The following is a 57,671-nucleotide window of genomic DNA, read 5'->3' as shown; positions in this document are numbered from 1 at the left end:
TTTCTTTTACACAGGGAGCAGGTCATGGCGGTTCGCACCCACATTTGGTGCATGAATTCGTTAATGCCTTGGTCACCGGAAAGGCACCTTACCCAAATGCAAAACAATCTGCAAATATGACGTGTGTTGGCATATTGGCGCATGAATCTGCCCAAAAAGGAGGAGAACTTGTTAAATTGCCTGAATTCACTTTTGAAGATTAGTCATCGTATAAACCATAAGTTTACCATTCCAATCTAGTATTTTTGGTTTTGGCTTTCATAATTTTTTTATCTTCCGTGCTGCTATGGAATTTCACTTGGAGGACAGTTTGAAATATATGTTTTAAATTTCCTTTCAATCGGGTGAAAGTAGTAGCTATGACCAACTAAATCTTTATGAAATGAATTTATTGAAAAACTGTGCTTATGGTTTTTTACTGCTGAGTTTGACATTGGCTAACCTTCAGTGTAAAAATGAAAAAAATAATAATGTTCAAGTTGCTGAAATTGAAGTGGCTCCCGAAAAGAAAACGGTGGGTATAACAAAAAATATATTTGGTATTACCCCAGATGGGGAAAAGGTTGAACGGTATACGCTCAGAAACGATAGCGGTGTTGAAGTAGATATCATTACTTATGGCGGAATTATTACTTCATTGAAGGCACCTGATAAAAATGGAGTTGCCGAAGATGTTGTTTTAGGATATAATAGATTCAACCAATATCTTGATAAGAGTCCTTATTTTGGATCGATTATCGGAAGATATGGTAACCGTATCGCCAAAGGAAAATTCACGATCGGCGATAAAGAATATAACTTGGCGCAAAATAATGGTGAAAACCATTTACACGGGGGACTAAAGGGGTTTGATAAAGTAATATGGGAACCCTCTGTAGAAAAAGGTACTGATTTTGTCTCCTTAAAACTGTCATATTTGAGCAAGGATATGGAAGAAGGTTTTCCTGGAAACCTGAACGTTACGGTAACCTATATTTTAACCAGTGATAGCAGCTTGAAGATGTTGTACGAGGCTACTACGGATAAGACGACCATTGTGAACCTCACTAATCATTCTTATTTTAATCTTTCGGCCGATTTTTCGCAAACTGTTTTAGATCATGAAGTAACTCTAAATGCTGATAGGTATCTGCCCGTTGATGAAACGCTAATTCCCACAGGTGAGTTGGCCAGCGTGGAAGGTACTCCCTTTGATTTTCGGGAACCAAAAACCATTCGGGAAGATATCGGAAAGCAAAACGATCAATTGACAATTGGCGGTGGCTTTGACCATTGTTGGGTTATAAATGACCAAGATTCAGGGGTTCGTCTTGCAGCTACTGTTTACCATCCGGCCAGCGGGCGCGTACTCGAAGTACTGACCGATGAACCTGGGGTTCAATTTTATTCCGGTAATTTTTTAGATGGAACACTACCTGCCAAAAACGGAGGTACATACGGCCAAAGAAGTGGATTTTGTCTTGAAACCGAACATTATCCAGATTCACCGAATCAGTCCGATTTTCCTTCTGTCCTATTGAATCCGGGCGAGACCTATAATTCGCAGACTGTATATAGGTTCTCGACAAAGTAATAGTCTTATGAAAACACTTGATACTTTAGATTGGCTCAGCATTTCCGTTTACTTCCTAGTGCTAATGGGTATTGCCATTTGGGTTATCAAGAAAAGACAAGACAATACTGAAGATTATTTCTTGGCAGGAAGAAATGTTGGGTGGTTTGTAGTCGGGGCTTCGATTTTTGCTTCTAACATCGGTTCTGAACATGTGGTCGGCCTTGCTGGAGCTGGAGCTAGTAATAAATTGCCCATGCTTATTTATGAAATACATGCATGGATCGTTCTCATCCTGGGATGGGTATTTCTTCCGTTTTATGCGCGTAGCGGAGTCTTTACAATGCCTGAATTTCTTGAAAAACGTTTTGATGCCCGATCCCGTTGGATTTTATCGGTATTCTCTATAATTGCCTACATACTCACAAAAATTTCCGTAACTATTTATGCGGGTGGGGTAGTGGTATCCGCTCTTTTAGGTATTGATTTTTGGACAGGGGCAATAGCCACCGTCATTCTAACCGGGCTTTATACTGTTCTTGGTGGTATGCGTGCCGTTGTATATACCGAGGCATTACAGGCAGTTATCCTTATTGTAGGCGCAGCGGCCTTGACCTTTATCGGATTGGAGCATGTTGGTGGTTGGTCAAGTATGGCAGAAACGGTTACCCCCGAATACTTAAATATGTGGCGCTCCTCGTCCGACCCTGATTTTCCATGGCCGGCTTTGGTGATAACCAGTACTATAGTTGGGGTGTGGTATTGGTGTACAGACCAATATATCGTACAGCGAGCGTTGACTGCAAAAAATATCAAAGAAGGTAGACGGGGTACTATTTTTGGGGCATTATTAAAATTAATGCCCGTATTTTTATTTTTGATTCCTGGTGTAATCGCCTTAACCCTTAAAATGCGCGGCGAGCTTCATTATGATTCTCCTGATCAAGCCTTTCCCATTTTAATGAGTAATTTGTTGCCCTCGGGTCTTCGGGGATTGGTGGCAGCTGGATTGTTGGCGGCTCTGATGAGCTCCTTGGCATCGGTGTTCAATTCATGTTCTACTTTGTTCACGGTCGACATTTATAAGAAGTTAAAACCTGATGCTCCGGAAGAAAAATTAGTCCGTACAGGTCAAATCGCCACGGTCATCGTTGTAATTATTGGTATTATTTGGATTCCTATTATGGCCAATATTTCGGGTGTTTTATATGAATACCTGCAGAAAGTACAGTCATATATAGCTCCACCGATAACCGCTGTTTTTCTATTGGGTATTTTTCATAAGCGTATTAACGCCCAAGGCGCCTTTGTAACATTGGTTGTTGGTTTTATCGTCGGAGCGTTGCGAATTGTTTTGGAATTGGTAAAAGAGTCTTTAGACCCCAATGGAACGCTTTACATGCTGGGCGATATGAACTTCCTTACTTTCGGTGCGTGGTTCTTTTTATTTTGTATCATACTGGCGATAGCAGTCAGCCTACTAACGGAAGCACCGTCTTTAGAGAAAGTGACGAATCTGACGTTTGGTACAATTTCCGAAGCAGAAAAACTAAAGAATAAAAGTAGCTACAATTGGGTAGATATTGTCGTTTCGGTTCTAGTTGTGGCAATTGTTATTGGTATTATGTTTTTTTTTAATGGTAAATAGACGCATAAATTCGTAATAGCTTAAAAGTACTGGGCGGGCTGTGATGATTGACAGTCAATCAAGGTGCTTATCTTATTTCGATATATGAGGTTGTACCACAGTAACTTGCAAAACCAAAATCCTATTGGGTCAAGGTATTCTGAAGAATACCGCAACATATACATCGAAGCCGTTTCAAAAAAATCTAAGGGAATTCCAGAACATTTATCGGAGTTGAAATTTATTTGGGGAAATTTCACCTAATTAAATATCCTTTTTACTTTTAACAGTATTATTGTGGAAGCTATAAATACGGTTTAAAATATATGGATACAAGAAGGGATTTTTTGAAAAAAGCCGGTCTGTTGGCTGGAGGAATGGGATTAACATCGGGTATGCCGACTTCAATTCAAAGGGCATTGGAGATAACCCCCGAAAAGGGAAGCACGTTTTATGATGCGGAACACGTTGTTTTTCTAATGCAAGAAAACCGTTCTTTTGATCATTGTTATGGTACCTTACAGGGTGTTCGAGGCTATAATGACCCTAGGGCAATTTCTTTGCCTAATAAAATTCCGGTATGGTTGCAAAGCAATAAGAAGGGAGATACCTATGTTCCTTTTCGATTGAATATAAAGGATACGCAAGCCACTTGGATGGGTGACTTACCACATTCTTGGGAAAATCAGGTAGATGCCAGAAATGACGGTAAATATGATCAATGGTTGAATGCTAAAAAAATGGGTAAGGAATATGGTGATTTTCCCCTTACGATGGGGCACTATACCCGTGAGGATCTACCGTTCTATTATGCTTTTGCCGATGCTTTTACCGTTTTTGATCAGCATTTCTGCTCGGCTTTAACCGGCACCACAACAAATAGGAATTTTTTCTGGACCGGTAAGTCTTGGGATAGTGAACGTACAAGACCGTGTGTGCGCAATGGCGAAGTTACTTATAATAGCGAGGCAAATTGGAAAACTTTTCCCGAGCGACTCGAGGAAAACGGAATTTCATGGCGCGTATACCAAAATGAAATAAGCTTGCCTACCAACGTGGAGGACTCATCGTTGCTGGCCAATTTTACCGACAATAACTTAGAGTGGTTTTCGCAATACAATGTGCGCTATAGTGAAGGCTTTCAGGCATATCTCAAGAAAAGATTGACCGAACTACCATCGGAAATCAAGAATTTGGAAAATGAGGTGGCCCGACTGCCCAAGGAGCGAGTACAGCAATTGGAAAAGGACCTGGGAGAGAAAAAGGTGCAATTGGCACAAGTAAAAGAGGTATTAAAAACATGGGATTTGAAAAACTTTGAAAAACTTCCGGAGTTTCAACAAAATTTACATAAAAAAGCATTTACCACCAATTCCGGTGACCCAAATTATCATAAGACCAAAACTTTGACGTATGATGACAATGGTACCACACGCTCAATTAAAGTGCCCAAAGGTGATATCTTACACCAATTTAGAAAAGATGTAGACCAAGGAAAATTGCCTACAGTTTCATGGTTGGCAGCTCCCCAGAAGTTTTCTGACCATCCGAGTGCCCCATGGTACGGAGCTTGGTACGTATCTGAGGTACTTGATATTCTTACCAAAAATCCTGAGGTATGGAAAAAGACCATCTTTGTACTGACTTATGATGAAAACGATGGGTATTTTGATCATGTGCCTCCTTTTGTGGCACCTAATCCTAAAGATAAAAAAGCTTTTTCCGAAGGATTGGATACTTCTGAAGAATTTGCAACGCGGGAACAAGAATTGGCAAAAGAAGGTATGGACGAAGAAGATGCCCGAGAGAGCCCTGTCGGGCTAGGGTATCGGGTTCCTATGGTCATAGCTTCGCCTTGGAGCAAAGGTGGTTGGGTAAATTCGGAAGTGTGCGATATCACATCTACCCTGATGTTTCTTGAAGAATTTTTAAATAAAAAAACGGGAAAAACGATTAAGGAAACAAACATTAGTAGCTGGCGCAGAACGGTTAGTGGTAATCTTACCTCCGGTTTTCGGCCCTATAACGGTGAAGAGATTAGCCTACCGGAATCCGTAGACCGTAACGAATTTATGCAACAAGTCTATAATGCCAGCTTTAAAGGCCTTCCGCAGAACTCTGGTCCACTTTCCGCTTCCGAAATAGCCCAAGCAAAAGAAGATATTTATAAGGCTCCTTTTATGTCTCGTCAAGAACCGGGAGTAAGGGATTCTTGTGCTTTAGCCTATGAACTGTATGCAGATGGCCGTGTCAATACCAATGAAAATTCCTTCGAAATTACATTTGCGGCCGACGATAAAATTTTCGGTGAGTCGGCCTTGGGAGCTCCATTTAATATCTATGCCCCTGCTAACTATTTACAGGAAACCCCCAGTGGTGAAAAGAAATTTTTACCTGTGAAAACGTGGCCGCTTGCGGTAAAAAAAGGAGATGCCTTAACCTATCATTGGCCTTTGGAACATTTTGAGGGAAACAGCTATCATTTAAAGGTTTACGGTCCCAACGGTTTTTATAGAGGATTTATGGGAAGTACTGCAGACTCAGATTTAAAAGTCTTATGCGGGTACCAACAAAAGCAGGGGTTTATAAAAAAACCATCTGGCAATGTCGAGGTCCAAATTTCAAATACTTCTAAAAGCAAGGATTTTAATATCGTAATAGAAGATCAAGCCTATGGAAATAATGCACAAACGATAACAATTGGAAAAGGGAGCATGGAAACTTTGCTTGTCAATACCAAAGAAAGCTACGGGTGGTATGATTTTACTGTTCGGGTTCAGGAAATGTCTGATTTTGAACAGCGCTATGCAGGGCGTGCAGAAACTGGAAAACCTTCCAAAAGCGATCCTTTTATGGGAAGGGTCATTTCTTAAGTTGGAATAATAATCTTTAAAACAATTCTTGGGTTGATTTAAAGCTTTTTGAAAAACTGTTTGTATTCCGAGTTTGATTGAAACCGAATTTGAATTAATTAGTGAAAATTACTCAAATGAAAAGACTAAAGCCATCTTTTGCATTTTTCGTTCTAACCTATTTTGCATTTCAAGTAACAGCCTATACCCAAGAGTTGGGGGGTGCCCAGAAAAACGAAGCCCCTAATATTTTAGTATTCATAGCCGATGATGTTAGTTGGAACGATTTTGGCTGTTACGGAAATACGTTTGTTGACACCCCGAATATCGATGCATTGGCAGCAAATGGAATGAGGTTCGACAATGCGATTTTGACCGCAAGTTCATGTAGTCCCAGTCGAATAAGCATTATGACGGGGCGTTACCCGCATAATACAGGGGCAGCGGAGCTTCATACCGAGCCAAAAGTGGATTTTGGGTCGATTGCCTCCAGCTTAAAAGCTAATGGCTATTATACAGGTCAAGCGGGCAAGTGGCATATGGGTAATTTATTGCGCAAAGGATTCGATAAAATTTATGAAAAGCGGCAAGTAAATGGGGATGGAGGAGAAGACATGTGGATTCCTTCTATTGAAGAAAGAGATAAAAATAAGCCCTTTTTCTTTTGGTTTGCCGCTTATGATGCCCATAGGACTTGGGGAGAGAACAATTTCTCCAATACCCACAAAATTGGACAAATAGATGTTCCTCCAACCTTGATCGATAACGACAGTACGCGTACTGATTTGGCGCAGTATTATGATGAAATCAAGCGATTCGATCATCATATCGGTAAGGTCGTTGAATCTTTAAAGGCACAAGGTGTTTATGAAAATACGCTGATAATTATAATGGCCGATAACGGTCGCCCATTTCCTAGAGACAAGACGAGAATGTATGACTCGGGCATGAAGACGCCCTTTATAGCCCATTGGCCCAAGGGTTTGGTAAAGGGTACCAGTAAAGGCTTGATCAGTAGTGTTGATCTGGCGCCCACAATTTTAGATGCCTGTAACGTGGCCATACCCGAAAGTTTTCAAGGTAAAAGTTTTAAAAAGCTGTTTTCAGATCCATCTAAAAATTTTAGAAATTATGCTTTTGCCGAGCACAATTGGCACGACCATGAGGCCCATGAACGCATGGCCAGAACCAAAGACTTTATATACATCCTCAATTCCAGACCGCAATTTCAGAACCAAGGTCCTGCCGATGCACTTAATAGCTCTTCCTTCAGATCGTTACAAAGACAAAATAAGAATAACGGTTTAACAAGGGCGCAATACGATGTGTTTTTAGCACCTAGGCCTTCCGAAGAACTATACTTTGTTAAGAAAGATTCGTTGCAACTCGACAATGTTATCAACTATAAAGAATATAATGCGGTTCAAAATAAACTCAAAAACGAATTACAAAAATGGATGGAGGAAACTGGTGATGGTATCCCAGAACACCTCACAAAGGATTGGTATACCAGGGACGGGGGGAAAAAAATAGAACAGAATTTGAACGTGAGAGGCGAAATGCCGGGTAATCGAACGGGGGCGGAGCACTTAAATGCAAGAAGTGGTTTTGACGATTGATTAGCGAATACAATTAAAGAGTCTTAGGCCGCCAGTGCATGTTTCTTCTAAAAGGGTTAAAGTATGTGAAAAATTATTAGTTCGCCCTCTTTGGCCCATAGCTGTTTAATGGGGCTTGCTAACATTTTGTGTAATGAAGGCTTCCCTGTTTTTAAAAAGTCCGGTCTAACGGGAGGAGGTCACAATCGAAGAGTCCCAATAACCGGCCTATTTACAAGATTAGTAGAAGTCACACAGAATTTATTTGACCCAGTCCCATTTCCCGTCTTTTTTAATAGTCTCATAGAGTAATTTTTTATGAGACTCCATAAGACCAAATTGGCAGGTTGTTTTATACTGCAATGTTCATCTCTAATTCAGGAATCAAATTCGCAGCTTCCTTCATTTTCTTATCAATGATTTTGGTATAGCTTTCCGTAGTACGAGTTTCTCAAGGCCCAAGTCGCTTTGATACGTCTCGTTTAATCAAGAGAGTTTACGAGTGAAATAATAAAAGTAAGGGAATTAGAATAAAAAGGAAAAGAAAAGGTAATTTTTATAAATATTTGATTTATAGCTATTTGAATACAAATGAAATCAAGTAAAATTAAAATCTACTTCCCAATACAAAAAGTAAAGTAGTACTGTATATCAGTTAGTTATGGTTATTGGGCAACAAATAGGCAACAATAAACTATAAATAAGAGATAATAAAAGCAAGTAAATGTAGGGAGATTAGAACGAATTGATAAGCGAATATAAACCTTTTTTCTTTGTTTTAGCCCTCAAATTAAGTGCTTGGTACTTTGGTAACTCTTCGCAGAATACATTGTTGTATGGCTTTGCATAACCTCTTCTGACCATTATTTCATTAAGCGTTTTGCCATTTGGCAAAATTATATAAGCTAATGTTCTTCCAAAAGCATCTGTAAGATTTGATTGTTCTTGAATTATAGTAACGCTTGTTTGTGGTTTGGCTTTTTTTAGTAAAAACTTCATTGACTTGTAACCCAGTTCAATTAAATATGTGCCTGAGATATTCACTTCTCTTTCATCTTGCTTTAATTTTCTGCATAGTTTAATCTCTGGAGCATCAATACCTAATAGCCTAACTTCTTCTTCATCATTTGTGAAAATATTTTTTACGATTAGTCCGTCTCCATCCAAAACTTTAACCACTTCATAGTGTGTTCTTATCCTTGTTTGTTTATTAGCACTTGTTTGCATTTGTTTACGTTTATTAACGAATTGATATTCAATATGTTAGGTTTATCTTTGTAATAGTAAGAATTATTATTAACATTTAAAAATTTAAAGAAATGGCAAGACAGAAAGGTCCCCTAAAATATGTCGGTACTCTTGGAGATATTAGACATTTTAAAATTAAAGGAAATGAAGGTTATTTTGCAGGTTTGACTGGTGGTCCAACTGCTGAACAAATTGCAACTGATCCCGCATTCCAAAGAACTCGTGAAAATATGAACGAATTTGGTGGTTGTGCTATGGCAGGTAAATCCGTTAGAGTTGGATTAGCAAGTCTAATGAAAAATATGGCAGATAGTCAAGTGACTGGAAGATTGACTGCTATAATGAAGAAAATCAATTTAGAAGATGGTTCAGAAGCCAGAGGTAAACGAGCTGTGTTGATTTCGACAGTGCCAAACTATTTGAAAGGATTTGACTTTAACAGATTCACTTCTTTCAATGGTGCTTTTAATGCTCCGTTCACAATTACTCCTGCTGGTTCTCGTGATAGTTCAACTTTGGATGTTCCCGCATTCAATCCGTTGAATTACTTAAACATACCAGCCGGTGCAACTCATTTTAGAATTATCAATGCTATTTCAGTATTGTCTGATTATGAGTTTAACACTACTACAAAGGTTTATGAGCCTAAAGAAGCAAGTTTGAACGAATTAAAAGATGTTCAGTATTCTGCCTATTTACCTGTTGATTCAGTTACTGCATTAATTTCATTGGTTGCTACATTACCAGGTTCTCCAACTATGACAACTGATGTAAGTGTTTTAAACTCTATCGGTATTGAGTTTTATCAAGAAGTAGGTTCAAACTACTATGTGTTTGCACAAGGTAACGCCTTAAAGATTTCCGAAATATTCTAAGATGCCATTTTAGAGATTTATGGAATTAGAAGAAAGCCTGCTCATTTGAGTAGGCTTTTCTTTTTGGCACTTTGTAGGGTTTGCATTTTTTTATTAAGACGGTGCAATCTTATTGGGCTAAAATATGCCTTATACAGTACTCAAATATGAGTAGCCCTAGGAATACCTCTTTTTAGAAATATAGCGATAGAAAACCGCCCTACGTGCATCATCAATTAGTTTTAGGTTGAGTTTATAAACCTTTTCTTGTTCTTCTAAAAGTTGTAAGGCTTTGACTGACTTTTTGAAAATAGAAATATCATTATTTGCCTGTTCAAATCCGTTCAAAATGCCTTGTTTAAGGTCATTTTTTGTGATGAACGGAATAACTGAACCTTTTAAATAGTAATGAAAGGATTTTGCACGCCATAGCCCAAAACATAGCCAATATAACTGCTCTTTAGCTTCCTCTGTGGGTGCTATCAAAATAAAGCAATTCGGGCAAGGTTGTTTAAGTGGCTTTCCGCTGTTCATCCCTTTGTTCAAAATGTAGAAATGTGGCTTTTCAGTTTCGGCTGCTGGTCTGTAAGTTTTGAGAGTGAATTTTGTCATTTTCCGAGAATTTTAGTTGGCTTCCGAAATCCCCTTCACAAAATTTTTTGACAAAGAAAAAAACGAAAAAAAAAGAAAGCCATCTCATCAGGTGGTGGAGATTGGACAAGCAAGTTTTTTGGGAAAAATACTACCCGATAGGGTGGAGATTTTTTTCAAAACCCGTAGGGCTTGAACTTGAAGGGCCAATTGTAACCACCTACATTTGCTATCTTTTTTATTCTTTTGGCATAACATTTTTTACTTACTCTCTTATTTGTAAAATGCTTATTTGGTTGTTCAATTCCTTTGGGGAAATATGACCAGAAAAAAAATAAACTATACCTATTCTAAAAGCGTGGGCTGGTGTGTGGCAAGTGTAGCGATTGAAAGAAACGGAACTAAATGCGGTGGGATGGAATGAAGTAATACTGTATGCATTGCAGGGTTGCAGACTTTGCAAACTTTACAATTTACTGCAAAGTTGTTGTGCGGTGGGCTTGCATACGGATTGCGTAATGGAATAGTGTGTCGCTTAGTGGAGTGTAGAGAATGAGCTACTCTTGCTTGCATTATTAGGTGTTAGTGGGTATATGCAATGAAAGAATGTAGGCACGAAATGAGAGAATGAAATGTACCTACTATAAACCGACATTAACTCATAGTTTATTTTTTTTCTGACCGCTGAAAAGGGTGGTTGGGGAATTGTGGTCTTTCGGTTGGTGAAGTAGGTTTAAAGCGTTGGCAATGAGCGGATACTTAACATAATGTTATTATAGGACATAGGCTTTAGCCCGTAATGCAATGAAGCCCTTGTGGTATGTACTATAATGCCACATTATGTTAATGTAGCTTTGGGTTGTTATTTTCTGGCACAAGTTGCACAGAGCGGTACTTTGGAGTGCATACGCCTTTTTGCTTTTGTGTGGTGGCATAGCTCTTTACTACCGAAGGAACGAGGATATTAATGGGCTATAATTAGCGTTGGATTGCAAAAAGTGTGACAGAAAATAACAACTGTAGCGTTGGAAGAGCGGAAGCCTATAAAAAGACAGAGGAGTTATGAGGCACGAATAACGTTGGATTTTTATAGGCTGGGGAAAGAAACCTACGGAACCAACCGTTATTAAAGTCGTGCCTGTGGCACACCTTATTATTTATCCGTAATAAAAACCAAAGATTATTTTTACCGAAGTCAGGTAGTTTATCACCTTCAAAATGAGGAAATATTTGAGCTACCTTTTCAAGGTATTTTATGGCTACTGGTAAGTTTTGTTGCTTTACGGATTTCCAATACATTCTGCTGAATTAACATATTTGGCTAATGAGTTTACTTACATTATTGGTATTATCATTTGACTTTATTAACTAACAAATGTTATTACCTATATACTTTTGAAAATTGAAATGTCATTAACTATACACAAAGATAATAAATGTTAGGCAAATTAAATAAAGGACTACTCTTCCTGAGTGTTGCAGGAAGTGGGTGATTGTAGTAAGTAAGGTACGAGCGAACGAAAAGAACCTACTGGAAGCAAATGGGGAGTTATGACAATGAATTAATTATTTCTTTTGCTGTAATTTTTGCAGTTTTACCAACGCCATAAATGGTTGCTGAAGCAAAACCTGTCCAATTACCATAACCCACTAGCCATAAATTTGACTCTTTAACTGCTCGCGTATTTTTTGTTATTACTTTATCATTTTCAATAATATTTAATTTTTTTAAATGGTTCAAATAAGGTCTAAAACCAGTACACCATATAATGGCATCAAAAGCTTCTTTTTTTCCATCTTGCCAAATTACACCGTTTTTATAAAATGAGGAAAATGGACGATGATCTTTAAATACGTTACGTGCTAATCCATCTTTCACACTTTCAACTTGTACAATATCACTCAAAGAAACTTGTAAAGTATTTGAAGTATTCTTTTTCTTAAGATACTTTTCATTAGCTTGATTAAACAAGTAACGACCGTCAATTTCTTCTGGTAGAAACGTAGGTTTATCTAGTGTTACCCACTTTGTATAAGCTACTTTAGAAACTTCTGCTAAAATTTGAGCACCAGAATTACCCCCACCAACAACAACTACTCTTTTGTTTCTGAAAGGTGAACTATTTTTATAAGCACTAGAGTGTATTTGCATACCTAAAAATTCATCAATTTTAGGATATATAGGAATAAAAGGTGAACGAGCTGTACCTGTAGCACTTACAACAGTTTTACTAATAAATACTCCTTGATTGGTTTTTAATTTAAATAATTCTCCTTCTTTAACAACTTCTTCAACAAATGTACTTCGTTGTATTGGGAAATTATATCGTTTTTCGTAATTGGACAAATAACTCAAATATTCTTCCTTTGTAGGATATTCTTGTTTAGTTGTAGGCATTTGCCAACCAGAAAGTGAGCTATATTGAGAAGGTGAAAATAATTTTAAACTATCCCAAGTATGTAACCAAGAACCACCGGAATTACCTTCTGCATCTAGAATTAAATAATTTAGTTTACTTCTTTTTAAAAAATAAGCAACGGACAAGCCTGCCTGCCCGCCACCTATTATTATACAATCAAATATTTTATTAGGTATTGCCATAATAAGCCCTTACTTAATTTCTTTAATTACTTTATAAGGGGTTTTGTTAATGGCTTCTTTTACTTCTTTATCGGTAGATTATGTACTATCGTACCAAACGGTTATTTGACCTTTTTTAGTGTTAGAAACAGCTTTAATAAAACCTTTAACGTTTTTCTTTAATGAATATTCTACAATTCCTGTACAACAAGATTGGGTGAATTTTTCTAATTGATACGTTTTTTTAACAGTATCAGAGATAACAATGTTTCCTTCAATTTTCTGATGAATATTTGTATCGTTATTATGGGTAAAAGCTAAAATATTTGTAGCAAATACTAGTGTTAATATAAGAGATGTTATTGATTTCATAATTATTAAATTTTTAAATATATGGTAGAATTAATATGATTAATGTTATAATGGCAACGCACCATAAAAACGTTTTTGATTGTAGAAATGATAATGATTTCTTTTGTTTAGTATCTAGTTTACTTATTGTCTCTTGACTTTCTATGGTGCAGCAAGCTTGTTCTTTTTTAGGAAAATATGCTCTATATAAATTGTAAGAAACTGCTATTAAACTGAATGCTATAAGATACGGTTTTATTGTTGCTAGCCATACCAATTGAGAAACAATTGCTCCTAACATTCCTGCAAAAGCCATTAATGGACCAACACAACAAGTGCAAGCGACTAATGCTACAAATACAGCACTTATGATGATAAAATTGATTTCATAAATTAAAATATTAAATTAAAAACATAACCTGAGATAATCATTCCTATTCCGATGACTGAAAAGAAAGCAATGATTAGTTTTTTTTGCATCACTTTTTTCAAGAGTAAAGCTTCAGGAAGTGATAAGCCAATAGACCCCATCATAAAGGCAATAGCCGTACCTAATGGTACTCCTTTGTCAACCAAGGTTTCTACGACTGGTAAGACACCTACAGCATCAATATAAAGTGGTATTCCCATAATAACAGCAATAGGAACAGCAAAAGGATTGGATTTAGAAATGTATGTCTCAAAAAAGGATTGAGGCACATAACCGTGAATAAAAGAACCTATTCCAATACCAATAAAGATGTATGGCACTAATTTTTTTAATGTACTTAAGGCTTCTTTATGTATTTCTGGAAACTTCTGTTTTAAAGACCTTTTATCTTCAATAGTTTTTTCAGTTTTAGAATGCAATTGTTTTAACCATTCTGCAATATGAGCTGACATTCCCATTTTATCAAGAATAATCCCACCTATAACACCTAAAACAATACCAGATAAAATATAAATTACAGTAACCTTCCAACCATAAGACACCCAAAATAATACAATAGCTATTTCGTTTACTAAAGGTGAGGTTATTAAGAAAGATAATGCAATACCCAATGGAATTCTAGCTTGCATCATTCCTACAAATAATGGAATTGATGAGCACGAACAAAAAGGGGTAATAGCTCCCAACAAAGAGGCTAATATGTTTCCTAAACCTGATTTTTTATTGCGTTCTAAATAGTCACGTATTTTATCCATTGGTAAATAACTGGTGATGATACCCATAACGTAGGTTACTATCACAACCAAAAAAGCTATTAAAATAAACGTGGCAATAAAGTATTGAAGGGCTGTTGCAAACAGCCCTGATTGGTCTAAACCTAATAATTCAAACACTATATAGTCTGAAAAACTAGATAATAATTCTGTCAACTTCTCCATATTATGCTGCTTTTAGTGCTGCAAGAAGTTCTGCATCAGAATTAAATGATTTATAAGCGTGAACCTTACCGTTAATTACTAATGAAGGAAAAGACATTGTACCATAGACCATAGTGTCTTGCATTTCTGACAGTTCCTCAATAGTAATTGACAGATTGTTTTCTTGTGCTAATTTTTCTAATTGTTCCTTAATAGGGGAACCTTTTGCACAACAAGAAGAGTGTAAAATTTTAACTTCAGTGTTCATAATAAATGTTTTTAATGATTAAACTTTATTACGAAGTCTGAAATCTTTTAAAAAAGACACATTTTTAGGAACAAAAAAAAGTATTTTTTTGAGAGGTTACTTATAACCAACTATGTATCAATGGTTAATTAGTTATTTTTTTTTCTATTTCTTGTAATGGTGTACAGTGAGGTTTTATTGTGCACGACGAAAAATTACCTGATTTGTCATATTGAATATCACAACATTCTATAAATAGGGTCTTTAATTTTTCTCTACCTCGCTGGATTCTCATTTTTGTTGCGGATAAACCAAGGTTAAGTTGTATAGCAATCTCTTTTTGAGCAATATTTTCAATATCGCTTAGAAGTAATGGCTTCGCATATTTTTCGGGTAGCAAACCAATCATAGGGATGATAAAATCAGACTCTAAAATGGAAGAAACTGTATCACTAGAAATACTATTTTCTTTCCATTCTTCATCAAAATTAAATTCAATCTTGTTTTTATTGTAATAATCTGCAATGGTATTACGAGTTACTTGAAACAACCAAGCTTTGATATTATTAACTTCTATGTTTTTTTTATGAGCCTCTACCAATTTGAGCATCACCTCTTGAACAATATCTTCAGCAAGGTTTATATCGTTTGTTTTCTTTATGATATAAGCTTTCAAGAATTCATAAAATTCTTGTACTACCTCATTGATATTACAACATTCCTTATTTTTTGTTTTAAGTGAATCCATATATTCTATATCAAAGATAAAAAATATCCTATAAGTGAACCACCAATTACAATAAAAGCACTATTTATTTTCTTAAAGACGAAAACAGCTATTAGACTTATAGCGGCAATCAGAATTGTTCTCCAATCAGTCAACGTTTCTTTTCCCATTTCTACACAAACTGCTACGATAACAGCAACTGCTGCAATATTTACCGCATCTAAAAATGCCGAAAATATTTTTGATTTTCGCATTTTTGGAACAAATGGATTTAATATAGAAACAAAGATAAATGATGGAAGAAATATACCAACGGTTGCTGCAATCGCCCCCCAAAAACCGCCTAATTGCCACCCGATAAATGTAGCGGTTGATAAAACTGGGCCAGGTGTAAATTGACCAACAGCCACAGCGTCTATCAATTCTTGACGAGTCAATGTACCTGTAGAAACCAATTCAGCATCTAAAAATGCAAATAATACATAGCCACTACCATAAAGCAAAGCACCTACTTTAAAGAACGTCCATAGAATCTTTAGAGTACTCGGTGTTATTACTACTTGTAATAAAAGAAGTGAAGTAAAACTGTTTAATGTGTTTTTTGAATTTTTAATAAAATATAGAATGAAACCTGAAAGCCCACAAGCAAACAACGCCAAAATTTCGTGGACACCAAGCAAACAAGCAATCAATGTCAATGCTCCTAAAATACCGAGTTCTACATTTTTGAGTGCTTTTTTTCCAAGTCGGTAAACTGCTCCAAGAATAATGGCAATTACCGCTGGTTTTATTCCATAAATGAAAGGTTCAACTTTTGGAAGTTGTCCGTATTGTTGATATAACCACGCAAAAATCATTGTAATAACAACAGCTGGAAAAACAAAACTAGCACCTGCTACAATCAAGCCTTTCCAACCTGCTCTTTCGTGACCGCAATGCATTGTCATTTCGGTAGAATTAGGTCCTGGAATTAAATTTGTTGCTCCAACTAAATCAAGAAAATGTTGATGACTCATCCATTTTCTTTTTTTAACGACTTCATCTTCCATCATTGCAATATGGGCGGCAGGACCGCCAAAAGCAATGCTTCCTAATTTAAAAAAAAGTTTTGCTACTTCTTTTAAGTTTTTCTTACTATCCATTCTTTTGAAATTGGTTTGATTAATAGACTAAACATAAAACCTATTAAAATTGAAGTTACTATATCAGAGACATAATGAGCACCTAATACCATTCTAGAATAGGCTACTAAAAGAGCCCAAATAAAAATAAGTATCACATAGTATTTTTTTAATGAAAAGAATACCAAGCTAAATGCTAAGGTAAAAGCAATTGAAGTGTGACCTGATGGAAATGAAAAGGTACTTGTTTCATACAATTGAATGATGGCAGGATGTACTACAAATGGACGTGGCCGCTTTACAATATATTTTAAAATTAAACTGAATGTTGAGGAAGCTATAAATATTAATAAAAGGCTGTAGTACTTTATTTGGAATGACTTTACTTTATTTTTAATATAAAATAGACCAATAAAACCTAATATCATAATTGAAATAATGAAGGTATATGAAGAAATCCAATAAAATAATGGATCTAAAAAAACGATTCTATTTGCTTGAATCCATCTTAAAAATTCATAATCGATTTGTAAAAAGAAATTCATTTGGTTTTGTACATATTTTTATCTATCGACCAATTCCCACCGCCCTTAATAATTAAAAATAGACTTCCCCAAAGCATTGCCCAATCAGTTCGACTTCCGTGCATCATTATCCAAAATCCATCATTGGCTAAAATGTCTGATTTTGTTGTAACAATGGCAACCAACATAATTACGAGTGTTAAAACACTTGCCAATCGGGTAAGCAAGCCAAGTAAAATCAACGTGCCACAAACAATTTCAAACGTGCCGACAAATGCACCGAGAAATTCTGGTGATGGAAGTCCGATTTTTTCAAATCGTCCTGCACCCCGAATGGCAGGAAATAGAAATTTTTGAATACCTTCCGATAGAAAAACAGCACCAACCATTAAGCGAATAATGATGGTTGTTTTTGATATATCAGTACTAATTGTTTTTTTAAACATTTTAAGCAATTTTTTTTATCAATATGGGATTATACGTTTTATAAATTCGAGCTACTATCCAAGCTATTGGTATACTTAAAATCGCTGGAACTATTATGTCGGATGGATAATGAACACCAAGATAAACTCTACTAAGGCTTACAAAGATTGCCCAAGGAATAAGCACGTATGGTATCCATTTTAATTTCTCTTTAGCCACTAATGTCAAGTAAAATGCTAATGAAAATACATTGGCTGCGTGAGAAGAAATAAAACCAAACTTACCACCTCTATAATCATTTACTAAATGAAGTTTACCTGTCAAATAAGGACTATGGCTTGGCCGCAATCTTTCGAAAAATGGTTTAAATATGCCTGAAGCTAATTGGTCACTTATTGTTATCAGTAATGCTATTAACAGAATCATCAATATTGCGTCCCTTTTATATTTCCATATTAACAGAAATGACAATATCATATAAAATGGCAGCCAAGTGAATGTACCTGTTGCAAACCACATTACAGCATCCCAAAATAGATTGTGATTACCATTCAGCCATAATAGAGTTTCAATGTCTATCTGATTAATAAATTCTATCATTATTTTCTAATTGGTGATTGTCTGTAAAGCGGTTTTTTTATAGTAAAGCTTGGTACTTTTTCCATTGCGTGGCAACTAATGCAGTTATTGGTGAAAACTTGGAAATTTTTGTTGAATACAAGGGTATCTCTTTTTTCGAGTGCTTTTTCCATTTCTGGAATTGCAACGGTTAAGAAATGTTCTGCGGATTTTGCACGTTTGGGTCTTCTTTTCAAGCCGTTCTCAATCGCTTTTTTGATTTTTTCAATTTGGTAATCAGCATATTCCCAATTTTCATCTTGTCCTGCCCAATACAGTTCTTGATAGCGGTATCCTGTTTCTACCATTGCCATATCAAAACCCCTAAATTGGTTTTCGATGGTTTCAATTTTTTCTTGTTCCGTACCTTTTATCCAATTTCCTTCTACTATTTGTTGTTGGTTTTCTCGACAAGAAGAAAGTAGAAGTGCTGTGAGAATATATATTAGCCATTTCATATGTTGTGATTTAATTATGGTGTAAAATTATACAACACAAGACTAATAATATGGTCTATTTGAAAAATGTATGGTACTTAATCATTTGCTTTACGAAAAGCAATTGGGGTATCACCTACGTTTCGTTTAAAGTATTTAGTGAAATGAGAATTATCTTTAAAGTCAAGTTTGCCTGCAATTTCACTAACCGTTAAGTCAGTATAAAGCAAAAGGCGTTTAGCTTCGTTAATAATATAATTGGAAATTACCTCAGCAGAAGATTGACCTGATTCTTTTCTGCATATAGCATTTAAGTTTTGTGGAGTGGTATTTAGTAATTTTGCATAATGACTTACCTTGTTTGTAAGTTCATTTTCTTTACTTAAAAGCAAAATAAGTTCTTGATAGATTGAGCTACATTTTATTTTAGGACTACTTACAATTTTCGATTCAAGAAACTTTGCTAACAGAGCTTTTAACAATCCTTCTATAACTTGATGGTTTTTAATTTTTGCACCTTCATATTCCTTTAATAATATATTTGACATATCAATTACTGTGGTATTATTAGGAAATAGACAAGTTAAGGCACTCAGTTCTGAAATTAGCTTTTTAATATCTTTATCTATACAGTTTTCAATAAAGTTTTTTTTAATAATTAAAACAAACCCTTCAGGTTCTGTTTTGATGTCCCAAAAATGAACCTGTTCTTTACGTATATTGAATACTACAGGTGGTTGAATTTTGTATTCTATTGTGTCAATTGTATGTGAACCAGATCCTTTGGTTAAAAAAATGATTTCGAAATAACTGTTATGTTTGTGGGGTGATGTTTTTCTAATATGCTTCTTAAATTTTGCAATTTTAAAAAGGGAAACATCTTTAGCCTTATTTTGTATTTGAATATCCATCTTTATTTACTACAAAAACCAAAGGTTATTTTTACCGAAGTCAGGTAGTTTATCTCCTTCAAAATGAGGGAATATTTGAGCTACCATTTCTGGGTATTTTATGGTTACTGGTAAGTTTTGTTGTTTTACAGATTTCCAATACATTCTGCTGAATTGATATACTTGGTCTATCAACTCTTTTACAATTGCTATATCCTCAAAATAGTCTTGTTCTGTACAATATAGACTTAGTTTTACAGGGAACGGATGGTCTTTTGCAAAACCGTTACTACTGTATTTGGCATTGTTGAATAACAAATATTTTAGATGTGCAATTTCTATGATTGTACCACTTAAAGGCATTAAGGCATCATCATTGGTATCAAACGCTACATAGTCGCTTGATTCTGTTTTATTGATAGTTACTATAACTATTGGAATATCTAATTTTAATCTACCTAAAGTTTTTTGAATTGGGTCTATTTCGTCTTTGCTTATTGGCTTATAGTAGTGAATGATTAGCCTTTCTGCTTTGTTATCATTATCCACAACAAATTTTAAAATCTGTTTTCCTATTGCTCCAGCTATTAAGTCAAATTCATTATCTCTAAAACAATCAAATCCTTTAAACTCTCCTTTGTTATTAAAACAGAATGCACTACCTACAAAACGAGTATTGGTTTCCATTGATTTAAACGCACCTACACCCACAATTAACTCTTGTTTCAGTTCTCTATCTAAACGCCAAGGAATACCGTCTATTTTAGCCAATAATGCAGGCGTGATATTCTCTAAGAATGCACCAAAATAGGCGTTATTGATACTCTCTTTATAAATGACTTGTGAGGTTATTTCGTGTTTTAAAAGTTCTTCTTTGACTTGATAGTATAGATGTTTGTTATCCTCATCTTCTTTATGAATAGGGCTTACATAAACTGCTACATACCTTGTATTTGGTTGTTTCTCTAAATTGATTAGATGATGTTTGATTTCTTTGATTGCAGTATCTGGACTTTCAAATGCTAAACTTGTATCGTTATCCATATAAAATGGCTGACGAATATGTTTTTTTAACGGTGGAAAGAATGTTTTATATCCTTTTTCAAAATAATTATACAAAGGAATTACATAATCTTTTCTATCAGGTTTATGGTAGATAAAAAAGAACCTTACGTTATCGTGTGGACTTGATTTATAAGGACCAGGATTTTTCATTCCTGCTTTTGGGTCTATACCTACGCCATCATAAAACCGTAAATTGTTTGAGTGATAATGTGTTTGTAATACTTCATCTTCTGGAATATTAAAAAAGCCATTTTCATCTAATGGTAGTATGGCTTTAAATTCATCTGTATTTAGATAGTTGTTGTAAAAAGTAGTTATGTGATTAAAGTAAGGCTTGTATCTATTGCCTTTTCTTGGTACAGTATGCGGTATTTCTAAATGGTTTTTAAGCGGTATATTGAGTAATGGATATACTTGGTCTAAATGTTGTTTTGCATCTTCTGTAAGGTATTTAAAACGCTGTATTTCTTTGTTGTAAATTACTGTTTTGAAATATTCCGTAGGAATGTTGATTTCATCAATACTTGTAGTTGCAACTTTAGAGGTACTATCATAAGATAATAGCAATGCAGGACTTTTAGTTAAGCCTGAAAATTCAATTTTTAAGGTGTATTTGTTATAGCTATTGTATTTGGTTGTTGATGCTTTAGCATCTAATAACCATACTTCTATATCGCCTACATAATTGAATTGTATTGCATCTGCAATAGCAATGAAATATTGATATACCAAACGAGTATAAAGGTGCTTTGCAAACTTGGTACTACTGTATAAATCTACTTTTGTTTTGAGTACACAATCTTCAGTATCTTCAAAATTGGTGTAATAGAATTTATGTTTTACAACTTCTTCTTTTTGATTATCCCATAACTCATTGGGAAGCTCGGTTCTGTGTATAGGGAAATAACCTTCTTTCTTCTCGGTATAAAATCCAAACTCCTTCTGAATAGAAGGGTGTTTGAATGGGATGATATTTATAGTAAGGTTATTCATAAGCTATTTCGTCCAATGGTTAGCTAATAATTCTGCTTGCTTTAATACGGTTTCTGTTGCTAATTTTTGAAGGTCTGGTGGATAGCCAAACTTCCTTAATGCTCTTTTTACCATTACTTTCAGTTTAGCTCTTACACTTTCTTTAATCGTCCAATCTATTGTAGCATTGTTTTTTACAACTTCTGATAAATAGACTGCTAATTCTCTTAAAACCTCATTACCTAATACTTCTTTGGCACTCTCATTTTCTGCAATTGCATAATAAAAGGCTAATTCTTCATTGGTTAAGCCTGTGTCTTTATCGGCTTTATCTTTATTTTTAATACTATTAGCTAACTCAATCAATTCTTCTATTACTTCTGCTGCTGTAAGAATTTTGTTTTGATATTTTTTTATAGAGTTTTCTAGCATTTCCATTAAGGATTTACTCTGTATTAGATTTGTTTTTGCTCTTGATTTTATTTCGTCATTTAGCAATTTTTTTAATGTTTCTAATGCTAAGTTTTTATGCTCCATATCTTTGATTTCCATAAGGAAATCATCAGATAGGATTGAAATATCAGGCTTCTTGATACCTGCTGCATCAAATACATCTATAACACCATCCGAAACTAATGCTTTATCAATTACTTGTCTGATAGCTGATTCTATTTCATCATCTGATTTACCTGAGCCAGTAGTGTCGAATTTTTGTAGTCTTGATTTTACCGCTTGAAAAAAGCCTATTTCATCTTTAGCATCTAATGCTTGCTCGTGAGGTATAGCAATTGCAAACGCTTTAGATAATGCTGTTACTTCATTGATAAAACGTTTCTTACCATCTTCAATACTCAAAATATGCTCTTCTGCTGCTAATATTATTTTAAGTTTAGTTTTCGTATCTGCTGTAAAATATTCCTCATATAATAAGCCTTTATTCTTACCTAAATAAGGTATTGCAGGGTCATTTACTAAATTTGTGAATGCATCAGAATACCCTTGCTCTGGTTTTTCCAAAAACATTTGAGACACAACTTCTAACTTCTCTAACATTAGTTGAACTGCTTGTTCCTGTGCAATGGTTGGGTCTCCTTTTCCACCACTATCCGAATAAAAGGCTAATGCTTTTTTAAGGTCTGATGCTATACCCAAATAATCAACAACTAAACCACCTGGTTTATCTTTATAAACTCTATTTACTCTTGCAATAGCTTGCATTAAATTATGGCCTTTCATTGGCTTGTCAATGTATAAGGTGTGCATAGAAGGAGCATCAAAACCTGTTAACCACATATCACGAACTATCACTAATTTTAATTCGTCTTTTGGGTCTTTCATACGGTCTGCTAATGCTCTACGCTGTTGCTTTGTAGTATGATGTTTTGCCATTTCTGGACCATCAGAAGATGATGCAGTCATTATTACTTTTACAGCTCCCTTATCTAAATCGTCATTATGCCAATCAGGTCTTAACGTGGTAATAGCTTTGTATAGTTCTGCTGCTATTCTTCTCGACATAGAAACTACCATTGCTTTACCTTCAAAAACTTCTTGACGAGCTTCAAAGTGTGTTACTACATCTTTTGCAATGCTTTTTACTCTTTTTTGGCTGCCTACTAAGGCTTCTAATTTTGTCCATTTTGCTTTAGCCTTTTGGGTTTCGGTTAATTCTATTTCGCCTAATTCCTCATCTAAATCTTCAACCATTTTTTTACCTTCTTCTGTTAAGGCAATTTTGGCTAATCTACTTTCATAAAATATTCTAACTGTTGCACCATCTTCTACTGCTTGGGCTATATCATATATATCTACATAGTTCCCAAAAACTGCTGATGTGTTTACGTCTGTATTTTCAATAGGTGTTCCTGTAAAACCTAAATAAGTGGCATTTGGTAAAGCATCACGCATATACTTTGCAAAGCCATACACTACTTTATTACCTACTACGTTACCGTCTGCATCTTTTTCATCTATGGTTTTTGCTTTAAAACCATATTGTGTTCTGTGAGCTTCATCTGCTACAACAATGATGTTTTTACGTTCTGAAAGGGTTTCAAAAATGTTTCCTTCTTCTGGTTGGAATTTTTGAATAGTGGCAAAAACAACTCCACCTGATGCAACTTTTAGCAACTCTTTTAAGTGTTGGCGATTTTCAGCTTGTACCGGTGTTTGTCTCAATAATTGTGTGGATGAAGCAAATGTGTCAAATAATTGGTCGTCTAAATCATTTCTATCTGTTATGACTAATATGGTAGGGTTGTTTAGATTTAAAACAATTTTACCTGAATAGAAAACCATAGACAAAGACTTACCAGAGCCTTGTGTATGCCATACTACACCACCTTTTCTATCTCCATCTTCAACACTTGCCAATTGTGTGCTTATAACTGCTTTGTTAACTGCATAGTATTGATGATAGGCTGCTATTTTTTTTACTGTTTCTATGGTAGTAATTCCTGTTTTTAAATCTTCTTTTTTAGATTTTTCAAATACAATAAAATGGCGAATAAGGTCTAAAACGGTTTTTTTATTTAGCATCCCATTGATTAGCGTTTCCATTTCAGGAATAAGATGTGATGCTTCACTTTCTCCGTCTGCTGTTTTCCAAGACATAAAACGTGTAAAACCTGCCGATAATGAACCAGCTTTGGCTTCTGTACCGTCTGATATTACCAATATGCTGTTGTAGGTAAATAATGACGGAATGGTAGCTTTATAGGTTTGTATTTGCTTGTAAGCTGACCTTATGGTTGCATTTTCGTCTACTGCATTTTTTAGCTCTATGACTACTAAGGGTAAACCATTTATAAATAGAATTACATCTGGTCTTTTATTGTTGTTATTTTCAATTACCGTAAACTGATTGATAACATTAAATTCATTGTTATTTACCGTATCAAAATCAACTAATTTTACAATATCTCCTCTTTGGCTACCGTCTTTTTGATAAGTTACATTTATGCCCTCTGTGAGCATTTTATGAAACGTTTCATTATCGGTTAATAAATCAGGTGTGCCTATACGCAATACTTGCTTTAGAGCATCTTCTTTAGCATTACTCGGAATACTTGGATTGATGCGGTCTATTGCTTTCTGAAGCCTTTCTGTAAGAATTACTTGGTCAAAAGAGGTTCTTTCTTGTGCATCTGTATCAGGTGCAATATCTGGACCATAGATATAGGAATACCCAAGATTTTCTAATTCTTCTATTGCATATAATTCTATATCGTTTTCAGTAACTTTTGCCATAGCTTAAAAATCATTCAATTCTAATTCTATTCTTTCATCAATATTTTTCTGTAACTTAATATGCATAGTATTTAGATGGTTCTTCTTTTTTATAAGAAGAGAATAGAGTTCTGAAAATTCTTTAATTAGATTGTCGCATCCAATTTTAATTGGAAAATCAAGCAAATAATTCATCTTCATATTTGGTCTTGTAGATGTTTCATTCGTAATTCTATTGATATACTTTCTAAATGAAGAGCTTTGAAGCCAAGCATAAACATACTGTGCAGGTATAGCTTCTGTTATTTGTAGGCGTATTAAACCGTTATTATATACGCTCATTAAATCATTTGATATATAACGCGAAAGGCCTAAAACACTTGTTCTTGTTACAATTATATCATTAGCCTTTAATTGATATTGTTTGAAAATTTTTTCTGTCACTTTACTAAAACCCCATTCATTAAAAGGTCTTTCATTAGTTATGTCGCCTATTCTAATACATCTAACACCTGTATCATCCTCAACAATTGGAGCTTTTTGTATAGCATCAGCACCAGTATTACTCTTTTCAACTACCTCCGAAAGTTTTACGGTTTCTAAATTGTTAGACAATTGAATAGATTTTGGAAGATTCTCATTAATAATCCATTCTTTAAAAATTAATTCCCCCAAATAATCAATAACTTTTACTGATTCTAATTTGATATTGTCGAAATTGTTATCCGGATAATATGAGTTCAGTTTAGTTCTTATGTCATTATTGATGCCATTAGATATTTCATCTAATTCATTCTGTGTTTTATTAAATGCTAATATTTTAGAACTGAATGATAGCTTTTCTTCTGGGTCAACAATATCGCCAACATACCTACCAGGTGTTAAAATGTGTTTGTTTTTCTTAATTTCATCCAAGCTCGCAGATTTACAAAAACCAATGACATCTTGATAATTATTGTTGTTTTTCCAATCTTCATAAGTTTGTGCAACTTCTTTTAAATCATTACTGTCAAGTATTCTAAGTTTTCTGCTAACCATTTCACCAAAGTTTGATGCATCAATGAATAGTACTTCATCACGAGTTCTATTCTTTCTCAGAAACCACAATGATGCTGAAATACCTGTATTAAAAAACAATTTCTCAGGAAGCATAACTATACAGTCTATTACATTGGATTCAATCATTTGTTTCCTAATAACATCATCATTTAAAGTATCTGAGGACAAAGCACCATTCGCTAAAACAATACCTGCTGTACCATTAGGAGATAAGTGATACAGAAAATGTTGTAGCCAAGCAAAATTTGCGTTTTTTGCTGATGGGATGCCGTAGTGCCACCTTGCGTCACCCCTTAATAAATCACCGCTCCAATCACTATCATTAAAAGGCGGATTTGCGATAATATAATCTGCTTTTAAATCTTTATGAGCATTGTTTAAAAATGAGCCTTCATTGTTCCATTTTACTTGTGAGCTATCAATCCCTCTAATGGCTAAATTCATTTTAGCCAAACGCCAAGTAGTCTGATTGCTTTCTTGCCCGTAAATGGAAATATCATTGATTTTACCTTGATGAGCCAATATGAATTTTTCAGACTGTACGAACATACCACCTGAACCACAACAAGGGTCAAACACTCTACCTTTATAAGGTTGTAGCATTTCTACCAATAATTTTACGATGCTCTCTGGCGTGTAGAATTGTCCGCCCTTTTTACCTTCAGCCAATGCAAATTCTCCTAAGAAATATTCATATACTTTACCTAATAAATCTTGACTTCTGCTTACTTCATCACCTAAAGCAATGTTACTAATCAAGTCAATTAGTTGCCCTAAACTGGTTGGGTCTAAATTCTCTTTGGCAAATGCTTTGGGTAGTACTCCTTTTAATGAGGCATTGTCTCTTTCAATAGCATCCATTGCATTATCAATGTCTTTACCTATTTCAGGTAATTTGGCTCTACCTTGTAAATAAGACCATCTTGCAGAAGGTGGCACAAAGAATACATTTTCTGCTCTATACTCGTCTCTGTCTTCTGGGTCAGCACCTGCATATTCGCCTTCACCTGCTTGCAGTTTAGCATAGAGTTCTTCAAAAGAATCAGATATATATTTTAGAAAGATTAAACCTAAAACGATATGCTTGTATTCTGCTGCATCAATATTTTTACGCAGCTTATCTGCTGCTTTCCAAAGCTGTTTCTCAATTGGTTCTTGCTTGGTTTCCTTCTTTTTTGCCATTCTGTTACAGTCTATTTTAATTTAGTTTTTAGTTCTTTCTCTGCAATCTGTAAGGCTTGCAATGCCTGTTCTTCATTTTCTACCAACTGAAATACTTGGTCTGCTAACCAAAGTGAAATCAATTCGTTATAGCCGAGTTTAAAAAGTTTTGCTAATGGTTCTATATGTTCACGTTTAGCGGTTTTTTCTCCTCTTTCTATTTTACTAAGCATTGCGGTATCAATGTCTAACTCTGCGGATAAGTGCCTGAGTAGCATTTCTTGTTCTTCTCTTTTAGACCTTATTAAGTCTCCAAACTTATTCATCCTTTGCTTATTTGTTAAATAATCGTTTGTCAAATATAGACAAATAAAAAATAAACAAGAACAAAAACTACAAGATAAATTTCAAAAAGTGCAAAGGTTGCAAACTACAGCTTGGATGTTATCCTACAAACACCTTAAATTGGCTCTTATAAAATTGCTCTTTTTCCTTTAAATACTTCAAAATAAAAATGAACCGTAGCTATGGCTATGCTTAATTTTTCTTTTTCGTCTAAAGAAAAAATTTCTAATTTTCTTATGTCGCAAACCTAAGGCACTTATAGGATTGTCTTCTGATAGTGTCCGTAACTGGGTTGAGTGAGATGCGAACCTAATAAGGATTTGAGCAAATTATCAATAGAACGGTCTTTGAGTTGGTATTTCTTACCTATGAGGATGGCTTCTTCACGTTTGAAGTTTTGTGGTAAGGCTTCAAAGAATTGCTTTTTATTGTTAGCACCTTTAAAAACTCCTGTTTCTTCTTTCTTTGGTAGGTTGTTGTACATTAACAAGCTGTGTTGTAGATAGACATTTGCAATCATTAACGCCATTTCAAAATCTTCATCCGTACACGTAACATTTTCTGTACAATCACCATTATCAAATTTGCGAAGCGTGGATAATATCATACAAATACGATATAGAATTAAGCCCAAACGTTTTACTACACTTCCAGCTTCTTCTGCTGTAAAGGTGGTTACTTCTGTTAACCATTGTTGCCCTGTATAATTAACTGTTTGCCATTGTTCTTTGGATAAGTGTATCTGTGTTGGATTTGCTTCTAAGAAGTGAATCATTTCTAATACATTTTGCGATAAGGCTTCAAAATGGTCGTTTAAATTTAAGGTATTGCCAAAAGGCGATACATCTTTCCAAAGCTGCTCTACTTTAAACGTATAGAATAAAAAGCGACTGAATAAACCATCTTCTGCGGATGCAATGATATTGGCTACTTGACCAGGAGTACCTGATAAAGCAACTGATATTTTAGGCTCTTTGATAATTACATATTCATTGTCTGTTTTTCTTGAAACAGAAATGGTTTCAGAATGAAACGCTTTTCTGAGCATATCAGAATATCCGCCCCAATCTTGCTTAAAAACTGCTCCCATACTATCTGCTTCTGTTTCGCAAATAATTCCTTTACCCTCATTTTGTTGTATGTGTTGTAAAATGGCTGCATAAGATGTATTGGCAGGAATGAATACCACTTTAAAAGGTGGTTTTACAGGCTCTTCTGGAGTTTCTGTGTCGTCTTTCTTTCGGTTTCTTTGTTCTACCTTGTATTGAGCTAATTCGGCATCATAGATAGACTTATCTTGATTGCTTTGTTCTAATACACTTTCTTGATATGGGTCTGCCAATATTTTGGCGAATTTTAAAGCACCTTTTCCGCTTGCTGCTGGAGCTATGATAAAGGAAAACAGATTAGGGAATACGGTCTGTTGAGCATATACACCTGATACATTAGGTAAACAACCGCTAAGAATAGACAATGCACCAGTAAAGAACACATCACGTTCTCTTGGATCTGTAAATGCCATTGTACCTTTTCTTAATATCTCTGGTAGGTTGTCAAATAACTGTTCGTCAAAAGTGGGTGTGTTTTTTAGATAATCTTCATTGTTTATCGTTTCCGTTGGTTGAACTTGTGGGCTGTAATTCTGATAGCTTGCAAATTGCATAGCGTTGTTATCATAGGCTGATTTTACAGATGCTTTTATTTCATCTTGGTTTAGGTCGTAGGTACTTAGAATAAGATGCAAAGTATCATCATACACGATTCCTCTCCTGTTGCAATTACAAGCCAATTGATATATGAAATTGTTTCGGTTGCCGTCTGTATAGCTTTCTTTGTTTTCGGTGAATGTGATACACTCGGTAAAGATTTCTGAACTATTACTGTTTTCATTATTACTAAGATTTTGGGTTACTACTGTTTTGGGTGCTGTTGGTGTGATAGGTTGTAAAACCGTTTCGGTTTTTACCTTGAACTTTTCGTTTTGTATGTTCTTATATCCGTCAGGGTCGTAAGACACAAAACACAGCCTTGTAATATCTTTGCATTTTGGGTCTGCTTCAATACCAACTTCTTTTTCATAATACGCTTGCACTTGTGCATAAGCGTTTTTATGTTGTTCCATAGTAGAATCTACTTCAATAAACACTTTTAGGCCATTACCGCTTGGGCTTGTGAAACAAGCAAAAGTGAAAGGAATGGATTGTATTTTCTGTTTTGCTTCTTGAAGCTCGTCTGGTTCTAACTTATCAAAATCTAAGTGTACAAATCCGCTGTACATTTTAAAGTACTCCATTTTACGACCGCCTTCAAAAGTTGCTGACGGTGTAAAGGCTACTAATTCTTTTTTGAATTGGTCTGCTCGTTCTGGTTTACCCATTCCAATAGCCATACGGATAGCTTCAATAGGTTCTTTGTATTTACCCTCAATAACATCCTTTACTATCAGTAGTAAGGCTTTATTTTCTATGGGTTGATTGAAATTTTTATATATAGTTGATGATGCCATTTTAGAAGTATTTATGTGATTATTTTCCATTGATAGGTGCTTTAAAATTTTGGTCTAACAATTGGAGTATGTCTGATAAGCGGTAATAGATTTTGTACCCAATTTGGCAATAGCCTATGAGTCCGCTATCTCGCCAATATTGAGCGGTTCGCTTACTAACATTCATTATCTGTAGAAACTCTTGGGTGTCGAAAAACACTTGGTCAGGATTGCTTCTTTGCTTATCTTTAAGCATAAGCGTTAGTTCTGATAGTCTATCGTCTATCTGTTCTAACTTTTCGTCTAAAGGATGATAAAAGCCCATATCTAACTGCGTTTGTTTTGAATTAGATAATTGGCTGCTGCTTTTTCGATTTCGTCCGTAGAAGATTGACGGTTACGTTGTAACCATTCGTCTAACTCGGTACGATTGAAATAGAGTTTTTTACCTTGTGGGCAGAAATGCGGAACGGATTTCTGACTGGTAAGTTTGTAGAGATGCGAAGCACTTATATCTAAATAGCTACAAGCATCATTGAAGTTTAATACTTCTTTCTTTAAGAGGTTTTGTTCCTCAATCTTTTGCTCAAGTCTGTTGAGCTTTTCTAAAATTAAATTTTCGTTACTCATTGTGTTACGATTTAAAAGGTTTAACAATCATTTCTGACCGCTAAACTATTTCGTAACACTCTGGTAATCAGTTAGACGCTAACATCTAACTACTATATCTAACACATCTAACTGTTTTTATTTACAGATGGCTGAAAATGTTGTCTATATCTTCTTTTTTATAGGGTTGTTTTTGGTTTGCATTGTATAGACTTCCTTTTGAAATTGCATTCCCTTTTTTAGAATGAAATAACTTTGATTTGTCTATTGTGGTAGCTGTAAAATTTGAGAATGAGAGTTCTAATTTCTTCACTATGTATGCAAATTCTAATGTTTCACATCCTAAATATATCTGAGGAGCACCCAGTTTTAAATCTTTACTTGTTAATACAGACAATAATTCTTCAACTGTTGATTTATCCTCATTTAAGAGTTCCATATCACGATTAAGCAAAAAGAGTACCGATTTTAGCTTTGTTGTATCTCCAGTAAATCCAAATGAGAAACGAGTATCTTTTTCAAACTTATAATTATCAATACCTAAAAGAATATTATTTACTGTTTGAAATTCAGGAGTTGTTTTGTCAATCTCTATATCTGGAATGGGTTGTTGTAATAGTTCTCCGTAAAGCTCGTTTTTGTTTGACGGTAATTCCGAAAGGAATTGAGGATATAACTTTTCGGTTTCCTTTAGAAAACGAATTACGTTAGTAATGAGTTGCGGAATAACATAAGCTGTCAAGTCGGTTTGCTTAAAACTGTCTTGATCTGTTCCTATTCTTAATAATAGGTCTTTGCAAGATTTCACTACGTTTTGAACTATCTCTTTTTTCTGAATTTCTCCAATGTCTTTATTTACACATTTAAAAACTCTGTCTGATAGTCTTGTAGCTTCATTTAAAAGCAAGTAATGATAAAACCTTTGTGTTGCTGTGGTGGGTTCAGCTAATTTGATTTCAACCAATGGATGCAGAATATCGTGGCTAATATCTGTATCTGCTTGCAGTAGGTAGATTTCCAAACCATCTTCTTTGAATAGATTAGGCTTGTTTTTGTGGATTTCCTTTAATGCCTTATAATACTCGTTTATAGTCTGTTTTGGCTGTATAAATTTTGCAGACAAATTTTGTCTGTAAAACTTTTCATTGACTGCATCACTTGCCCAAGGTTTTAGATCGCCATAAATGATGCTTTTAAAAATAGTTAGTTCCATATTATAAATCGAGTTGAATTTTATTAGCTGCTTCTTTCTTCTTGTTGTCTATTACTTTGGCATATATCTGAGTGGTTTTTAATTCTCTATGTCCTAATAGTTTTGATACGGTGTAAATATCTGTACCCATTGTAAGTTGTAGGGTTGCATAGGTGTGTCTTGCACAATGGAACGTGATGTTTTTAGTAATACCTGCACGAAGTACCCATTGAGCTAATTTAACATTGTGCCAAGCACTATATTTTAAGCCTTTAAAAACACGCTCTGTTTTTTCTTTTTCTTCTCCTAACATATTACGAGCTTGCTCGGATATTGGTAGGGTTTCCGCTCCTTTGGTTTTTTGTTGTCTGAAACGAATGTAGTAGCCCATTTCATCAGAATGTTGCACCTCTGACCAAACCAACTTATTTATATCTGACCATCTTAAACCAGTAAGACAAGCGAATAAAAACGCAGTTTTTAGCTGCTTGCTTTCGCAATCTGCCTTTACTAATGCTTGTACTTCTTCTAAGGTTAAAAACTCTCTTTGTGGTTCTCCTTGTTTGAATCCCTGGACTTGCTCCGCGGGATTGTATTTTAAAATGCCATCTCTAACCGCTTGCTTTAATGCTGCCTTTAGTTTGTTGAAGTAGGAGTACTTTGAATTTTGAGATAATTCGTTTTCACTTTTGGTTTTAGCTTCATTGTCTAAATAATCTTTAAAGCCTTGTACCCATTCACGATTTACTCTATCAAATGAAATATCTCTTGGACTGTATTTTCTTAGATGCTTACCAACACTATCCCAATTACCATAATTACCTAAACTGGCTTTTCTCTTTTCTGTGAGTGCATCAAAGTATAATAAGAAACTGCCTTTTAGCTTCTCCTTGTCTTGAAAATCATAAATATTATTCTGAATTTCTAAATGTCTTTTGGCTCTGATACTTTCAGCTAATTGTAGTATCGTTTTATTTTGGTCTTTCTCTGCCTTAGTAAGTGAACCTTTTTCTGGGTCAGGTTTTAGATACAATTTTAAATATTCATATTCTCGCTTACCATTGGCATAGTAGTCTAAATACAAACTGATTTTGTTTCCTTTCTTTCGTTTTCTTAATGTTACTTTCATAAGGCTAAATTTTAAAGAGATTATCGATTTCTGTCCGTTTTATAATAGTACGCCTACCTAATTTTGCAATGCTCAATTGGTTGCGTTTTATCATCCGCTGAATAGTCCATCTGCTTGCACCTAATAAATTGGCAGCTTCAGTAATACTTAGAAATTCTTTATCTCTTAGATTGATATGATTTCCTGCTTGTGTAGGTAAGGTTTGCAGAGTTTGCAAGTTTTCGGAAGATGTAGGCTTGCTATTATTTATTTGCTCGGATAGGGTGGATTGTACTTTTTCTTCTCGCTTACGTTGTTTGTAGGCTCTACTTGCACACGTATGACCGCAATACTTAGTGGTGGTCTTTTGTGCAACAAAAGCCATTCCACAGAATTGACAGAATTTCGGTATTTTAATTGTACTGCTCATTTGGTGCTACTTGTAGCTCAATGTTGCTTGGTGGTGCTATATGGTGCATCATTTCGCTTTGATTTGTTGCTTTATGATTTGGGCAACAGATAAGCTAATAGGGCAACAATTGAACAACAAATATAAGAAATAAAGAGCAATTGGGCAACAAAAAAGAGATACTAAAAACTTATAAAGTCAATAAAAACAAGTAGTTAGAAAACAAAAGAAAGATAATTACTTTCCGATACAAAAATTGCTAAAGATGTTACCCAAAAGCTCGTCGTTCGTGACTTGACCGGTGATAAGCCCCAAGTGATAAAGTGCTTCCCGAACATCAATGGCCATTAAATCGCTAGGAAGGTCTTCGTCCATCCCAAATTGTACCTTTTCGATTTCTTCCAACGCCTTTAATAAGGCATTATAGTGTCTGGTATTGGTCACTATGGTTTCATTGTTGCGTAGGGCACCTGTATTTACAAATTCCAACAACTTGTTTTCCAAGTCCGCCACACCTTCCCTGGTTTTAGCAGAAATAAATAAGGTCGTTTGTCGCTTGTCATCATCGGGCAATTCTTGCTTGAACTTAAACCGTTGATTCTCGCTTAACCTGTCCAATTTATTGATAAGTAGTACGATCGACTTTAAGGGGAACTTATTTTTTATTTTCTCTATTTCGATTTTTAAAGAAGCTATGGCCCCGTCAGTTGTTAACTGCCATCCATCTACCAAATATAAAACTACGTGTGCCTGTTCAATTTTTTCAAAGGTTCTTTTGATACCTATGCTTTCGACAACATCTTTGGTCTCCCGAATGCCTGCCGTATCTATAAAACGGAATCCGATGCCTCCTATTGAAATTTCATCTTCAATAGTATCACGTGTGGTACCGGCTATGTCACTGACAATGGCGCGTTCTTCGTTCAAAAGGGCATTGAGCAAGGTCGACTTCCCGACGTTGGGTTCTCCGACAATCGCTACAGGAATTCCATTTTTAATAACATTACCGACGGCAAAAGAATCGATGAGTCCTTTCAATACGGTTTGAATGCGCTTCAGTAGTTCTTTAAATTGGGTACGATCGGCAAATTCAACATCTTCTTCTGAAAAATCGAGTTCCAACTCAATTAGGGAGGCAAAGTTTAAAAGTTCCTCACGTAGTAACTTGATTTCATTACTGAATCCACCACGCATTTGTTGTATCGCAATTTGATGGCTCGCCTCGTTATCTGAGGCGATAAGGTCTGCAACGGCCTCGGCTTGGCTCAAATCGAGTTTTCCATTTAAAAAAGCCCGTAAGGTAAACTCCCCAGCATCGGCCATACGGCAGCCCTTTCGTAAAAATAATTGAATGATTTGTTGCTGGATGTAGGGCGAACCATGACAGGATATTTCCACGACATCTTCTCCGGTATACGAGTGGGGATCTTTAAAAATCGATAGTAGAACCTGGTCGATAACACGCTTATCCTCAATGATATGCCCGAGATGAATAGTGTGTGTTTTTTGATCGATAAGCTTTTTGTCCCGTATCGATTTGAAGTAATTGGCCGCCAATGAAATGGCATTATTTCCCGAAATACGTATTACGGCAATTGCCCCCGCACCTGAGGGTGTCGCCAAAGCAATTATAGTGTCATCTGGAATCATTGGGCAAAATTAATCAAAATGAAGGAAGGAAAACCCAAGTATTTTTTTGATGTTCTTTTTATACGTAATTGGTACGCTATTTGATTAATTTTACGGTACTGAATAGTTCAGGATTTACTCAAAGAAAAGCTAACCTAATTCCCTCATAAAATGAAAAAGATATTTCTAACATTCGTTTCGATTTTAGTATTCAATATGATTGCCAGTGCCCAAGTTGCCGAACAGGCGAGTGATTCGATTGGGCTTGCCGAAGATGCGGCGGAAAAACAGGCTCAGGCGTTAGAGCTTAAAGAGCAGAAAAGAATGGAAAAAGAAATCCAGAAAGCCGAAAAAGCGCAGAAAAAAGCGGAAAAGGCGCAAAAGAAGGCCGAAAAGGCAGCAAAAAAGCGTGAAAAGTTGATGGACGACATAAAATCACAAAGAAAATCCATTGAGAAAGATGAGAAAAAATTGGAGAAGTTACGGGAGAAAATGCAGCTTGATAAGGTAAAAGGTAAACTTTCACCCAACGATATTACAAAAGTGAACAAGAAAATCGATAAACTACGGTCAGGTCTTGTAAAGGATATCGAAAAACTAAGAAAATTGGAAAGAAAACAATAGTGGTGCCCGTTCTAAGAATTGCAATTGTAACAATTTGATGGGTCTTGCGTCATATAGGTACATCAATTAAAAACACAATCATGCAAACAGAGAACAGAACACTTTTAGCGGCTACACATTTAAGTCAGTTGTTAGATTTTGTAACAGGAATAGGAGGCCTGATCATTCCGTTGGTATTATGGCTTACCCAAAGAGATAAGGTTATCGATATGGATGAAAACGGAAAGGCCATCATCAACTTTAGAATCAGCATGTTTCTTTATGTGCTGCTATGTGTACCCTTAATATTGTTATTCGGACTCGGACTTTTAGGGTTTTTGGTATTAGGAGTGCTGTACTTCGTATTCCCGATTGTAAATGCTGTAAAAGCAAGCAACGGAGAGGCCCCACATTACCCGATGAGTATAAAGTTTGTCTAGAATAACAGCGTTTAAACAAAAAAGGAGCATTCTTTTTTAAGCATTTACCAACACCTTTCTTCAAAGAGGCACGGTTGCTGAAATAAAAAAAGCCCTTCAATGGAAGGACTTTTTACTTAAAAATACGTCCGGTTTTAATCTTTACAGACTACAGCGTGTGCGATTACGTAGATATCGCCTGAAAGATTTGCTGTAACGGAGTATTGCCCAGGAGCCACTGTTGGGCTACCATTTTTAGTCGGATACATAGCGTTGCCTGCATAGGTATGTGTTTCTTTGACTTCAAGAGATGGATCAATATTATAGGTGACATCGACATTGCCATTTTGATAACTTACATCTACCGTACCTACCAATTCACCTTTTGAAATATCACATTGGCCGGCACCGGCATGCACATTATAGGTGTAATTTCCTTCGGCAATCGGGCCTATGGTCCAGCCCCAACGGTTAAAACCATTTTCAATGAAGCATGTCTCACCGTCTACACCTCTTGCAAACGCAGTTTCACAGTCGCTTTTGCATTCCGTCTTAAAATTGAAATCCATTACATAAAGTCGTTCTTTCGTCTCGGGATCTAAAACCCATCCCCAAGTGCTAATGCCGTAAGCACCGATTTCGGAGTCAAAATTAGCACCACCAGGACCGACATGGGCGCCCAAGTTGGGCGTACTGGCATCGAAGGGGTCTGGGCGTTGCTCAATTCCGAAGGTGCCTACAGCTGTACATTCAGTGCCTGATGCCGTAATAGAGCTGCGCTCTGAATCGATTACATAAAAATGCATGTCTTCGGAATTTGATGCTAATCCTGCACAACCTTGTTTTTTATGCTCGCCACCAAGGGCCGACCATTCCGTCCATGATTTTCTATCAATCAGCCAAACATCTACTTCTACGACACAAGTTCCGTTCGATGTAGTTCCTTTAATGTTTGCAGTACCGTCATCATATTCTGCAAAGGTCAACTGATGGCCGTCGACACTCGAGTAAAAAGCTGATGGCTCATCATGATCCGTTGATATTCTGGGCCACCAAAAGTTAGCAGTGGGCTGTCTATCCCCTATTGGGCAACGATCTGCGTCGACAACTGTACATTCTTTGATGATTTTGGGTTCATCTTTCTGCCGCTTAACCTTTTTAGTTTTGCCAGGTACGTCCTTCAAAACTTCTTGATCACCAACTTTTTCAACATCACAGGAGAAAAAGATAAGGCAAAAACACACTAGCAATTTGGTAATGTTTTTCATAATTCGTTTGGTTTAAAAGTTGATTGTTTAACCATTTAAATTATGAATACCACAATTTTTGGGCACTGAATTTCGATAAAATGCAAAAAAAACGACAGCCTCTTGAAGTAAGCGTTAAATCTTACGTTTTAAGTAGAAAACGTCCTTCCTTACTTTAGGGTTTTGGCTAATGCAATTGTTTTTTAGCTACAAATTTTTGAGAAATATGATTGCGGGTAATCAATTGTTCAGCATTACGGGCATCACCAACATGGTTACGTTTTCGCCTTCATCCAATCCGTCTACAGGCGTAAGAATACCAGCTCTGTTCGGTAGGCTCATTTCCAACGAAACTTCATCAGCGTTAAGGTTGTTCAACATTTCCGTTAAAAATCGAGAGTTGAAACCAATTTGCATATCGTCACCTTGATACGAGCAAGTCAACCGTTCTTCCGCTTTATTGCTATAGTCCATATCTTCGGCAGAAATGTTTAGTTCGGCTCCGGCAATCTTTAAGCGAATTTGGTGTGTAGTCTTATTTGAAAAGATTGAAACACGTCGTACAGAGCTTAAAAATTGATTTCTTGGAATGGTTAACTTATTCGGATTTTCTTTCGGAATGACCGCTTCGTAATTCGGGTACTTTCCATCGATCAACCGGCAGATAAGTTCTGTATTGTCAAAAGTGAATTTAGCGTTACTATCGTTATATTCTATGAGTACATCAGATTCGCTACCTGCCAAAATACCCTTTAAAAGTGTCAATGGTTTTTTGGGCATAATAAATTCTGCCACTTGGGAGGCCGAAACATCGTTACGTTGATATTTTACCAATTTATGTGCATCCGTTGCAACGAAGGTCAAATTCTCTGGAGAGAATTGAAAAAACACGCCACTCATCACAGGTCTTAAATCATCATTGCCTGCCGCAAATATTGTTTTGTTTATGGCAGAGGCCAAAATATCACCCAGTAGGGTCGTTTCACTTGGGTTGGCCAATTCTACGGCCTTTGGGAACTCGGCACCGTCGGCATAGGCCAATGCGTATTTTCCGTGATTTGAACTGATTTCAACCGTGTTGTTGTCTTCTACAACAAATGTTAAGGGTTGTTCTGGAAAAGTCTTCAAAGTCTCTAGCAACAAACGAGCAGGAACGGCAATAGTGCCTTCGTTATCGGAATCAACATCTAAAACCGAACTCATGGTGGTTTCAAGGTCGGAAGCCGAAACGGTCAGCTTATCTTGTTTGAGGTCAAATAGAAAATTGTCTAAAATGGGCAGTGTATTACTATTATTGATAACACCTCCCAAAACTTGTAGCTGCTTTAATAAATATGTGCTCGATACTATGAATTTCATTCGTTACGCATTTTGTTATAGTTTTCTCCTTTCTACGGAAATATAGTGTTTAAAAAGCCATTGGGAGACGATTAAATCTCCGAATACACCTCGAACAAAGATATTTTAAATGTCCATTTTTAAGAAACAAACTTATTAACACTTACACTCCATATTTTTTCTTTCGGATATAGCTGAATACAAGTCCTAAAATAAGAATTAAAACAACGGGAATACCAATGTTTATTAGTTGCCACTTCGTTTTTTGTTCTTCGATTTTTTTGACGTCGAGCATCGGGATATTGACGGTCTTGTTTCGTATGTTTATAAGTCCTGAATCGTCTAATAGGTAATTTAAGCTATTTATTAGAAATTCTTTATTGCCATAATGATTGTTGGTCCATTTGTCATATCCCAATTCTAATGGCCGCCCATTTCTCAATTGGTTTTTTATGATATCGCCATCCGCAATGACCAGCATTTTATTGTCCGTACCATTTTCTAAAGTACCATTTAGCTTTAAAGGTTTTACCCTTTTGTCAAATGCAGATTTAAATTTACCTTCTATCAATACCGCTAGCGGCTTGTTTCCATCGGTATACGCTTCTTTTTTTGGTGGAACGTCAATAATATCGAGACTGATTTGTTTGGGCGTCCCATCCACTTTTGAAAGTGGTGAGCTGCTAAGAACAACGGTTTTTTTATTGGAATTCGCCAACGTATCCAATGCACTGGTAAACTGAAAGCGCACCGCTTCCAAATTATTGTTTATCGGATGATCATTTTTTGAGAAAACCATTGGATTATAGTACCACGGTACCGGATTATATTGCGAATCGTTGCCTTCTCCGCTTGCCAATACGATTTGTGTAAAATACATATCGTTGACTAACACGGGATTGATGCGCACCCCGTAATTAAAGAAGAAATCATTCAGATTCAGATTGCGGGGTAAAGCCATTGCGGTACCCGTTTCGTTAAAAAGACTGTCAAGCTCCATATTTACTTGGTCGACAAGCCATACCGATTTTCCGCCGTTGACGATGTATTGATCCATAACGTATTTCTCGCCATCGGAAAAAGCTTCCGTAGGTTTTGCTATCAATGCCAAATCGTACGCTTTTAAGCGATCTAAGGTACTTTGTGGGTTGGTTGCAACAGAATCAAGGGTAATTGCGCCAATATTGTAGTAATCTCTTATCGCGGTCAAAAAATCAGCCAAAAACATATCATCCAGTTCACCGTTACCTTTAATGACCGCAACGCGTTTTTTCTCTTTGATCTGTAGTTTTGTGAAGGCATCGGCAAAAGCATATTCTAAATTTTGAACCGAATTGTTTATCCGTTCTTCAGATGATGCGCCTAATTTGTTCTTGAGCAGTGGAACCTTTACGGTCACATTGTTATAGTTGACCATGGCCCAAGGAAAGGCGATGTTCTGTGATAATTTGCTATTGTCTTCTACCGTAATTTGTGCCGGGGTAAGACCTAGGGATTGTAGATCGGCTATAGTAGCATCGGTCTGTTCAGAATCTTCCAGGGGGTCTACGAAGGTAAATTTTATATTGTTGCTTTTTGAAGCGAACTCCTCCAAAAGTTGTCTTGTTTCGGTCTGTAGCCTGACGAATTCCGAGGGTAGGTCACCGGCTAATAGTACATCGATGACTACTGGGTTTTTAAAGTCAAGTACCGTGTTCACGGCGGGCTGCGATAAGGTATAGCGTTGGTCTTCGGTAAGGTCGAACCGCAAGTTCATAATACCTGCTACAACGTTTACCAGGATCAAGCCGGCAATAGCCTTTACAACCGATGGTAGGTTATTTTTCATCGGTTGTGGTTTGTTTTTAATTGAACGACGGCCAAAAATAGGAAGAATAGTGCCAAGCTTAAAAAGTACAGCAGATCGGCACTATCGATAACTCCGCGTGCAATACTTGCAAAATGAGCCTTCATTCCCAAACGCTGAACAAATACAGCGGTGTCACCACTTGAAATAATGGAGGCTAAGGCCTCAAAACCGTAATAGAGAAAAAAGCAAATAAGTACGGCCGCAATAAAAGATACGATCTGGTTTTCAGATAAGGTAGAGGCGAACAGGCCAATTGCGGTATAGCAAGCTGCGAGAAAAATGATTCCAAAATAAGAACCTATAACCATGCCGATATCAAGGTTACCTACCGTAGTACCCAGTTGAGAAACTGTGTATACGTAAAGCAGTGTAGGTAGTAAAGCGACTAAAGTGAGCACCAAGTTTCCGAAAAATTTGCCCAGTACCAATTGCCAAACGGTCAATGGCTTGATGAGGAGCAGCTCTAAGGTCCCCAATTTTTTTTCCTCAGAAAAGCTTTTCATTGTAATGGCCGGAATAAGGAATAGAAATATCCAAGGTGCCAAAAAGAAAAAGTTTCCTAAATCTGCAAATTGGTAATCGAAAATATTGAAAGGGCCCTTGAAGACCCACAGAAACAGTCCGCAGAGTACTAAAAAAAGTCCGATGACCATGTAACCGATCGGAGCGGTAAAAAAAGATCGTATTTCCCTTTTAAAAATTGCGAGCACTGCTATCAGTTTAAAGTCTCTATTCGATTAACGCTCCATGCTTCCGGTTTTGCAGAAAAAAGCGGTTTGGTCTGGCCCCATACTTCCTTAAAAAAAGATGAGCCGCGATAAGCCTCCAAACTTTGCTCATTTTCCCAATGACTATAGGTGAAAAATATACGGTCATCAGCTTTGTCTTGATACAATTCCAAGTACCTACAGCCTTCAAAAGCACGAATACCTTGTTTGGTCTTCTGAAAAATGTGCTCAAAACTAGTAATATTTTCCCTTTTAAATGTGAGTTTTACAATTCGTACCAGCATTTATATAAAATTGATGGTGATAGTATCTCTATAATCCAACCCCAGCAGGGTAGAGGCTCCGCCGACAGTATTCAAATCACTTTTGTAAATGGCCAATTCAACATAATTAGCGGAGTTGAAAATCGCCAACACGTCGCCCGCACCTTTTCGTTTACTTCTTTCTAGATCAAAATTGATGATATCACTATAGGTATTGTGAATTTGTTTGATTTTCGTAGTTCGTGCGCTCAACTCAAAAGACCTTCCTTTTCTATAGGCCTCAAAGAAATTTTTGTGAATATTGGTTACCACGTTCCCGTAATTATCAATGTAAATGACGCTGCCGCTTATTTTGTTTCCATTATCGGTAACACTTGGTGAGAACCCGCGAAGATCACGCAACCCATCAAAGTGCCTACCCACAACATCCAAGGTTCCGCCTCGTGCAATATGGCAGGCTACTTTTACAAATACGTCACGAACGGGGAAAGAACCATAATCTGGATTGGGAATCTTGATTTCCACCACTTTTTCGGGTTGAATTTCGGAAGTTATCAAACCTATTACCCCGTTGTTCGCCGTTATAAAATAATGCCCATCTACCAACACGGCAATGTGCTGGTTTTCAGGTGTAGGTTCGGCATCGACCCCAACAATATGAATAGTGCCCTCAGGAAAACTTTTGTACGAATTCTCAAGAATATAGGCACATTCTTGAATGTTAAAGGGATTAATGTCGTGGGAAATGTCTACGATTTTGGCATCTGGTAGTTCTTTGTAAATCGTACCTTTTAGGGTGCCTACAAAATAATCCTTAAGTCCAAAATCGGTCGTTAGCGTTATAATTGCCATACAGCAATGTTGATATGTTTTTGGTAATGCAAACTGAATTTTTACTTAAGTTTGTTAAACAAAATTAAACAAAAAAATAGCCAAGCGAAATTAATATTCAACGGGTTTAATTTAAATCTTCCAATTTTTGAACGAACTTATTCTAGAACTTACTGAAATAAGCCCAAGGGAGTTTTTTGGGCAACAGAACGAAAATATAGATTTATTAAAAAAATATTTTCCGAAGCTAAAAATTGTAGCGAGGGGGAATAAAATAAAGGTCTATGGCGATGATGAATTACTGAATGAGTTCGACAGGCGTTTTAAGATGTTGACGGCCCATGTGACCAAGTATAACAAATTGGATGAGAACGTAATCGAAAGGGTACTTACCAGTAATACCAAAGAAGATTACGAATCATCACAAGAGAGCGGTGAGACTTTAGTACATGGGGTCAGTGGTCGCCTGATCAAGGCAAGAACGGTCAACCAGCGCAAATTGGTCGATGCCTCTAAAAAGAACGATATGGTATTTGCCATTGGCCCGGCCGGTACAGGAAAGACTTATACCGGTGTGGCTTTGGCGGTAAAAGCACTGAAAGAAAAGCAGGTACGTCGAATTATCTTAACAAGACCTGCGGTCGAGGCAGGCGAGAATTTAGGGTTTCTTCCCGGTGATCTAAAAGAGAAGTTAGACCCTTATATGCAACCATTGTATGACGCTTTGCGTGATATGATCGCACCCGAAAAATTGGCACACTACATTGAAAACGGAACCATTCAAATTGCTCCGATGGCATTTATGCGGGGTAGAACATTGGATCATGCCTTTGTGATTTTAGATGAAGCCCAGAATACCACGCATGCACAAATGAAAATGTTCTTGACCCGAATGGGGAAAGATGCCAAATTTCTGATAACGGGCGATCCGGGACAAATTGATTTGCCGCGAAGGGTCATTTCCGGACTCAAGGAAGCACTTTTGGTGCTCACCAATGTAGCGGGAATCGAAATTATTTATCTTGATGATAAAGATGTTATTAGACATCGCTTGGTCAAGAAGGTGATCGATGCCTATAAGAATATCGAACACCAGAATTAGCGAAATCGGAAGGCACCTGTTTGAAGGGCCCAATATTTTTAATTAAAACCAGCAATCGAACATCAAATCAGAATGAGCAATACCATTACAAGTACCGATTTTAATTTTCCTGGACAGCAAAGTGTTTATAAGGGAAAAGTTCGTGAAGTGTATACTTTGAAAAATGACGTTTTGGTAATGGTCGCTACCGATCGATTATCTGCATTTGATGTGGTGATGCCGAAGGGCATACCCTATAAAGGACAAATTCTCAATCAGATTGCGACTAAGATGATGGCGGCGACAGAAGATATCGTACCGAATTGGTTGATGGGCACTCCAGACCCCAATGTGGCTGTGGGCCATGCTTGCGATACCTTTAAGGTAGAAATGGTTATCCGTGGATATCTGTCAGGTCATGCCGCTCGCGAGTATAAAGCTGGGAGGCGACTTATTTGTGGTGTTCCGATGCCCGAGGGTATGAAAGAGAACGATAAATTTCCCGAGCCGATCATTACCCCGGCCACTAAAGCGGAAATGGGAGATCATGACGAAGATATATCAAAGGAAAATATTCTGAGTCGCAAAATTGTATCGGAAGAGGATTATAGTGTATTGGAGCAATATACAAAGGCCTTATTTCAGCGGGGTACCGAAATTGCCGCCAAACGTGGGCTGATTCTAGTAGATACCAAATACGAGTTCGGAAAGACCAAGGATGGCAAGATTGTCTTGATCGATGAAATTCATACCCCTGATTCTTCCCGATATTTTTATGCGGAAGATTATCAAGAACGTCAAGATAGGGGAGAAGCTCAAAAACAACTTTCGAAGGAATTTGTACGCCAATGGTTGATCAGCAATGGTTTTCAAGGGCTTGAAGGCCAAACTCTACCCGAAATGACCGATGATTATATTGCATCGGTTTCAGACCGCTATATAGAACTTTACGAGAATATTACTGGTGAAACCTTTGTAAAGGCCGATATTTCGAACATACAAGAACGTATTTCGGAAAACGTTTTAAAATATTTGAAGGAAGTATAACGGTCAGTTTATGAAAAGCAGGGCAGAGTTAAGAAACAAAAGCCTTTGTTTAAGCACTTTTCGCCCGTATTACGCTTGTACATATATTGTGTGTCCGTTTTTTTATTCAAATACTCTGTCTTTGAATAATGTTTTTAGCTCGTCATAGGAGTGTTTTGGTTTTTTGCAGATGTAGATATGTTGATGTAACTCTTCTTCATTCTCCGAATAGGGATTGTAAATGGTTTTTACTATAGTAACTTCCTCAAAATACTCATTAAAAAAGTCGCCAACATTGTAACCTAAACAAATTGTCGTTTCGGGCATATCTCCTTTTGGAACCCAATTGTAGAAACTACCGTGTAAAGAATATGCTTTTGGTAAATCATATCTCCCGTTAAACACATTCACTGCTCCTGCCTGTGCGTAATGTTTCCCCCAAATTATGGTGTTGTTTTTTTCTGGATTTGGTAGGCTGTCGTATACAGTTTTCAATTCCTTTAAAGTAACAGCCCATTTCTCTTTTGAATACCTTTCCTCAAATCTGACATTGAATTGACCTCCCTTTACAACATCTCTGTTTTCATAGGGATAGTCGTGTTTTAAATAACTTTCCAATGGAAATACAGGCATCCCAAATGGAATCAAAATGACCCCAATGGCAAGTAAAATTCCGATTGGATAAATCAACCATTTTCTTTTTGGCAGCATAATTTGTTCCCAAAATATGCCGCCAAACGGTAAAACTGTCAGTGCAATAGGATAAAAGTAATATCCCTTACCTTGACTGAAAGCTAAAAAGATAGTAGATAATAGAATTGATACCGTTGAAGGTCTATAGTTTCTCATTGAATGATGGAACATTGAAACGATTGCTGGAATAGTAATGAGCAATGTTAAAGGATTCAATGCCATAAGAAGGTCTGATAAAACCTCTGAGGGTGTCTGTCTATTCAACTGGGTTTCATAAAGTCGGTCAAACATTTTTAGAACGGGAAAATCATTGACGATTTGCCAAATGATATTTGAGCTTATCAAAATGATAAAAACGATAATATTCCACCAAAAATTTTGCTTTATTAATGCTTGCCTTGTCGATTTAAAAAACAATAGGGATGAAACTCCGAAAATGAAAAATACAGCATCGTATTTAGTCAAAAATGCCAATACAGCGCCAAAAGTCAGTAACCACAAATATTTTCGTTCAAGACTTTTAACATATTTAGTCAGAAAGAAGAAGTTCAGAACCCAAAACAATTGGCTAAAAACCACTGGTTGAAATAACTGTTGTGAACGTAAAAATGCCGGTGCAATGATGAAACACAACAAAACCAAAAAAACAGCTTTTGTCTTTCCGCCTAATTCTACAGTGATTTTGGAAACAAAAATGAGAATGAGAATTGCAGCAAGGTGCGAAAAAATGTGGTGAACGAAAATGGACTCCGATTGGAACAAGTTTTGGATGAATGCCAAAACTCCAATTATTGGTGGAAATTCCATAAATCCAAAGGCAAGATGATTTCCTGTTTCAATATGAAGCAGTTCGTCTCCTTGAAAACCTGAATTGCTGTCAGCTATTAAATGAAGCGCCAATTTGACGATGCAAAAAGCAAATATTACAAGTTTCGTCTGTCTATTCACTTATTATTTCGGTTTTTTTAAAGGGCACACAACATCTCGGCTTAGCGTAGTGCGGAAGTAAGGACACTTTTCGTTTCCGTCTGTTCACGAAGCTAAAGCTTATTGTTTTGTTTTTTCTTTTTTTGGCCAAAGCAAACTCCAAAAGATTTTGCGGCATTCATAAAAATGCACAAACCTTTCAGATAAGCCCGAGGCCCTATTGTTTGTAGCTCGTGCTGTAGCATGTTTTTACTTTGTTTTAAAAGAAATTAATCCTATTTTATTTTTTATTCTTTTGCCATAAGTAAGTTGTCTCCAGATCCATTCCATTGGTCCAAATTGATGAGTCTTCAGCCACCATTTGCTACATACAACTTGTAAGCTGAATATTATCACTGCAATTCCTATGTTTAGGGTATATCCGAATTTTCCGACAAAACCAAAGCCAATGCCATAGAACAGCGTTGTAGCTAACAAGGTTTGAAGTAAATAGTTTGTTAAGGCCATTTTGCCAACAGGAGCAAACCATTTTAAAAATGTATTTCTTTTTTTATACAAAAGTGCTAGTAAAGCAACATAACCAATTGCTAGAGGAACAGTACCAAAGGCGTAGCTCAATGTTTTCATAAGTGACCAAAATATGTCATGATTAGAAAAATAGGTGATACCTGTTCTAATAATACTAATTGGGAGTCCTATGCAAATACCCCAAATAGCAACCTTTTTTAAAAAGGACGTATTGTCTAATATATTTTCATCTAGAATTTTTCTTCCAGCCCAAAGACCAATAAGAAATATACCTAAAACCTTAAAGGCTCTACCTTCATTTAAAATATCTGCTAAGCGAATTATAGCATTTCCGATATTAACTTTAAAAAAATCTAAAAGACTATTACTTTCCAGATATGCTATAAAATCTGTCATTAAGACTCCTTGCCACTCTGAAATCGGGAGACCCAAACTTTGATTGTACTGTAGGTTTAAATCATAAAAATACAAAGGGTAATTCCACCCGATAGCGTTAATAATTAGCCAATTAACGATAGGCAGTAAAATTAAAATCACAGCATATTTCAATAATTGGCTGTTACTTAAATTAACAAACCAAATAAGTGTTAATCCTAGTATGGCATATAGTGTTAAGATGTCTCCCATCCAGAGAAATATCAAATGAATTAATCCAATCATCAGAAGCCAGAGCATTCTTCGTCTAAAAAATTGGGCAAAAGGTTTATTGTGCTTTTTTAAGTTTTTGTATTGTATGACACAACCTATTCCAAACAATAATGAGAAAATAGAATAGAATTTACCATCAACAAGTGTATACATGATTAATTCAAAATAATCATCGATAATAAAGAATGCCGAGCCCAGTCTATTTTCTATGGGATAATCAAAATACCCGGAAAAATAAACAATGTTTGCGCATAAAATAAAGAAGATGGCAATACCTCTTAAAATATCAAGGTACGCGATTCGATTCGTTCCTTTTATAGGTGCTGGTTGGTTGGTTCCGGTCTTCATAAATTATTCTTATTGAAGTAAAAAAGGGTAAACTTCATTTTTTAAATGTTCGTTAAGATACATCCTTTACAAAAGTTATAGATTAGGGTTTACACTAAATTAGTATCCAACCTTGTTGATTGTTCTGTGGTTCTTAATTCATTTTCGTTAAAGTAGCCTAAAAACACGTTTCTATAAAACACCCTGCATACTCCATTTCCCATTTCTAAGGCACCGATGTATTTTCCTTTTAAAGAAGCGGAGATGTAAACCTAGTGGTAAGGTTTTTTGCGTATAAATGAGCATTGCCCTCGAAGTTTTCAATCCATTCGTTTAATTGACATTCAAGGCTAAAATTCTCTTTAATTTTAGTATGACAAGATAGAAGTAATGCAAATAAAGCTAGTATTGATATTCTGAATGGTTTAATTTTTACCTATGATGGTTATTCTGTTGCTTAGTTTTGTCAAATGACATACAACGTCCCGGCTAAAGCTTTTTTTTAAAGCCAAATTAAAAACCTGAAGGCCTTTGCAAATGAGGATAAACCATTCGGTTTAGCATTTATTAGCTATTTTTTATGCACTGTGCTGGCGGTAGTTTTTATTCCGTTATCATCAAGTAATATCCATCCAAATCTCGCAGACAAAATTGCTCTTTTCCGGAATTCGGATTCATATGTCGGGCTTCTTCCATTTCTAATTTCAGTTCCTTGGCATTATTCCAAACTTTATTTAAGTCTTCCACTCTCAAATACAAGATTAGTCCATTCCCAGGTGGTATTTGAGGACTTGAGAGCGTAGGGTGTTCATGTTCTCCCCATTTATGCAAGCAAAGGAAAACTTCTCCGGTATTGTCCGTTAACATTTCAAATGTTGAGCCTCCGTGACTGCTATTGCAATTAAGCAATTTTTGATACCATTTTGAACTTTTTTCAACATTGAAAACGCCAATTATAGGTTCATTTTTTATCATTCAACTTTTTTTAAATTACCGCATCTAATCATACTGAATATGCGTCGATTTTCAGAAGGGAAAATCTGACCGCAATTAATAATAGGTGTTGTTGTACCACGTTATTTTTTAATTCGATTATATTTGTTTAGAGTTTCGATAAGTAAATCATGAGGAAGCGCATATGCTGTATTCCCATTGATTCCTTCCATTGTTTCAGCTGCTACCATCGCATTAATAATTGCCTCCTCAACGGCTTGTACGGTTGCTTCGAAAACTGGCGTCAGTTTGTCATTCGACATTGACTTTACGGTTGTAGTTTCATCTCGATTAAATGCATTTTCATTTGCGGTTGAGAAAGCTAAAAAAATATCGCCAGAACCATTACTTCCTCGTCCGCCTACAATACCAATTCCTAAAGGAATTCTTTGGGCTATTCTCTTTAATTGATGTGGTAAAAGAGGTGCATCTGTCGCTACGATTACTATAATTGAACCATCACCTTCTTGTCTCCTTGATTTTGGGGGTGCCTTAAATTTATAATTTAAAGTATCTCTTAATTCAATTCCAACGGGAACACCAGCGATTGATAAATTTCTTTTCGCTCCAAAATTTGATTGAACGATTGCTCCAACTGTATACGATGAATCCTTAATTTTAATGACTCTGGAAGAAGTTCCGGTTCCACCTTTAAATCCCAAGCACATCATCCCAGTTCCCCCGCCAACATTTCCTTCGGCAATCTTTCCACCTGAGGTATTTTCAATAGCTTCTATAACATGCTTTTCCTTTACATGAAATCCGTAAATATCATTAAGAAATCCATCATATGTTTCCGCTACTACCGGATAGGTATACCACCATTCTTCTCCATTGTACCAATCTGTATCAACATACCATTTTAGCACAGCTTGTCTGACCTCACCAACACTGTTTGTATTTGTAATCATAATTGGTGTTTCTAAAAAACCTGATTCAGTAACCCAAGTTGTACCAGTCATTTCTCCGTTTCCATTAAGACTATACCAGTTAGCATAAACAGGACTAAATTTTTTTGCCTTTCCTCTTGGAAATATTGCAGTAACTCCTGTTCTTATAGGTCCTTTGCCCACGATGTTTTCTCCTTTTCCGGAAATGATTGTGCTGTATCCGACTTCTACACCTTTAACATCCGTAATAGCATTGAATTCCCCGGTTTTACCAACAAAAGGAACTCCTAAATCTCTTGCTCTTGGTTTTTGCGTATAAGATTGGAAACAAATTAGCGATAATAAAAAAATTATAAATATTCTTGTCATATTGGTTGGTTTATAATGTGATACAACAATTGTACACATTCACTTCAACAGTTTTTTTACACTGAACTTTCCTTTCTTTTTTAGCTTCTCCAAAATCTTAATAAAAGCAATGGCCGTGATATAGGTGTCGCCCAAAGCGGTATGCCGATCTCTTTTAGAAATATCGAACTTATCGGCCAGTTCATCTAAGGAATATTGCTCTTTTTTCTTTAATAAGGGAGATTGTATCAAGGTTCTTTTGTATAGATTGGAGGTGTCCAAGACTTTGTTCAACAGTTTTGGCATACCGTGTCTTCTCAGCGCGCAATTGATCATGGTGATGTCAAAACCGGCATGATGCGCTACGATGACCGAATTGCCCACAAATGCTAAAAATTTTTGCAGCGCCTCTAGTTCGGTAACGCGAATCTTACGCTCATCCCTTAAAATACCATGTATTTCTACGTTTTTTGCATGGTAAAAATATTGATCTAAATAGACTTCAAAAGAATCTCCTACGGCAATCGTGTTATCTTTTAATGACAGGGCGCCCATACTGAGCATACGGTCTTCCCCATAATCGAATCCGGTTGTTTCGGTATCGAGCACCACAAAACGAATATCCTTGAGATCGGCGGTCTGCTTTTGTTTGAAGGTGTCTTCGTAGGCGTACCAAAAATCGGGATAGTGTATTTTCTTCTTTTTAAAAAACTGCATTATCCTAACAGATTTGTAACCTTAAACCGTACTTTGATCAACTCTTGTAACTCTTTGATAGTCTTAAAGGTACGTTTTAGTTTTATTTTTTCTTCCTTACTTAGTTTGTCCAAGGCGATAAAGCGTCCCGAGTCGTTATGGAGCAAGCCTTGCCTGGTTCTAAATTTGAGCAGTGCCTTTGTGGCATAGGAGCAGGCTAAAAATAGTTCTTGGTTGTTGGATTCCAGTTCGGCCAATCGCTCAAACCGTCCGGCGGTATTATTTATGGATTTAATTTTATGGGAGAGGATAAGCACGCGCGCCGCATCGACCAACGGCATTAGCGCCCTTCGCTTGAGATCGAAGAAATCTTTGTGGGCACCATCTTCTTCTACGAGAAACGATCTGAAAAAGCCGGATGGAGATGGATTTTGTAATGCCCCACTCGCCAAATGGAGAAAAAAGATGGGGTATTTCGAGGTTTCTTCGAAGATATGCTCCGTGAGTTGATTGACTAGCTCTTTTTCACCATAGGTCAAATTATAATCAAAGAATATGGAGGATAGCAGTACCTCATCGGGTCCGGGGTTGACGATCCAGTGCGAGACCGAAGTTTTCCATTGCGAAAGGCTGAGACACCATTCGGGGTTCGAGGCCATCATTTCCGCAGGGCAGTATTCGTAGCCTATTTCCATCAATCCCCTCGTGATATATTTGGCCAGTTTTACAAAATACGCGGTAGTTTCCGGTAATTTTTCCGCGGTAACATCTTCAAAAATTAGGGCATTATCTTGGTCGGTATGTAACAGTTGCTCGCTGCGACCTTGGCTTCCCATAGCCAGCCATGCAAATTTAACGGGTGGGGGCGTATCCATGGTTTCCAACGATAGTGTTATCACCTGTTTGATACACGCATCGTTCAGTTCAGCGATAATACGCGAGGTCAGCGTCAAGGGAATATTCTGGTCTAAATAACCCTTTAGCAACTGCATAATGCCCTTGCGTATCTGCTTAATTTTTTTGATTTTTCCCGCTCTTTTGATACCCTTCATTAAAACCGCGGGGTTATTGCCCAGCGTTAGCATCAAATCGTGCTTTGAAAGAATACCTTCGGCGGGGCTATTGGCCGTACCATCGGTCGTAAGGCATAAATGGCTGATACTGCTTTTCATCATGGCCATTTGTGCCTGGGCAATGGTCATTTTGTTGGGGTAGGTGATAACGGGCGATGACATAATGGCCGAAGCCTTGGCGGTAATGGGAAACGTACCCGTCGCCACCTTGTTACGAATGTCTTTGTCGGTAATGATACCAATGGGCAATTTGTTTTCCAAGACCAGCATGGCGCCCACCTTTTTCTTGGTCATTCGTTCGGCAATGGTCTTTATGGAAGTCGCTTTGGTACAGCTGACCAGCTTTTTTGAATAGGTCACCTGTTGCAGGTCGAATAATGCCGACTCGGCCGTATTGCCCTCTTTCAATACACCATTGGTTTCCGAAGGTGCACTTGTTTTTATCGCATACGGGTTTCGGGTATTCGAGGCAAAACTTTCAATCAGGAAATTGCCGACCGCCTCGTAATTTTGGGTGAGCGGCCGAAAAACGTTTAAGGGGATGGCATACAGAATGGTCTCTTCGTACGCAAAGGCATCCATTTTATAATTTTCATTGGCAATCAACGGGCGTAGCCCGAAGATATCACCTTCATCGCACATGTCGATTATCGTATTGTTGCCTTTATTTTTTAGGATGACGGCTCCTTTGTGTACGACATAAAAACGTTCATGGGGTGGCTCGTTTTCTTGAAAAACAGCATTGTCCTTATCACGATAAACAATAGAAACTTCTCCTGAAAGTAGCTCTAAGTCTTCTTGGCGCAAAACATTAAAAGGCGGAAAGTTCTTTAAAAAATCGGCAACGCGAAGCGATATGGTATTGTTCATGAAACAAATTTAAAGATAAAGTTGGTTGTCCGTATCGGGCAGCATTCAAAAGCACCGATTTAGTGCTAAAAGTGTCAGACAATCCATTTGAGTTTCGGCAATTAGCCGCTTTCTTTAGTCGTTTGTTCGTGAAGACATCAATACGGGCAGCTTCAAGGTAAAGCACCTATTTTTACTTATGAGGAAGCAATTGTTTTTTTGGGAGGACACTAAAAAACTAATAAAAAGCCCTGTGGCCGAACCACAGGGCCTGTAGCTGCTATTTTAATTTTTAAGATGAAGCTCCACAATTTTCGACCATTTCTGAACCGCTTGCAATTCTCCGCTAAGCTGCATATTTACGTCGACATTGTAAAACTGGAATTCAATTTCTTGCCGGTCTTTTGCTTTTGGGGTAAAACTTAACTCAAGACGGTCTATTTCACGATGGTTTCCGTCTTTGCTTCTAACGACGTGGCCAATATTGTTGACCTTACAACGCTCGATACCATTAAGGTTCACGTACTGCAACGTTTCTTCGGTCTTCGTTTTTTTAAAGAAGAAAAGGTATTGCTTTGTTTTATCGATTCCGATAACAAAGTCACTGCAATATTCATGTTCACTTATTTTACAATCGTGTTGATCGGCTAAAGTGATCAACGATTGTAACATTTTTTTCTCTCTTTTTTTTCTGCCTTGTGTTATTAAAACAAACGGTACAACACAGACAGCGGCTAGAATACCGCCGATGATGGTACTTGCTAATTCCATTTTTTTAAGCTTTTGAATTTATAAATTGTAACTGCGGGCCGTGTTAGCACAGCGCCTTGCGAATTCATGTCGAATTCGTTTGAAAAACAATAAGCACTTCAAATGGATTACCAGAAGTAATGGAAGGGAAAAATAAGGTCGGCTTTCCGATAGTGTATCAGAAAGTTTTTCGAACTTTTTAGGTATTGCGCATACTTACTTTCGAAAAGTACATTGGTCGTGTTTACCAAAGCCCATACGCTGTCAAACGGATTCTTTACATTCGATGGCGTGTGGTTATCGGCAGTGGTTACCCCACTTTCCGATTCGGGGGTATGGTAAAACAAGGCGGTTGAAACCGCCGCAATATTGGTTTCACCGTGCTGATGTGAATCGGTAGGGGATTCGGTCGAACCGTACGAACTGATCACCATGCCAAGGGCAAAGCAATAGATTGCGGTCAACGCAAATCCGATAAAATTTCTAACTAACGTTTTCACGCCGCAAAGATAATTCTTTGTATGATCAATTCCGTTTTTTTAAGAATATTTGGGAAAGCCGCTATTACGTTTTGTAAACCACGATTCCGTAGGTTATTGGTCACATTTATGGTATACGGCCATCGCTGTAGCGGTCGGTCACAAGCTTAGCATTAAGCGTTATCTTTGCCATCGAAATCCGCTGTTTTGAATTCATTCATGTCCACCCTTTCCGAAAACTATAAGGAACTGCTGCAAATTCTGAAAAGCAGTAGTTTCTCAAAGGCCTTGTTGATCGCTATTGCCGTTACGGTACCAATTTCAGTGTGTATCGCATTGGGCCATTTAGAAATCGGCCTGGCCCTTTGTTTCGGGGCCTTTTGGAGTTCCCCCAGCGACGTTAGCGGTAGTTATCGGCATAAGAAAATCGGGATTTTGTTTTCGGCGGCCCTGGTCATGGTGGTGAGTTTTATCGGAGGCTACCTCGATATCGCTACAGTAGTGCTGGTTCCGCTTTTGGGCGTGCTCTCTTTTGCCATTGCGTACCTCTCGGTTTATGGGTTTCGGGCGTCGTTGATCAGTTTTTCCGGACTTTTGGCCTTGGTGTTGAGCTTTGCCCATGATCCGCAAGAGCTCGAGGTGTACCAATATGCCCTTTTGACCGGGGTCGGGGGACTGTGGTATTTGCTGTTGATGGTCATCTGGCATCACCTGAACCCGAGAGGACAGACCGAAGAAACGCTTACGGAAACCTATGTGCTCACCGCCGAATTTCTCGAAACGCGGGGCAAATTGGTAGGGCCGCAGGCAGACCGCATAGCCTTGCAGTCGCATTTGCACGAGCTGCAGGAAAAATTGACGACCAATCACGAAACCTTGCGTGATATTCTGATCTCTTCGCGTAAAAGCTCGGGGCGTTCGGTCTATCAAAGCAAACGGTTGTTGGTTTTTGCACAATTGGTGGAAATGTTGGAAACCGCCGTCGCCAACCCTGTGAATTATGATAAGATGGATGTGCTGTTAGAAGCGCACCCCGAATATATCAAAAGCTTTCAGAACCTGATCTTTGAGATGTCGGATCAATTGCGAAAAGTGGCCGATGCGGGATCTGACCTTAAAAAACTGCCCAAAAACAGCACATTGACCGCATGTTTTAAACGCGTACAGTTAGAGATTTTAACCTTTAAGGAAAGTGGCACCGCACAACATATCGAAGACTTTTTGATGCTTCAGAATTTGTTCGAGTATCAAGAAGAACAGTTTGAAAAACTTAAAAAAATCAAATGGCTGCTGGGCAATTCCGATACCGAAGACCTGGAGTTTATCGATAGGGAAACCGCCGAAAAATTCGTTGCCCCGCCCGATTACGACCCCAAACTATTGCTGCGCAATCTAAGTTTTAAATCGACCATTTTTAAGCATTCGCTGCGGCTGGCGGTCACCGTAATGGTCGGCTATGCCTTGGGTACGCTTTTCGATTTTCAAAACCCCTATTGGATCTTGTTGACCATCATCGTTATCTTACGGCCCAGTTACGGACTCACCAAAGCCCGTTCTAAGGATCGGGTCATCGGTACCCTGATCGGCGCGGCGATCGCTTCGTTGATCGTGCTCGTGGTGCAAAACGCCTATCTGTTGGGTATATTAGGTTTGGGATCGTTGATCATTGCCTTTTCGATGGTTCAAAAAAACTATAAAATCGGGGCTACGTTTATTACGCTGAGTGTTGTTTTTATCTATGCCATTATTCGAACCGATGTACTCAACGTGATACAATATCGGGTGTTGGATACGGTGATCGGGGCGGTATTGGCCTTTTTGGCTACGTTGTGGTTGTGGCCCGCTTGGGGGTTTCTTGAAATTAAGGACAGTATTAAAAGTGGGGTAGCGGCCAATAAGAACTTCTTGGATCAGATAGCGCTGTATTATCAAAAGAAAGGAAAAGTACCCACGGCCTATAAAATAGCGCGAAAGGAAGCTTTTTTGGAAACCTCGAACCTAAGTGCCGCTTTGCAACGTATGGTTCAGGAGCCCAAATCGAAACAGAAATATAGGGATGAAATCTATGAACTGGTGGCACTTAACCATACTTTTTTATCGTCTTTGGCGTCGTTAAGTACGTATATACAAGGGCATGCCACCTCGGAAGCCTCAGCGCAGTTTCAAACGATCATCGACCGTATCGAACAAAATTTGGATCAACTGCTTGCTTCGTTGCAGTCTACGGAAACTGCAAATATCACTGAAGAAACAGGTGCAAAAAACCTTTTTAAAGAACACCTTGCTAGTGTTACAAAGGAAGATACGGGTGCTGCCGACGTATTTTCAAAAGGGGAGCAAAGAAGCCTTCAAGAGGCCCATTTGGTTTGGGAACAACTGCAATGGTTGTTGGGGCTAAGTGCCAAAATGCGGAAACTGACGTTACAAATTAAGTTTGAATGAAATTATAGTAGGCTTCACTATTTAGCCTAGGAATTTTATAGACATCAACAATAACCTACTGTACCTTTCTTATCTTCCTTTCTTTCTCTAGTTCCTTGGCTATCTCCAAATCAAGAAAAAAAGATTCTACTATCAATCTAAAAGACCTAGATTCCCATAACCTATCCTTATTCTTATAGACGTAGTTGATAACGTTTATATCATTAAAATCCGGGTGTTGTTAGTACGAAGTGTTTTTCGTTCTATCTTCTTTAAGTTCTGTTTCAATCTCCTTTAATTTACTTATCACTCTGCTATTGGGCGTTGTCTCTCCTTTCAGATAATGTTGAAATGTTCTGGTTGATTTGCCTATTCTTTCGGCAAAGTCGGCCTGACTAAGATTAGACCGCTCAAAAATTCGCCTTATTTCGCTTTCGTTCATTGGTTAAATGTTAAAATTGCGTTTTCTTCGCAAGAATAAACTAATCGTTCTCACTGTTTAATTTTTTGTAATTGTTGCCAAGTCGTTATATAGCTATTTTGACGCAGGGATAAAATTGGGGAAGTCACTTTTGTACTGTTTAAAAATACACTAAAATATATAAGTTAAAAACTTATTTTTTGTAAGTAGGGTTTTCGGTAGGCGCTAATTAGTTGCAATGCCCTGGCTTGTTGTACATATGGGCGGTTTCGCCAGACACCTAAAATTGACTTGTCTACCGCTGACTGACACCAAAAAAGGCTGGTAAAGAGGGGCATATGAGTCTGTTTTCCTGTGGTAAAGGCTTTTAAGACGGTTATCGGTGTTGGCAATTGGCTTTTTTTATTTTCTAGCGTCTATAAAACCTATACATAATAATTTTATTCCCAATTACCTTGAATTTTGAGCATTTCAAATAATCAGTTGCTTTTCAACTTTTCAGCAACTTTATCGTAATATTCCCGGGTCACTACTTCAGTCCAAGTTGTTGGTTGTCCGCCACCATATAAAGCTAAATATGTTACATCACTAAATTTCGTTGAGGAATGCCAATGTTCAATTTCCTTTTCACATTTAATTACGTCTCCTTTTTTCAGAATTACAGGTTCATTTCCTTTTTCCTGATAATATGCTTCTCCATCTACAATTATTAAAACTTGGGCAGAACCGTGTTTGTGCCAATCTAAGGTTGAGTTGGCTTTAAAAGTAGCTTTTGTGATATTATAACCCAATTCCTCGTCATCGTGAATAATGGCATTCAACCAAGCTTCTCCGATATAATGGGTATTTGGTGCTTTTGTTCCTTCCGTCAGATAGGAGGATACACTGTAATCAGCGTCTTGGGAAAATACAGATACAGAGGCTAAAATAAACAGGAGTACTATTGAATTCTTCATTTTCTTAAAGTTTATATAGTTCTTGTTAGTTCCGAATTTTATTCTTGCGTACAATTTGTTATATCGACACAAACTATGGCTTTATCCGTCTTGGATTCAAGGATAAAAATTGGGGAAGTCTTGTATGCTACCGTTTAAAAATACGCTAAAATTTGTAATCTAAAAACCGGTATTTTATATATGAGGTTAGTGGCTGTCGATTTTAGGGGCATGCCCTAGCTTGTTGTATATATAGGCGGTTTTGCAAAGTACCTACAATTGGTTTTTATCTCTGACTGGCGGCAAAAAAGTCTTTTAAAGAGAGGTAGATAAAGCTGTTTTTTCTGTAGTAACGGCTTGTGCAACGGGTACCGGTGTTGGCAACTGGCTTTTTTATTTTCTAGAGTCCATAAAACCAATACATAACAATTTTATTCCCCATTTCATAAGTTCAA

At 36.9% G+C, this 57,671-nt stretch carries 52 protein-coding genes (2 of these 52 cut by a window edge); 11 read left to right on the top strand and 41 right to left on the bottom strand.

What is annotated here, in order from left to right; translation table 11 throughout:
* The 5 genes from AACZ88_RS10195 to AACZ88_RS10175 all read left to right on the top strand — a co-directional run.
* Window positions 1–203 carry the 3' portion of a Gfo/Idh/MocA family oxidoreductase gene (locus AACZ88_RS10195; RefSeq protein ID WP_339709497.1) on the top strand. It extends 928 nt beyond the left edge of the window, so the window shows 203 of its 1,131 coding nt (coding positions 929–1,131); its start codon lies off the left edge, out of view; the stop codon is at window positions 201–203.
* Between the two features lie 179 nt (window positions 204–382).
* Window positions 383–1,573 carry an aldose epimerase family protein gene (locus tag AACZ88_RS10190; RefSeq protein WP_339709495.1) on the top strand — a complete coding sequence of 397 codons (1,191 nt, stop codon included), beginning with the start codon at window positions 383–385 and terminating at the stop codon, window positions 1,571–1,573.
* Window positions 1,574–1,580: 7 nt separating this feature from the next.
* Window positions 1,581–3,200, top strand: coding sequence for a sodium:solute symporter (locus tag AACZ88_RS10185; protein ID WP_339709493.1), 1,620 nt, complete (start codon window positions 1,581–1,583; stop codon window positions 3,198–3,200).
* A gap of 305 nt (window positions 3,201–3,505) precedes the next feature.
* On the top strand, window positions 3,506–6,052 hold the full coding sequence (locus AACZ88_RS10180) for a phospholipase C, phosphocholine-specific (protein ID WP_339709491.1): 2,547 nt from the start codon (window positions 3,506–3,508) through the stop codon (window positions 6,050–6,052).
* Between the two features lie 116 nt (window positions 6,053–6,168).
* A complete protein-coding gene (locus tag AACZ88_RS10175; protein ID WP_339709489.1) occupies window positions 6,169–7,650 on the top strand; it encodes a sulfatase in 1,482 nt (493 codons plus the stop codon).
* Between the two features lie 714 nt (window positions 7,651–8,364).
* Here the strand turns inward: AACZ88_RS10175 and AACZ88_RS10170 are convergent.
* On the bottom strand, window positions 8,365–8,856 hold the full coding sequence (locus AACZ88_RS10170) for a thermonuclease family protein (protein WP_225604085.1): 492 nt from the start codon (window positions 8,854–8,856) through the stop codon (window positions 8,365–8,367).
* A 92-nt stretch (window positions 8,857–8,948) separates the two neighbouring features.
* Between AACZ88_RS10170 and AACZ88_RS10165 the strand changes: the two genes are divergently transcribed.
* Window positions 8,949–9,752, top strand: a complete 804-nt coding sequence (locus tag AACZ88_RS10165) for a hypothetical protein (RefSeq protein WP_225604084.1) — start codon at window positions 8,949–8,951, stop codon at window positions 9,750–9,752.
* A gap of 156 nt (window positions 9,753–9,908) precedes the next feature.
* Here the strand turns inward: AACZ88_RS10165 and AACZ88_RS10160 are convergent, their stop codons facing one another.
* The 23 genes from AACZ88_RS10160 to mnmE all read right to left on the bottom strand — a co-directional run bounded on the left by AACZ88_RS10160 (window position 9,909) and on the right by mnmE (window position 34,874).
* On the bottom strand, window positions 9,909–10,343 hold the full coding sequence (locus tag AACZ88_RS10160) for a hypothetical protein (protein ID WP_225604083.1): 435 nt from the start codon (window positions 10,341–10,343) through the stop codon (window positions 9,909–9,911).
* Between the two features lie 1,528 nt (window positions 10,344–11,871).
* Window positions 11,872–12,924, bottom strand: coding sequence for an ArsO family NAD(P)H-dependent flavin-containing monooxygenase (locus AACZ88_RS10155; protein WP_225604082.1), 1,053 nt, complete (start codon window positions 12,922–12,924; stop codon window positions 11,872–11,874).
* A 78-nt stretch (window positions 12,925–13,002) separates the two neighbouring features.
* Entirely contained in the window at window positions 13,003–13,275 is a 273-nt protein-coding gene (locus AACZ88_RS10150) for a hypothetical protein (RefSeq protein WP_236972212.1), read from the bottom strand.
* A 372-nt stretch (window positions 13,276–13,647) separates the two neighbouring features.
* Window positions 13,648–14,622 carry a permease gene (locus tag AACZ88_RS10145; protein WP_236972214.1) on the bottom strand — a complete coding sequence of 325 codons (975 nt, stop codon included), beginning with the start codon at window positions 14,620–14,622 and terminating at the stop codon, window positions 13,648–13,650.
* 1 nt (window position 14,623) lies between these two features.
* Window positions 14,624–14,869, bottom strand: a complete 246-nt coding sequence (locus AACZ88_RS10140; RefSeq protein WP_225573212.1) for a thioredoxin family protein — start codon at window positions 14,867–14,869, stop codon at window positions 14,624–14,626.
* A 124-nt stretch (window positions 14,870–14,993) separates the two neighbouring features.
* Window positions 14,994–15,596 carry a sigma-70 family RNA polymerase sigma factor gene (locus tag AACZ88_RS10135; RefSeq protein ID WP_339709484.1) on the bottom strand — a complete coding sequence of 201 codons (603 nt, stop codon included), beginning with the start codon at window positions 15,594–15,596 and terminating at the stop codon, window positions 14,994–14,996.
* A 5-nt stretch (window positions 15,597–15,601) separates the two neighbouring features.
* On the bottom strand, window positions 15,602–16,717 hold the full coding sequence (gene chrA / locus AACZ88_RS10130; RefSeq protein WP_339709482.1) for a chromate efflux transporter: 1,116 nt from the start codon (window positions 16,715–16,717) through the stop codon (window positions 15,602–15,604).
* Window positions 16,696–17,241 (bottom strand): phosphatase PAP2 family protein, encoded by a 546-nt coding sequence (locus tag AACZ88_RS10125; RefSeq protein WP_225604077.1) that lies wholly within the window; start codon window positions 17,239–17,241, stop codon window positions 16,696–16,698. The genes chrA and AACZ88_RS10125 overlap by 22 nt, the downstream gene beginning before the upstream one ends.
* A complete protein-coding gene (locus AACZ88_RS10120) occupies window positions 17,238–17,666 on the bottom strand; it encodes a DoxX family protein (RefSeq protein WP_225604076.1) in 429 nt (142 codons plus the stop codon). Before AACZ88_RS10120 ends, AACZ88_RS10125 begins: the two co-directional genes overlap by 4 nt.
* 1 nt (window position 17,667) lies before the next feature.
* On the bottom strand, window positions 17,668–18,246 hold the full coding sequence (locus AACZ88_RS10115; protein WP_286493035.1) for a phosphatase PAP2 family protein: 579 nt from the start codon (window positions 18,244–18,246) through the stop codon (window positions 17,668–17,670).
* Window positions 18,246–18,722, bottom strand: a complete 477-nt coding sequence (locus AACZ88_RS10110) for a hypothetical protein (protein WP_286493033.1) — start codon at window positions 18,720–18,722, stop codon at window positions 18,246–18,248. Before AACZ88_RS10110 ends, AACZ88_RS10115 begins: the two co-directional genes overlap by 1 nt.
* A 77-nt stretch (window positions 18,723–18,799) precedes the next feature.
* Entirely contained in the window at window positions 18,800–19,612 is an 813-nt protein-coding gene (locus AACZ88_RS10105) for a helix-turn-helix transcriptional regulator (RefSeq protein WP_286493031.1), read from the bottom strand.
* Between the two features lie 9 nt (window positions 19,613–19,621).
* Entirely contained in the window at window positions 19,622–21,649 is a 2,028-nt protein-coding gene (locus tag AACZ88_RS10100) for a Piwi domain-containing protein (protein ID WP_339709474.1), read from the bottom strand.
* 3 nt (window positions 21,650–21,652) lie between these two features.
* Window positions 21,653–24,877 carry a type I restriction endonuclease subunit R gene (locus tag AACZ88_RS10095; RefSeq protein ID WP_339709473.1) on the bottom strand — a complete coding sequence of 1,075 codons (3,225 nt, stop codon included), beginning with the start codon at window positions 24,875–24,877 and terminating at the stop codon, window positions 21,653–21,655.
* A 3-nt stretch (window positions 24,878–24,880) separates the two neighbouring features.
* A complete protein-coding gene (locus tag AACZ88_RS10090) occupies window positions 24,881–27,097 on the bottom strand; it encodes an N-6 DNA methylase (protein ID WP_339709472.1) in 2,217 nt (738 codons plus the stop codon).
* An 11-nt stretch (window positions 27,098–27,108) separates the two neighbouring features.
* Window positions 27,109–27,402 carry a helix-turn-helix transcriptional regulator gene (locus AACZ88_RS10085; protein WP_339709471.1) on the bottom strand — a complete coding sequence of 98 codons (294 nt, stop codon included), beginning with the start codon at window positions 27,400–27,402 and terminating at the stop codon, window positions 27,109–27,111.
* Window positions 27,403–27,677: 275 nt separating this feature from the next.
* Entirely contained in the window at window positions 27,678–29,957 is a 2,280-nt protein-coding gene (locus AACZ88_RS10080) for a DUF3987 domain-containing protein (protein WP_339624655.1), read from the bottom strand.
* Entirely contained in the window at window positions 29,947–30,231 is a 285-nt protein-coding gene (locus tag AACZ88_RS10075) for a helix-turn-helix domain-containing protein (RefSeq protein WP_040280860.1), read from the bottom strand. The genes AACZ88_RS10080 and AACZ88_RS10075 overlap by 11 nt, the downstream gene beginning before the upstream one ends.
* 2 nt (window positions 30,232–30,233) lie before the next feature.
* Complete coding sequence (locus AACZ88_RS10070; RefSeq protein ID WP_042292012.1) at window positions 30,234–30,536, bottom strand: helix-turn-helix domain-containing protein; 303 nt, start codon at window positions 30,534–30,536, stop codon at window positions 30,234–30,236.
* 121 nt (window positions 30,537–30,657) lie between these two features.
* The gene (locus AACZ88_RS10065) at window positions 30,658–31,728 is read right to left on the bottom strand and encodes a DUF6617 family protein (protein WP_339624656.1); all 1,071 of its coding nucleotides are present in this window, start codon (window positions 31,726–31,728) and stop codon (window positions 30,658–30,660) included.
* 1 nt (window position 31,729) lies between these two features.
* Window positions 31,730–32,836, bottom strand: coding sequence for a site-specific integrase (locus AACZ88_RS10060; RefSeq protein WP_339624657.1), 1,107 nt, complete (start codon window positions 32,834–32,836; stop codon window positions 31,730–31,732).
* Between the two features lie 4 nt (window positions 32,837–32,840).
* Window positions 32,841–33,245 (bottom strand): helix-turn-helix domain-containing protein, encoded by a 405-nt coding sequence (locus AACZ88_RS10055; RefSeq protein ID WP_147677439.1) that lies wholly within the window; start codon window positions 33,243–33,245, stop codon window positions 32,841–32,843.
* 216 nt (window positions 33,246–33,461) lie between these two features.
* On the bottom strand, window positions 33,462–34,874 hold the full coding sequence (gene mnmE / locus AACZ88_RS10050; protein WP_339709470.1) for a tRNA uridine-5-carboxymethylaminomethyl(34) synthesis GTPase MnmE: 1,413 nt from the start codon (window positions 34,872–34,874) through the stop codon (window positions 33,462–33,464).
* 150 nt (window positions 34,875–35,024) lie between these two features.
* On the opposite strand from mnmE, the gene AACZ88_RS10045 reads away from it, so the two are divergent.
* A complete protein-coding gene (locus AACZ88_RS10045) occupies window positions 35,025–35,477 on the top strand; it encodes a hypothetical protein (RefSeq protein ID WP_339709468.1) in 453 nt (150 codons plus the stop codon).
* A gap of 80 nt (window positions 35,478–35,557) precedes the next feature.
* Window positions 35,558–35,896 (top strand): DUF4870 domain-containing protein, encoded by a 339-nt coding sequence (locus AACZ88_RS10040; RefSeq protein ID WP_339709466.1) that lies wholly within the window; start codon window positions 35,558–35,560, stop codon window positions 35,894–35,896.
* A gap of 134 nt (window positions 35,897–36,030) precedes the next feature.
* Here AACZ88_RS10040 and AACZ88_RS10035 read toward each other — a convergent pair whose 3' ends face one another.
* The 6 genes from AACZ88_RS10035 to AACZ88_RS10010 form a co-directional block, all read right to left on the bottom strand.
* Window positions 36,031–37,143, bottom strand: coding sequence for a hypothetical protein (locus AACZ88_RS10035; protein WP_339709464.1), 1,113 nt, complete (start codon window positions 37,141–37,143; stop codon window positions 36,031–36,033).
* A 219-nt stretch (window positions 37,144–37,362) separates the two neighbouring features.
* The gene (dnaN, locus tag AACZ88_RS10030) at window positions 37,363–38,481 is read right to left on the bottom strand and encodes a DNA polymerase III subunit beta (RefSeq protein ID WP_339709462.1); all 1,119 of its coding nucleotides are present in this window, start codon (window positions 38,479–38,481) and stop codon (window positions 37,363–37,365) included.
* A gap of 142 nt (window positions 38,482–38,623) precedes the next feature.
* Entirely contained in the window at window positions 38,624–40,288 is a 1,665-nt protein-coding gene (gene gldG / locus AACZ88_RS10025) for a gliding motility-associated ABC transporter substrate-binding protein GldG (protein ID WP_339709461.1), read from the bottom strand.
* Window positions 40,285–41,019, bottom strand: a complete 735-nt coding sequence (gene gldF, locus AACZ88_RS10020; RefSeq protein WP_339709459.1) for a gliding motility-associated ABC transporter permease subunit GldF — start codon at window positions 41,017–41,019, stop codon at window positions 40,285–40,287. The genes gldG and gldF overlap by 4 nt, the downstream gene beginning before the upstream one ends.
* Window positions 41,020–41,024: 5 nt before the next feature.
* Window positions 41,025–41,321: an antibiotic biosynthesis monooxygenase gene (locus AACZ88_RS10015; protein WP_339709457.1), complete on the bottom strand. Its 297-nt coding sequence runs from the start codon at window positions 41,319–41,321 to the stop codon at window positions 41,025–41,027.
* Window positions 41,322–42,152 (bottom strand): SAM-dependent chlorinase/fluorinase, encoded by an 831-nt coding sequence (locus tag AACZ88_RS10010; protein ID WP_339709455.1) that lies wholly within the window; start codon window positions 42,150–42,152, stop codon window positions 41,322–41,324. It abuts the gene before it with no gap.
* A gap of 127 nt (window positions 42,153–42,279) precedes the next feature.
* On the opposite strand from AACZ88_RS10010, the gene AACZ88_RS10005 reads away from it, so the two are divergent.
* Both AACZ88_RS10005 and AACZ88_RS10000 read left to right on the top strand, forming a co-directional pair.
* Window positions 42,280–43,233 (top strand): PhoH family protein, encoded by a 954-nt coding sequence (locus AACZ88_RS10005; RefSeq protein ID WP_339709453.1) that lies wholly within the window; start codon window positions 42,280–42,282, stop codon window positions 43,231–43,233.
* A gap of 72 nt (window positions 43,234–43,305) precedes the next feature.
* Window positions 43,306–44,259, top strand: coding sequence for a phosphoribosylaminoimidazolesuccinocarboxamide synthase (locus AACZ88_RS10000; RefSeq protein WP_339709451.1), 954 nt, complete (start codon window positions 43,306–43,308; stop codon window positions 44,257–44,259).
* Window positions 44,260–44,361: 102 nt separating this feature from the next.
* Here the strand turns inward: AACZ88_RS10000 and AACZ88_RS09995 are convergent, their stop codons facing one another.
* The 8 genes from AACZ88_RS09995 to AACZ88_RS09960 all read right to left on the bottom strand — a co-directional run bounded on the left by AACZ88_RS09995 (window position 44,362) and on the right by AACZ88_RS09960 (window position 53,460).
* Window positions 44,362–45,879, bottom strand: a complete 1,518-nt coding sequence (locus tag AACZ88_RS09995; protein ID WP_339709449.1) for a glycosyltransferase family 39 protein — start codon at window positions 45,877–45,879, stop codon at window positions 44,362–44,364.
* A gap of 228 nt (window positions 45,880–46,107) precedes the next feature.
* A complete protein-coding gene (locus AACZ88_RS09990) occupies window positions 46,108–47,382 on the bottom strand; it encodes a DUF418 domain-containing protein (RefSeq protein ID WP_339709447.1) in 1,275 nt (424 codons plus the stop codon).
* A gap of 582 nt (window positions 47,383–47,964) precedes the next feature.
* Window positions 47,965–48,336 (bottom strand): VOC family protein, encoded by a 372-nt coding sequence (locus tag AACZ88_RS09985; protein ID WP_339709445.1) that lies wholly within the window; start codon window positions 48,334–48,336, stop codon window positions 47,965–47,967.
* A 101-nt stretch (window positions 48,337–48,437) separates the two neighbouring features.
* A complete protein-coding gene (locus AACZ88_RS09980) occupies window positions 48,438–49,613 on the bottom strand; it encodes a P1 family peptidase (protein ID WP_339709443.1) in 1,176 nt (391 codons plus the stop codon).
* A 39-nt stretch (window positions 49,614–49,652) separates the two neighbouring features.
* Window positions 49,653–50,309, bottom strand: coding sequence for a 3'-5' exonuclease (locus AACZ88_RS09975; RefSeq protein ID WP_339709441.1), 657 nt, complete (start codon window positions 50,307–50,309; stop codon window positions 49,653–49,655).
* Window positions 50,309–52,231: a DUF294 nucleotidyltransferase-like domain-containing protein gene (locus AACZ88_RS09970; RefSeq protein ID WP_339709439.1), complete on the bottom strand. Its 1,923-nt coding sequence runs from the start codon at window positions 52,229–52,231 to the stop codon at window positions 50,309–50,311. The genes AACZ88_RS09975 and AACZ88_RS09970 overlap by 1 nt, the downstream gene beginning before the upstream one ends.
* A 264-nt stretch (window positions 52,232–52,495) precedes the next feature.
* Complete coding sequence (locus tag AACZ88_RS09965; protein WP_339709437.1) at window positions 52,496–52,981, bottom strand: hypothetical protein; 486 nt, start codon at window positions 52,979–52,981, stop codon at window positions 52,496–52,498.
* A 107-nt stretch (window positions 52,982–53,088) separates the two neighbouring features.
* Window positions 53,089–53,460, bottom strand: coding sequence for a hypothetical protein (locus AACZ88_RS09960; protein WP_339709435.1), 372 nt, complete (start codon window positions 53,458–53,460; stop codon window positions 53,089–53,091).
* A 186-nt stretch (window positions 53,461–53,646) separates the two neighbouring features.
* Between AACZ88_RS09960 and AACZ88_RS09955 the strand changes: the two genes are divergently transcribed.
* Entirely contained in the window at window positions 53,647–55,881 is a 2,235-nt protein-coding gene (locus AACZ88_RS09955) for an FUSC family membrane protein (protein WP_339709433.1), read from the top strand.
* A gap of 220 nt (window positions 55,882–56,101) precedes the next feature.
* Here the strand turns inward: AACZ88_RS09955 and AACZ88_RS09950 are convergent, their stop codons facing one another.
* The 3 genes from AACZ88_RS09950 to AACZ88_RS09940 all read right to left on the bottom strand — a co-directional run.
* A complete protein-coding gene (locus AACZ88_RS09950) occupies window positions 56,102–56,302 on the bottom strand; it encodes a helix-turn-helix transcriptional regulator (protein ID WP_339709432.1) in 201 nt (66 codons plus the stop codon).
* A gap of 458 nt (window positions 56,303–56,760) precedes the next feature.
* The gene (locus tag AACZ88_RS09945) at window positions 56,761–57,237 is read right to left on the bottom strand and encodes a cupin domain-containing protein (protein ID WP_339709430.1); all 477 of its coding nucleotides are present in this window, start codon (window positions 57,235–57,237) and stop codon (window positions 56,761–56,763) included.
* 372 nt (window positions 57,238–57,609) lie between these two features.
* Window positions 57,610–57,671 carry the 3' portion of a TetR/AcrR family transcriptional regulator gene (locus tag AACZ88_RS09940; RefSeq protein WP_339709428.1) on the bottom strand. Its footprint extends 532 nt past the window's final position, so 62 of the gene's 594 nt are visible here — the last part of the coding sequence; its start codon lies beyond the right edge, outside the window — the gene reads right to left on this strand; the stop codon is at window positions 57,610–57,612.

The sequence above is a fragment of the uncultured Kriegella sp. genome, assembly GCF_963975415.1.
Taxonomy (GTDB): domain Bacteria; phylum Bacteroidota; class Bacteroidia; order Flavobacteriales; family Flavobacteriaceae; genus Kriegella.
Note: the sequence above shows the minus strand (reverse complement) of the source record. Positions and strands in the feature narration are given on the sequence as shown.

Coding starts and splice junctions, on each gene's coding strand:
- AACZ88_RS10175 (WP_339709489.1), top strand. CDS start 6,169: ATGAAAAGACTAAAGCCATCTTTTGCATTTTTCGTTCTAACCTATTTT.
- AACZ88_RS09950 (WP_339709432.1), bottom strand. CDS start 56,302: ATGAACGAAAGCGAAATAAGGCGAATTTTTGAGCGGTCTAATCTTAGT.
- AACZ88_RS10060 (WP_339624657.1), bottom strand. CDS start 32,836: ATGAAAGTAACATTAAGAAAACGAAAGAAAGGAAACAAAATCAGTTTG.
- AACZ88_RS09945 (WP_339709430.1), bottom strand. CDS start 57,237: ATGAAGAATTCAATAGTACTCCTGTTTATTTTAGCCTCTGTATCTGTA.
- AACZ88_RS10090 (WP_339709472.1), bottom strand. CDS start 27,097: ATGGCAAAAAAGAAGGAAACCAAGCAAGAACCAATTGAGAAACAGCTT.
- AACZ88_RS10100 (WP_339709474.1), bottom strand. CDS start 21,649: ATGAATAACCTTACTATAAATATCATCCCATTCAAACACCCTTCTATT.
- AACZ88_RS10105 (WP_286493031.1), bottom strand. CDS start 19,612: ATGGATATTCAAATACAAAATAAGGCTAAAGATGTTTCCCTTTTTAAA.
- AACZ88_RS10095 (WP_339709473.1), bottom strand. CDS start 24,877: ATGGCAAAAGTTACTGAAAACGATATAGAATTATATGCAATAGAAGAA.
- AACZ88_RS10045 (WP_339709468.1), top strand. CDS start 35,025: ATGAAAAAGATATTTCTAACATTCGTTTCGATTTTAGTATTCAATATG.
- AACZ88_RS10035 (WP_339709464.1), bottom strand. CDS start 37,143: ATGAAAAACATTACCAAATTGCTAGTGTGTTTTTGCCTTATCTTTTTC.
- AACZ88_RS10065 (WP_339624656.1), bottom strand. CDS start 31,728: ATGGAACTAACTATTTTTAAAAGCATCATTTATGGCGATCTAAAACCT.
- dnaN (WP_339709462.1), bottom strand. CDS start 38,481: ATGAAATTCATAGTATCGAGCACATATTTATTAAAGCAGCTACAAGTT.
- gldG (WP_339709461.1), bottom strand. CDS start 40,288: ATGAAAAATAACCTACCATCGGTTGTAAAGGCTATTGCCGGCTTGATC.
- AACZ88_RS10140 (WP_225573212.1), bottom strand. CDS start 14,869: ATGAACACTGAAGTTAAAATTTTACACTCTTCTTGTTGTGCAAAAGGT.
- AACZ88_RS10115 (WP_286493035.1), bottom strand. CDS start 18,246: ATGATAGAATTTATTAATCAGATAGACATTGAAACTCTATTATGGCTG.
- AACZ88_RS10075 (WP_040280860.1), bottom strand. CDS start 30,231: ATGGGCTTTTATCATCCTTTAGACGAAAAGTTAGAACAGATAGACGAT.
- AACZ88_RS10015 (WP_339709457.1), bottom strand. CDS start 41,321: ATGCTGGTACGAATTGTAAAACTCACATTTAAAAGGGAAAATATTACT.
- AACZ88_RS10180 (WP_339709491.1), top strand. CDS start 3,506: ATGGATACAAGAAGGGATTTTTTGAAAAAAGCCGGTCTGTTGGCTGGA.
- AACZ88_RS09965 (WP_339709437.1), bottom strand. CDS start 52,981: ATGGAATTAGCAAGTACCATCATCGGCGGTATTCTAGCCGCTGTCTGT.
- AACZ88_RS09990 (WP_339709447.1), bottom strand. CDS start 47,382: ATGAAGACCGGAACCAACCAACCAGCACCTATAAAAGGAACGAATCGA.
- AACZ88_RS10145 (WP_236972214.1), bottom strand. CDS start 14,622: ATGGAGAAGTTGACAGAATTATTATCTAGTTTTTCAGACTATATAGTG.
- AACZ88_RS10085 (WP_339709471.1), bottom strand. CDS start 27,402: ATGAATAAGTTTGGAGACTTAATAAGGTCTAAAAGAGAAGAACAAGAA.
- AACZ88_RS09980 (WP_339709443.1), bottom strand. CDS start 49,613: ATGACAAGAATATTTATAATTTTTTTATTATCGCTAATTTGTTTCCAA.
- AACZ88_RS10185 (WP_339709493.1), top strand. CDS start 1,581: ATGAAAACACTTGATACTTTAGATTGGCTCAGCATTTCCGTTTACTTC.
- AACZ88_RS10055 (WP_147677439.1), bottom strand. CDS start 33,245: ATGAGCAGTACAATTAAAATACCGAAATTCTGTCAATTCTGTGGAATG.
- AACZ88_RS09975 (WP_339709441.1), bottom strand. CDS start 50,309: ATGCAGTTTTTTAAAAAGAAGAAAATACACTATCCCGATTTTTGGTAC.
- AACZ88_RS10135 (WP_339709484.1), bottom strand. CDS start 15,596: ATGGATTCACTTAAAACAAAAAATAAGGAATGTTGTAATATCAATGAG.
- AACZ88_RS10190 (WP_339709495.1), top strand. CDS start 383: ATGAATTTATTGAAAAACTGTGCTTATGGTTTTTTACTGCTGAGTTTG.
- AACZ88_RS10155 (WP_225604082.1), bottom strand. CDS start 12,924: ATGGCAATACCTAATAAAATATTTGATTGTATAATAATAGGTGGCGGG.
- AACZ88_RS10070 (WP_042292012.1), bottom strand. CDS start 30,536: ATGAGTAACGAAAATTTAATTTTAGAAAAGCTCAACAGACTTGAGCAA.
- AACZ88_RS10120 (WP_225604076.1), bottom strand. CDS start 17,666: ATGTTTAAAAAAACAATTAGTACTGATATATCAAAAACAACCATCATT.
- AACZ88_RS10010 (WP_339709455.1), bottom strand. CDS start 42,152: ATGGCAATTATAACGCTAACGACCGATTTTGGACTTAAGGATTATTTT.
- AACZ88_RS10170 (WP_225604085.1), bottom strand. CDS start 8,856: ATGCAAACAAGTGCTAATAAACAAACAAGGATAAGAACACACTATGAA.
- AACZ88_RS10000 (WP_339709451.1), top strand. CDS start 43,306: ATGAGCAATACCATTACAAGTACCGATTTTAATTTTCCTGGACAGCAA.
- AACZ88_RS10040 (WP_339709466.1), top strand. CDS start 35,558: ATGCAAACAGAGAACAGAACACTTTTAGCGGCTACACATTTAAGTCAG.
- mnmE (WP_339709470.1), bottom strand. CDS start 34,874: ATGATTCCAGATGACACTATAATTGCTTTGGCGACACCCTCAGGTGCG.
- AACZ88_RS10110 (WP_286493033.1), bottom strand. CDS start 18,722: ATGAAATGGCTAATATATATTCTCACAGCACTTCTACTTTCTTCTTGT.
- AACZ88_RS10165 (WP_225604084.1), top strand. CDS start 8,949: ATGGCAAGACAGAAAGGTCCCCTAAAATATGTCGGTACTCTTGGAGAT.
- AACZ88_RS10150 (WP_236972212.1), bottom strand. CDS start 13,275: ATGAAATCAATAACATCTCTTATATTAACACTAGTATTTGCTACAAAT.
- chrA (WP_339709482.1), bottom strand. CDS start 16,717: ATGGATAGTAAGAAAAACTTAAAAGAAGTAGCAAAACTTTTTTTTAAA.
- AACZ88_RS10080 (WP_339624655.1), bottom strand. CDS start 29,957: ATGGAAAATAATCACATAAATACTTCTAAAATGGCATCATCAACTATA.
- AACZ88_RS09985 (WP_339709445.1), bottom strand. CDS start 48,336: ATGATAAAAAATGAACCTATAATTGGCGTTTTCAATGTTGAAAAAAGT.
- AACZ88_RS10125 (WP_225604077.1), bottom strand. CDS start 17,241: ATGAATTTCTTTTTACAAATCGATTATGAATTTTTAAGATGGATTCAA.
- AACZ88_RS09970 (WP_339709439.1), bottom strand. CDS start 52,231: ATGAACAATACCATATCGCTTCGCGTTGCCGATTTTTTAAAGAACTTT.
- AACZ88_RS10160 (WP_225604083.1), bottom strand. CDS start 10,343: ATGACAAAATTCACTCTCAAAACTTACAGACCAGCAGCCGAAACTGAA.